The organism is Arthrobacter sp. AG367 (genome assembly GCF_007828995.1).
Classification (GTDB): domain Bacteria; phylum Actinomycetota; class Actinomycetes; order Actinomycetales; family Micrococcaceae; genus Arthrobacter.
The window spans coordinates 1-56,755 of record NZ_VIVE01000005.1; the positions used below are offsets into that span (position 1 = coordinate 1).

Annotated in this window: 51 protein-coding genes and 1 pseudogene (1 of these 52 cut by a window edge); 14 read left to right on the forward strand and 38 right to left on the reverse strand. The window is 66.7% G+C overall.

Translation table 11 applies throughout. The annotated features are described in order from the left end of the window. Positions 1 to 252: 252 nt before the first annotated feature. Positions 253 to 1,032 (reverse strand): putative protein N(5)-glutamine methyltransferase, encoded by a 780-nt coding sequence (locus tag FB478_RS13910; RefSeq protein WP_018772080.1) that lies wholly within the window; start codon positions 1,030 to 1,032, stop codon positions 253 to 255. A gap of 266 nt (positions 1,033 to 1,298) precedes the next feature. On the opposite strand from FB478_RS13910, the gene FB478_RS13915 reads away from it, so the two are divergent. Together FB478_RS13915 and FB478_RS13920 are read left to right on the forward strand one after the other, a co-directional pair. Continuing rightward, positions 1,299 to 2,345 carry a beta-propeller fold lactonase family protein gene (locus FB478_RS13915; RefSeq protein WP_018772081.1) on the forward strand — a complete coding sequence of 349 codons (1,047 nt, stop codon included), beginning with the start codon at positions 1,299 to 1,301 and terminating at the stop codon, positions 2,343 to 2,345. Positions 2,346 to 2,527: 182 nt separating this feature from the next. Next, complete coding sequence (locus FB478_RS13920; protein ID WP_144600914.1) at positions 2,528 to 5,683, forward strand: alpha-amylase family glycosyl hydrolase; 3,156 nt, start codon at positions 2,528 to 2,530, stop codon at positions 5,681 to 5,683. Between the two features lie 94 nt (positions 5,684 to 5,777). On the opposite strand, the gene malQ is transcribed toward FB478_RS13920, so the two are convergent. Together malQ and FB478_RS13930 are read right to left on the reverse strand one after the other, a co-directional pair. After that, complete coding sequence (gene malQ / locus FB478_RS13925; protein ID WP_144600915.1) at positions 5,778 to 8,000, reverse strand: 4-alpha-glucanotransferase; 2,223 nt, start codon at positions 7,998 to 8,000, stop codon at positions 5,778 to 5,780. 161 nt (positions 8,001 to 8,161) lie between these two features. After that, positions 8,162 to 8,896, reverse strand: a complete 735-nt coding sequence (locus tag FB478_RS13930) for a GAF and ANTAR domain-containing protein (protein WP_144600916.1) — start codon at positions 8,894 to 8,896, stop codon at positions 8,162 to 8,164. A 177-nt stretch (positions 8,897 to 9,073) separates the two neighbouring features. Here FB478_RS13930 and FB478_RS13935 point away from each other — a divergent pair, with 177 nt between their 5' ends. Then, positions 9,074 to 10,120 carry an aldo/keto reductase gene (locus FB478_RS13935; protein ID WP_056388212.1) on the forward strand — a complete coding sequence of 349 codons (1,047 nt, stop codon included), beginning with the start codon at positions 9,074 to 9,076 and terminating at the stop codon, positions 10,118 to 10,120. Between the two features lie 101 nt (positions 10,121 to 10,221). Next, positions 10,222 to 10,395 (forward strand): annotated as a pseudogene (locus FB478_RS21490) (DUF3040 domain-containing protein); the annotation flags it as partial. On the opposite strand, the gene FB478_RS13945 reads toward FB478_RS21490, so the two are convergent. The 10 genes from FB478_RS13945 to FB478_RS13990 form a co-directional block, all read right to left on the reverse strand. Next, positions 10,311 to 11,513: a DMT family transporter gene (locus FB478_RS13945; RefSeq protein WP_315898347.1), complete on the reverse strand. Its 1,203-nt coding sequence runs from the start codon at positions 11,511 to 11,513 to the stop codon at positions 10,311 to 10,313. The pseudogene FB478_RS21490 and the gene FB478_RS13945 sit on opposite strands and share 85 nt — an antisense overlap. Then, positions 11,510 to 12,106: a TetR/AcrR family transcriptional regulator gene (locus tag FB478_RS13950; protein ID WP_144600917.1), complete on the reverse strand. Its 597-nt coding sequence runs from the start codon at positions 12,104 to 12,106 to the stop codon at positions 11,510 to 11,512. Before FB478_RS13950 ends, FB478_RS13945 begins: the two co-directional genes overlap by 4 nt. A gap of 74 nt (positions 12,107 to 12,180) precedes the next feature. Beyond that, complete coding sequence (locus FB478_RS13955) at positions 12,181 to 12,723, reverse strand: gluconokinase (RefSeq protein ID WP_018772089.1); 543 nt, start codon at positions 12,721 to 12,723, stop codon at positions 12,181 to 12,183. Continuing rightward, positions 12,720 to 13,811 (reverse strand): L-idonate 5-dehydrogenase, encoded by a 1,092-nt coding sequence (locus tag FB478_RS13960; RefSeq protein WP_144600918.1) that lies wholly within the window; start codon positions 13,809 to 13,811, stop codon positions 12,720 to 12,722. Before FB478_RS13960 ends, FB478_RS13955 begins: the two co-directional genes overlap by 4 nt. Continuing rightward, complete coding sequence (locus FB478_RS13965) at positions 13,811 to 14,581, reverse strand: SDR family oxidoreductase (RefSeq protein ID WP_018772091.1); 771 nt, start codon at positions 14,579 to 14,581, stop codon at positions 13,811 to 13,813. Before FB478_RS13965 ends, FB478_RS13960 begins: the two co-directional genes overlap by 1 nt. After that, the gene (locus tag FB478_RS13970; RefSeq protein WP_056388219.1) at positions 14,578 to 15,519 is read right to left on the reverse strand and encodes a 2-hydroxyacid dehydrogenase; all 942 of its coding nucleotides are present in this window, start codon (positions 15,517 to 15,519) and stop codon (positions 14,578 to 14,580) included. The genes FB478_RS13965 and FB478_RS13970 overlap by 4 nt, the downstream gene beginning before the upstream one ends. A gap of 45 nt (positions 15,520 to 15,564) precedes the next feature. Continuing rightward, complete coding sequence (locus FB478_RS13975) at positions 15,565 to 16,320, reverse strand: SDR family oxidoreductase (RefSeq protein ID WP_018763292.1); 756 nt, start codon at positions 16,318 to 16,320, stop codon at positions 15,565 to 15,567. 135 nt (positions 16,321 to 16,455) lie between these two features. Then, a complete protein-coding gene (locus FB478_RS13980) occupies positions 16,456 to 17,469 on the reverse strand; it encodes a biotin-dependent carboxyltransferase family protein (protein WP_144600919.1) in 1,014 nt (337 codons plus the stop codon). Then, the gene (locus FB478_RS13985; protein WP_144600920.1) at positions 17,466 to 18,197 is read right to left on the reverse strand and encodes an allophanate hydrolase subunit 1; all 732 of its coding nucleotides are present in this window, start codon (positions 18,195 to 18,197) and stop codon (positions 17,466 to 17,468) included. Before FB478_RS13985 ends, FB478_RS13980 begins: the two co-directional genes overlap by 4 nt. A gap of 2 nt (positions 18,198 to 18,199) precedes the next feature. Continuing rightward, a complete protein-coding gene (locus FB478_RS13990) occupies positions 18,200 to 18,985 on the reverse strand; it encodes a LamB/YcsF family protein (RefSeq protein ID WP_144600921.1) in 786 nt (261 codons plus the stop codon). Positions 18,986 to 19,372: 387 nt separating this feature from the next. On the opposite strand from FB478_RS13990, the gene nac reads away from it, so the two are divergent. After that, positions 19,373 to 20,335 (forward strand): nitrogen assimilation transcriptional regulator NAC, encoded by a 963-nt coding sequence (gene nac / locus FB478_RS13995; RefSeq protein WP_134166002.1) that lies wholly within the window; start codon positions 19,373 to 19,375, stop codon positions 20,333 to 20,335. A 123-nt stretch (positions 20,336 to 20,458) separates the two neighbouring features. Then, the gene (locus FB478_RS14000; protein ID WP_026266203.1) at positions 20,459 to 20,701 is read left to right on the forward strand and encodes a hypothetical protein; all 243 of its coding nucleotides are present in this window, start codon (positions 20,459 to 20,461) and stop codon (positions 20,699 to 20,701) included. Positions 20,702 to 20,796: 95 nt separating this feature from the next. On the opposite strand, the gene FB478_RS14005 is transcribed toward FB478_RS14000, so the two are convergent. Next, entirely contained in the window at positions 20,797 to 21,492 is a 696-nt protein-coding gene (locus FB478_RS14005) for a 4-carboxy-4-hydroxy-2-oxoadipate aldolase/oxaloacetate decarboxylase (RefSeq protein WP_144600922.1), read from the reverse strand. A gap of 46 nt (positions 21,493 to 21,538) precedes the next feature. Beyond that, the gene (locus FB478_RS14010) at positions 21,539 to 22,747 is read right to left on the reverse strand and encodes an aspartate transaminase (protein ID WP_018772099.1); all 1,209 of its coding nucleotides are present in this window, start codon (positions 22,745 to 22,747) and stop codon (positions 21,539 to 21,541) included. 302 nt (positions 22,748 to 23,049) lie between these two features. Between FB478_RS14010 and FB478_RS14015 the strand changes: the two genes are divergently transcribed. The 5 genes from FB478_RS14015 (at position 23,050) to FB478_RS14035 (ending at position 28,207) form a co-directional block, all read left to right on the forward strand. Further along, positions 23,050 to 23,613, forward strand: a complete 564-nt coding sequence (locus FB478_RS14015; RefSeq protein ID WP_261377410.1) for a hypothetical protein — start codon at positions 23,050 to 23,052, stop codon at positions 23,611 to 23,613. Positions 23,614 to 23,935: 322 nt separating this feature from the next. After that, entirely contained in the window at positions 23,936 to 25,315 is a 1,380-nt protein-coding gene (locus FB478_RS14020; protein WP_056388237.1) for an MFS transporter, read from the forward strand. Positions 25,316 to 25,668: 353 nt separating this feature from the next. Beyond that, complete coding sequence (locus FB478_RS14025) at positions 25,669 to 26,529, forward strand: SDR family NAD(P)-dependent oxidoreductase (RefSeq protein ID WP_235509714.1); 861 nt, start codon at positions 25,669 to 25,671, stop codon at positions 26,527 to 26,529. Between the two features lie 180 nt (positions 26,530 to 26,709). Beyond that, on the forward strand, positions 26,710 to 27,009 hold the full coding sequence (locus tag FB478_RS14030) for a DUF4193 domain-containing protein (protein ID WP_018772148.1): 300 nt from the start codon (positions 26,710 to 26,712) through the stop codon (positions 27,007 to 27,009). Between the two features lie 127 nt (positions 27,010 to 27,136). Then, entirely contained in the window at positions 27,137 to 28,207 is a 1,071-nt protein-coding gene (locus tag FB478_RS14035) for a quercetin 2,3-dioxygenase (protein ID WP_144600923.1), read from the forward strand. A 108-nt stretch (positions 28,208 to 28,315) separates the two neighbouring features. On the opposite strand, the gene FB478_RS14040 is transcribed toward FB478_RS14035, so the two are convergent. From FB478_RS14040 to FB478_RS14055, 4 genes are read right to left on the reverse strand one after another with little or no spacing between them, the layout of a single operon-like run. Beyond that, complete coding sequence (locus FB478_RS14040) at positions 28,316 to 29,560, reverse strand: DUF3500 domain-containing protein (RefSeq protein ID WP_144600924.1); 1,245 nt, start codon at positions 29,558 to 29,560, stop codon at positions 28,316 to 28,318. Then, positions 29,538 to 31,364 (reverse strand): FAD-dependent monooxygenase, encoded by a 1,827-nt coding sequence (locus tag FB478_RS14045; protein ID WP_144600925.1) that lies wholly within the window; start codon positions 31,362 to 31,364, stop codon positions 29,538 to 29,540. Before FB478_RS14045 ends, FB478_RS14040 begins: the two co-directional genes overlap by 23 nt. Then, positions 31,364 to 32,245: a fumarylacetoacetate hydrolase family protein gene (locus FB478_RS14050; RefSeq protein ID WP_144600926.1), complete on the reverse strand. Its 882-nt coding sequence runs from the start codon at positions 32,243 to 32,245 to the stop codon at positions 31,364 to 31,366. Before FB478_RS14050 ends, FB478_RS14045 begins: the two co-directional genes overlap by 1 nt. Positions 32,246 to 32,301: 56 nt before the next feature. Continuing rightward, positions 32,302 to 33,213, reverse strand: a complete 912-nt coding sequence (locus FB478_RS14055; protein ID WP_144600927.1) for an alpha/beta hydrolase — start codon at positions 33,211 to 33,213, stop codon at positions 32,302 to 32,304. Between the two features lie 253 nt (positions 33,214 to 33,466). Here FB478_RS14055 and FB478_RS14060 point away from each other — a divergent pair, with 253 nt between their 5' ends. Continuing rightward, positions 33,467 to 34,219: a MerR family transcriptional regulator gene (locus tag FB478_RS14060; RefSeq protein WP_018772154.1), complete on the forward strand. Its 753-nt coding sequence runs from the start codon at positions 33,467 to 33,469 to the stop codon at positions 34,217 to 34,219. A 34-nt stretch (positions 34,220 to 34,253) separates the two neighbouring features. Here FB478_RS14060 and FB478_RS14065 read toward each other — a convergent pair whose 3' ends face one another. The 9 genes from FB478_RS14065 to FB478_RS14105 all read right to left on the reverse strand — a co-directional run bounded on the left by FB478_RS14065 (position 34,254) and on the right by FB478_RS14105 (position 45,006). Then, a complete protein-coding gene (locus FB478_RS14065; protein ID WP_144600928.1) occupies positions 34,254 to 34,736 on the reverse strand; it encodes a hypothetical protein in 483 nt (160 codons plus the stop codon). Beyond that, entirely contained in the window at positions 34,733 to 37,198 is a 2,466-nt protein-coding gene (locus FB478_RS14070) for a molybdopterin oxidoreductase family protein (RefSeq protein WP_144600929.1), read from the reverse strand. The genes FB478_RS14065 and FB478_RS14070 overlap by 4 nt, the downstream gene beginning before the upstream one ends. Before the next feature lie 126 nt (positions 37,199 to 37,324). After that, a complete protein-coding gene (locus FB478_RS14075; protein WP_056388250.1) occupies positions 37,325 to 38,323 on the reverse strand; it encodes a bile acid:sodium symporter family protein in 999 nt (332 codons plus the stop codon). Positions 38,324 to 38,428: 105 nt separating this feature from the next. Continuing rightward, positions 38,429 to 39,988 (reverse strand): o-succinylbenzoate--CoA ligase, encoded by a 1,560-nt coding sequence (menE, locus tag FB478_RS14080; protein WP_056388251.1) that lies wholly within the window; start codon positions 39,986 to 39,988, stop codon positions 38,429 to 38,431. 7 nt (positions 39,989 to 39,995) lie between these two features. Then, a complete protein-coding gene (locus FB478_RS14085; protein ID WP_018772159.1) occupies positions 39,996 to 41,324 on the reverse strand; it encodes an MFS transporter in 1,329 nt (442 codons plus the stop codon). 119 nt (positions 41,325 to 41,443) lie between these two features. Beyond that, positions 41,444 to 41,899, reverse strand: a complete 456-nt coding sequence (locus FB478_RS14090; protein WP_018772160.1) for a MaoC family dehydratase — start codon at positions 41,897 to 41,899, stop codon at positions 41,444 to 41,446. Positions 41,900 to 41,958: 59 nt separating this feature from the next. Then, positions 41,959 to 43,173 (reverse strand): acyl-CoA dehydrogenase family protein, encoded by a 1,215-nt coding sequence (locus tag FB478_RS14095; protein WP_144600930.1) that lies wholly within the window; start codon positions 43,171 to 43,173, stop codon positions 41,959 to 41,961. 1 nt (position 43,174) lies between these two features. Then, positions 43,175 to 44,065: an amidohydrolase family protein gene (locus FB478_RS14100; RefSeq protein ID WP_144600931.1), complete on the reverse strand. Its 891-nt coding sequence runs from the start codon at positions 44,063 to 44,065 to the stop codon at positions 43,175 to 43,177. Between the two features lie 2 nt (positions 44,066 to 44,067). Further along, complete coding sequence (locus FB478_RS14105) at positions 44,068 to 45,006, reverse strand: SDR family NAD(P)-dependent oxidoreductase (protein WP_144600932.1); 939 nt, start codon at positions 45,004 to 45,006, stop codon at positions 44,068 to 44,070. 134 nt (positions 45,007 to 45,140) lie between these two features. Here FB478_RS14105 and FB478_RS14110 point away from each other — a divergent pair, with 134 nt between their 5' ends. Next, positions 45,141 to 45,608 (forward strand): MarR family winged helix-turn-helix transcriptional regulator, encoded by a 468-nt coding sequence (locus FB478_RS14110; RefSeq protein ID WP_144601023.1) that lies wholly within the window; start codon positions 45,141 to 45,143, stop codon positions 45,606 to 45,608. A gap of 51 nt (positions 45,609 to 45,659) precedes the next feature. Here the strand turns inward: FB478_RS14110 and FB478_RS14115 are convergent, their stop codons facing one another. Genes FB478_RS14115 through FB478_RS14125 form a run of 3 tightly spaced genes read right to left on the reverse strand, consistent with a single transcriptional unit; the run spans position 45,660 to position 49,265 of the window. Beyond that, positions 45,660 to 46,127 carry a DUF3237 domain-containing protein gene (locus tag FB478_RS14115; RefSeq protein WP_144600933.1) on the reverse strand — a complete coding sequence of 156 codons (468 nt, stop codon included), beginning with the start codon at positions 46,125 to 46,127 and terminating at the stop codon, positions 45,660 to 45,662. Next, on the reverse strand, positions 46,124 to 47,869 hold the full coding sequence (locus tag FB478_RS14120) for a CocE/NonD family hydrolase (protein WP_144600934.1): 1,746 nt from the start codon (positions 47,867 to 47,869) through the stop codon (positions 46,124 to 46,126). Before FB478_RS14120 ends, FB478_RS14115 begins: the two co-directional genes overlap by 4 nt. 28 nt (positions 47,870 to 47,897) lie before the next feature. Beyond that, complete coding sequence (locus FB478_RS14125) at positions 47,898 to 49,265, reverse strand: MFS transporter (protein WP_018772239.1); 1,368 nt, start codon at positions 49,263 to 49,265, stop codon at positions 47,898 to 47,900. Between the two features lie 177 nt (positions 49,266 to 49,442). Between FB478_RS14125 and FB478_RS14130 the strand changes: the two genes are divergently transcribed. Continuing rightward, the gene (locus FB478_RS14130) at positions 49,443 to 50,378 is read left to right on the forward strand and encodes a PaaX family transcriptional regulator C-terminal domain-containing protein (protein WP_144600935.1); all 936 of its coding nucleotides are present in this window, start codon (positions 49,443 to 49,445) and stop codon (positions 50,376 to 50,378) included. A gap of 94 nt (positions 50,379 to 50,472) precedes the next feature. Here FB478_RS14130 and manD read toward each other — a convergent pair whose 3' ends face one another. The 7 genes from manD to FB478_RS14165 form a co-directional block, all read right to left on the reverse strand. After that, positions 50,473 to 51,702: a D-mannonate dehydratase ManD gene (gene manD / locus FB478_RS14135; protein WP_144600936.1), complete on the reverse strand. Its 1,230-nt coding sequence runs from the start codon at positions 51,700 to 51,702 to the stop codon at positions 50,473 to 50,475. 63 nt (positions 51,703 to 51,765) lie between these two features. Next, the gene (locus tag FB478_RS14140) at positions 51,766 to 52,737 is read right to left on the reverse strand and encodes a sugar kinase (RefSeq protein WP_144600937.1); all 972 of its coding nucleotides are present in this window, start codon (positions 52,735 to 52,737) and stop codon (positions 51,766 to 51,768) included. Then, positions 52,734 to 53,417 (reverse strand): bifunctional 4-hydroxy-2-oxoglutarate aldolase/2-dehydro-3-deoxy-phosphogluconate aldolase, encoded by a 684-nt coding sequence (locus FB478_RS14145; RefSeq protein WP_261377412.1) that lies wholly within the window; start codon positions 53,415 to 53,417, stop codon positions 52,734 to 52,736. The genes FB478_RS14140 and FB478_RS14145 overlap by 4 nt, the downstream gene beginning before the upstream one ends. A gap of 5 nt (positions 53,418 to 53,422) precedes the next feature. Further along, a complete protein-coding gene (gene dgoD / locus FB478_RS14150) occupies positions 53,423 to 54,571 on the reverse strand; it encodes a galactonate dehydratase (protein WP_018770859.1) in 1,149 nt (382 codons plus the stop codon). Between the two features lie 9 nt (positions 54,572 to 54,580). Then, entirely contained in the window at positions 54,581 to 55,459 is an 879-nt protein-coding gene (locus FB478_RS14155; protein WP_018770860.1) for a carbohydrate ABC transporter permease, read from the reverse strand. Further along, positions 55,456 to 56,409: a carbohydrate ABC transporter permease gene (locus tag FB478_RS14160; RefSeq protein WP_186447807.1), complete on the reverse strand. Its 954-nt coding sequence runs from the start codon at positions 56,407 to 56,409 to the stop codon at positions 55,456 to 55,458. The genes FB478_RS14155 and FB478_RS14160 overlap by 4 nt, the downstream gene beginning before the upstream one ends. 95 nt (positions 56,410 to 56,504) lie before the next feature. Further along, positions 56,505 to 56,755 carry the 3' end of an ABC transporter substrate-binding protein gene (locus FB478_RS14165; RefSeq protein WP_134165247.1) on the reverse strand. The gene runs 1,048 nt beyond the window's last position, so 251 of the gene's 1,299 nt are visible here — the last part of the coding sequence; its start codon lies beyond the right edge, outside the window; it ends in the stop codon at positions 56,505 to 56,507.

Genomic DNA, 56,755 nt, shown 5'->3' on the forward strand with positions numbered 1-56,755 from the left:
ACCACACCCCAACCTTCATCCCCCCACCCCACCTCGACCCCACCCAAAAACCCCAACAAAACCACTACTTCAAACCCCCACCACCACCCCACCAATACGAATAGGGAACGCAGTCTGGTAGGGAACGCGGCCTGGCGTACTGGGGTTTTCCGGACGGTTCAGAAGGACCGTTACGTGCGGTCCACGGCTGCTGGGCCTGGTTGGCTCGATCCTCCAGGCGGCAGGCAAGATATTGGGGAGCGGGAGGACGGGTTAGTGGGTCCCTGCCGCCACGCGCCCCACGACCACGGTGCCGTCCACTTCCTCCGAATGGACTGTCCGGGTGCCGAACCCGGCGGCGGCCAGGATCGCGGAGGTGCCGGATGCCTGCCGCTGGCTGGTTTCGATGATCAGGTGCCCGCCGGGAGCCAGCCATCCGATGCCCCCGGCGGCGACGCGTCGGTGGAAGTCCAGTCCATCAGGACCGCCATCGAGGGATGCCGCAGGTTCGTACAGCCGCGCTTCGGGGGGCATGGTGCGGATTGCCTCCGTGGGCACGTAGGGAGCATTGACCACGAGCACCCGGACGCGGCCACGCAGTTCACGCGGCAGGGCATCGAACAGGTCCCCCGCGTGAACCTGGCCGCCCACGGGCCCGACGTTCCGCCTGGCGCACCGGACGGCCACAGGATCGATGTCCGCCGCATGCACCTCCGCCCATGGCGCCTCATGAGCAATGGCCGCTCCCACGGCTCCGGACCCGCAGCAGAGGTCCACCACAACAGCGGGCTTCCGCCGGGGCCCCTCCGGCCACGTCGCCGGCAGCAGGGCGAGGGCCTCATTTACCAGCAGCCCGGTACGGCGGCGCGGCACGAAGACACCGGGCTCCACCAGAATGCGCCGGCCCGCAAATTCGGCCCAGCCCAGGATGAGTTCCAAGGGGACGCCTTCCACCCTGCGCCGGACATTTCGCGCTAAGTCGCCGGGAAGTGAGGCCTCCGCCAGCAGCAGGCGGGCCTCTTCCTCCGCGAAAACGCAGCCGGCGGACCGCAATGCGGAGACAATGCCTTCGAAGACCGGCGACGGGGCAGGACTGCCGGCAGTCCGTGAGTCGAGAGGGGGCACAGCAACGCCTTTCGGTGGGAAGACGGGCGTCCCCATGGCGGCTAGGCCAAGCTCTCCGGACGGCACCGAACGGGAATACCCAAAACTGTGACTGCGGTAATGGGATCCACCTCCTTCGTCCGCTGCTGGAAATCCCATGCTAATAGGTGGCCTTGTGCTCGGGAATGGATGCCAACTCTTGGCAGGATGGGTTAATGACCACGGGAACAGCCAGCAACATTCTTTGGATCGGCACCTACACCCCCGACGGCGGCGGCCGCGCCAATGGCATCGGGGCCGTGCGGGAGCATCAGGACGGAAGCCTTGAATGGTTGGGCACGGCAGTCCAGGCACAGTCGCCGTCGTTCCTGGCCGTGCACCCGACGCTGCCGTTGGTTTACGCAGCGGCGGAGCAGCGCAAAATGGTTCAGGCCTACCGCCGACGGGGTGACTTTGCGCTGGAACTGTCCGGGGCACCGGAGCCTGCCGGAGAGGCCACCTGCCACGTCGCCGTGGACCCGGACGGCCGGTTTGTCACCGCTGCATGCTGGGGTGACGGGCAGGTCCTGCTCTACGAGTTGGATGACGACGGCGGCATGACGGCACGGTTCCCCGCGGCACCGTCGGTTGACCCCCACGCCGGCCTTTTCCCCGGCAGCCCCAGGCCGAGCCGCGCCCATGCCAGCCTGATGCTGCGCGACGGGCGCATCATGACGACCGATCTGGGCCACGACACCCTCCGCATTTGGACCTATGAGCCGGGCACCGGCCTGGTAGCCGACCACGAGGTGGTCCTCCCCTGCGGCACCGGTCCCCGGCACATGGTGGAGCACCCCACGGGCAACGTCTTCATTGTGTCGGAGTACTCCGTGGAGGTCTTCGTGGTCCGGCCCGAGGCCGGCACCTATGAGCTGATATTCCGCGGACCTGCAACTGCGGGCGGCAGCCAGGACGGTGATTCGGCCGCCGAAATCTGCCTTGGCCCGCAGGGGAACTTCGCCTACGCCGGCGTGCGTGGATCCAACCTCCTCAGCGTCCTGGAAGTAGCAGCCGGCGGCACCGAACTGATCCCCGTCAAGGACTTCGACAGCGGCGGGGACTGGCCGCGGCACCACATGGTCCGGGGCAGCTGGCTGCACGTGGCCCACGAAAGGTCGGACAACATTGCCACTTTTGAACTGGATCCCGTCACCGGGCTCCCGGGCCCCGTGCTTCATGATCTTCGCACCCCCTCTCCCACTGCCTTGGTGTCCGCCGGCTAACTGCGATGCCCGCTACGGCTTCCTCCCCTTACTCTTCCCCAGACGCTGGAGTAATTCAGTGCAAGCGCTTACAGTTGTGACTTGGTTCACAGGTCTGCATGCTGTCCTTAGAACCCTCCTGCCGCATCCCTTGTCAACGGCAAGCCTGTACAGCAGCGCTGCTTCCCAGGAAGGTCTCACCCTTGTTATTCCGCACCCCTCCCGGCGCGCCCCCACGCGCCCAACTGCAGGCAAAGCCCGCAGGAACACAGCACCCCACAACCCGCCGCCGGGCCCCGGGCCGGGCAATCACGGCGAGGTCGGCGGCCGGCCTCCTTGCCGCTGCGGTGGCCGTTTCCGCAGCAGTCCTCCCGGCCCATGCCGCGGTGGGCCTCAAGGATTCAGGCTCCAAGAATCCCGGCGCCCAGGGCCAGGGATCCTCCACCGCCCTGCATTCGCTCCGCGGTCCCGTGACGGACGAGAACTTCTACTTCGTCATGGCAGACCGGTTCAGCAACGGCAGCACCGCCAATGACCAGGGCGGCCTGGGGCCGGATCCCATGGTCTCCGGCTTCGATCCCACCAGGAAGGGCTTCTACAACGGCGGCGACCTGGCCGGCCTGCGCAGCAGGATCGACTACATCCAGGGCCTGGGCACCACATCCATCTGGCTGACCCCCAGCTTCAAGAACAAGGCGGTCCAGCCCGAGGACAAGTCGGCAGGCTACCACGGCTACTGGGTCACCGACTTCACCCAGATCGACCCCCACCTGGGCACCAACGGTGAGCTCAAGGCCCTGATCGACGAGGCCCACGCCCGCGGCATGAAGGTCTATTTCGACATCATCACCAACCACACGGCCGACGTCATCGGCTACCAGGAGGGCAACCGGAAAGGCTACATCTCAAAGGACGCAGTCCCTTACAAGACAGCCTCCGGCGAAGCGTTCGACGACCGCGACTACGCCGGTACCGGAACCTTCCCCCGGCTGGACGCCAACACGTCATTCCCCTACAAGCCGGTCCTGGCACCGGGCGAAGAAAACCTCAAGGTTCCCGCCTGGCTGAACGACCCCACGCTGTACCACAACCGCGGCGACACCACCTTCACGGGTGAGGACTCCATGTACGGCGACTTCTTCGGCCTCGATGACCTCTTCACCGAAAACCCCGCCGTGGTGCACGGCATGGAGGACATCTATAAGTCCTGGATCGGCGACTTTGGCGTGGACGGTTTCCGGATCGACACCATGAAGCACGTGAACAACGAGTTCTGGCAGGAATTCGGCCCCAACGTCCTCAGCTACGCCAAGGAGCACGGCAAGGACGAGTTCTTCATGTTCGGCGAGGTCTTCGACACCACCAAGAGCTTGACGTCCCAGTTCACCACCCGCAACAAGATGCAGGCCGTGCTGGACTTCCCCTTCCAGGATGCCGCCCGCAACTTTGCCTCCAAGAGCCAGGACGCCAAGGCGCTCCAGGCGTTCTTCGCCGGTGACGACTGGTACACCGACGCCGATTCCAACGTCTATGAGTTGCCCACGTTCCTGGGCAACCACGACATGGGCCGCATCGGCAGCTTTATCGCCCAGGACAACCCCGCCGCAGGCGATGCCGAGAAGGTGGCACGCGACGAGCTGGCCCACGAGCTGATGTACTTCTCCCGCGGCAACCCGGTGGTGTACTACGGCGACGAACAGGGCTTCACCGGCCAGGGCGGCGACCAGGATGCCCGCCAGACCCTCTTCGCCAGCAAAGTCCCGGACTACCTGGACGACGACCTGCTGGGCACGGACGCCACCCACGCCACGGACAACTTCAACCCAAGCCACCCGCTTTACGCCAAAATCCGGGAGCTTGCAGCCCTCACCAAAGAGCACCCGGCACTGCGGAATGGCGCACACCAGCACCGCTACGCCTCTGACGGGCCGGGCATCTACGCCTTCTCCCGCACCGATGCCAAGGACCAGCGCGAATACGTGGTGGCACTGAACAACAGCACCCAGACACAGACGGTGGAAGTCCCCACCTACATCGCCAAGCGCAGCTACATGCGCGTTTACGGCGAAGGCGCCGATGAAGCCAAAACCTCTGACGACGCAAAACTGACCGTGACCGTGCCGCCGCTTTCCGCCGTCGTCTACGAATCCTCGGGCCGCATTCCGCACTCCAAGGAGGCTCCCGCCGTCGCCCTCCGGCAGCCGGCCGCCGCGCCTGGTGACAACGGACGCATCAACGTAACGGCCGACGTCGACGGTGCTTCGTTCTACGAGGTCACCTTTGAAGCCCGGACGGCGAGCGGCGCGTGGCAGCCGATCGGCACGGACGACACCGCTCCGTACCAGGTTTTCCACGACGTCGCGGCGCTGGATGCCGGCACACCGCTGGAGTACCGCGCCACCGTTCTGGACAACGGCGGGCATTCCGCCACCAGCCAAAGCCGCTCCGCGGCCGTACCCGCGCCCGTGCTGACCCTGCAGAAGCCTGCGGAGGGCAGCAGCGTGGAAGGCAAGGTTGAGCTCAGCGCCACCGCTGACCCGGAGAAGGCCAACCACGTGGTGTCCTTCGAGCGCAGTGTTGGCGGCGGGGTCTGGACCGCTGTGGGCACCGACTCGTCCTCGCCCGTCTACTCAGCAACCGACGACGTGACCGGGCTGGCGGACGGCACCAAGGTCCAATATCGGGCGGCCATGACCGGCACCGGCTACAACGTCACCAGCGAAACCAGGACTGTCACGGTGGGCCAGGCCCCGCAGCCCGACTCGGTCACGGTGGCCGGATCACTGAACCAGGCGATGGGCTGCAGCGCACAATGGGATCCAGGCTGCAGCCAGGCCCGGATGGTGTTGGACCCGGCGGACCGCATTTGGCGGCTGACCGTGGACCTGCCGGCCGGGAAGTACGAATACAAGGCAGCGCTCAACGGCGGCTGGGACGAAAACTACGGCGCCGACGGCCAGCTCAACGGGCAGAACATCGTGCTGGACCATCCCGGCGGCCCGGTGACTTTCCGTTATGACAACAGCACCCACCTGCTCAGCGCCGTCTACGCCTCGCAGCAGCCGGCCGCCGTGGCGGCAGCCGGAAGCATGGACAGCGAGCTGGGCTGCGCCTCGGACTGGGAGCCGTCCTGTAACCAGGCGCAGTTGGTGCTGGACCCGGCAGACCTCGTGTGGAAGCTGTCCGTTCCGGACCTTCCTGCGGGAAGCTACGAGTTCAAGGCGGCCCTGAACCGCAGCTGGGACATCAGTTATGGGGCCGGCGGCGCTTCCCCGGGTGCCAACATAGTGTTTGAGCACGACGGCGGCCCGGTCACCATCCGGTACGACCACTTCACCCATGTGATCGCCGCTAACTAGTTCACCCGCCGAACAAGGCAAACCAGGCAAAGCAACTACGGCAACAGGCCCCGCCGCTTACAAAAGCGGCGGGGCCTGTTGCCTTGAGAACCGCTTAGGCCCGGTGCAGGGCTCCCTCCACCGCCGCGAGCAGCGAGTTGAACCGCTTGTTGGCGGGGAGGTCATCAAGGTAGACGGGTTTGCCGTCCGGCCCACCCAGGGGCACCTGCCAGTTGGGGTACAGGGCTTCTGTGGTTCCGGGCTGGTTCTGGACCCTCCGCTCCCCCACCGCATCCACCAGGGCCACGCCGAGCAGGACCGACGGCGCCTGGGCCAGCAGCAGGTGCAGCGCCTCGATGGTGTGCTCCTCGGACGGCTGCCCCTCCACGCCGCCGGCGGCGCCCTCGGAGAGGTACCCGCGCTCGCGCAGCAGGGCGAACATCTTCTCCAAAGACGCGTTGTGCTCCGCGCGCTCCTCCTGCTCGGACCGTTCCAGCAGCCCCAGCCGGCTTCGGAGCCCCACATGGTCCCCGGCAAGGTAGCCGGCGGTGGGTGGCAGGTCGTGGGTGTTGACGCTGGCGAGCGCCTGCGTGCGGTACTTTTCGGGCGCAAGGGGCGAATCGCCGTCGTACTCAAACCACAGGATGGACGTGCCCAGGATCCCCCGGGCCGCAAGGTAGTCACGCACCCAGGGCTCGAAAGTGCCCAGGTCCTCCCCGATCACCACGGCACCGGCGCGGTGCGCCTCGAGCGCGAGGATGCCGATCAGGGCCTCGTGGTCGTAGCGGACGTAGGCGCCATCCCCCGGAGCGTTCCCCATGGGGATCCACCACAGCCGGAAGAGTCCCAGGATGTGGTCCACGCGGATGCCGCCGGCATGCCTGAGCACGTTGGCCAGCATGTTGCGGAACGGTTCATATCCGGCCTCGGCCAGGCGTGCGGGGTGCCATGGGGGCTGGCCCCAGTCCTGCCCCTGCTGGTTGTACATGTCAGGAGGTGCGCCCACGCTGGTGTTCGGGGTCAGCACGCCGCGCAGCGTCCAGGCGTCGGCACTGCTGTGGTCCACGCCTACTGCAAGGTCGTGCACCACGCCCAGCCGCATCCCCGACCGGAGCGCGGCCCTCTGGGCGTTCTCGAGCTGCTCGTCGCAGATCCACTGCAGCCAGCGGTGGAACCCGATCCGGTCCGCCAGCTTCTCCCGGAGGGCTTCGGCTTCCGGTGTTCCGATGGCGCACTCCGGGTCCGTCCACAGGGGGTCGTCCGGCGCCAGGTCCTCGCGGATGGCTGACCAGAGCGCGAAGTCCTCCAGGCCGCGGCCGGAGCTGCGGCAGAACTCATCGAAGGCGGCCTGCCGGGCCGGTGAACGGCGCGTGTGATAAAGCATTTCCAGCGCCTGCAGCTTGGCCGCGTACACGGCATTGCGGTCGAGGCGGGTGCCTTCCCGGTTCAGCCCTGCCACTTCCTCGTGCAGCTTTTCCAGCGCCGCACGTTTCCGCGGCCGGAGGTATGCCAGCTCGGGAATGGCCTCGATGCGGATGTACAGCGGATTGAAGAACCGGCGGGTGGACGGCGAGTAGGGCGACGGCTGGACCGGCGGTACCGGCTCGGCCGCGTGCAGCGGGTTGACCAGCACGTAGTCGGCGCCGCGCGCACCACTGATCGCGGCCAGGTCCGCCAGGTCCGCAAAGTCGCCGATGCCCCACGACCGCTTTGAGCGGACCGAATACAGCTGCGTGGCCAGCCCCCAGCCGCGGCGTTCCTCCAGCGGCTTTGCCGTGGCCAGCCGCGCAGGGGTTACCACCAGGGCGGCGCTGGCCATAGCGCCCTCCGACTCGACATGCAGCGTGTGCCAGCCCAAGGGCAGGTCCTGGGGAAGGGCGAAGGTGGCACGTCCCGTGGAGACGCCGTCCACCTCCCGGGGCTGGACCCAGACATCCTGCTGGACCGCTTCGCGCTGTCCGGTTCCACCTTCCAGGGTGACGGTCAGGCGCGCGGTGGCGCCGTCGCGCACGTGGACCGGCACTTGGGCCGGTTCGCCCTGCTTAATGACGACGGCGGGCGGCAGCATCCGCCGCCACGGCGCCAGTTCGGCTTCGGCCAGGGCAGCCTCAATGTGACTGTTGGTGTGTGCCTCAACACCGAGGGCTGCCAGCACCTTGACCAGCGTCTCCTGGGCAACGGAATGCGGCAGCCCATCCCAGCCCTGGAAGGACGTACCCACACCATGCGCGTCGGCCAGCTGCTGCAGCAGGTGCGGATCGACTGGCCCGGCCGCAGCGGCGGGAGGGCCTGCTGGGATCGCTGGGCCTGGTGCGTGCTGCTGGTCTGAAGCCGTCATGGGTGTCCGCCTCGTCTGTGATGGTCCCGGAACTTACAGTGCTGTTGTACCGGGCGCTGACACCCCCGTGCACAACCGTTGGTTCAGATTATTGCAGGGCGGCGCGGAGGCGAAACCGGGACGGCATCCAGGCGGATCAGGACGGGTTCCGGAGGTGGACGTTACGGATCGAAGTGCGTGGTCACGGCTCCGTCGCTGACCCGGCCGATGACTCCCGCTGCAAGGTCCCGCAGCTTCTGGTTCTGGTGGCTGGACGCCTTGGTGAGCAGGGCCATGGCTTCATCCTGGCTGCACCGGTTCTGGGCCATGATCACCCCGCACGCCAGGTCGATCGTGGTGCGGTTGGCCATTGCGGCCCTCAGGTCGTCCGCCAGGTTCTGGGCGTCGGCGATCCGCAGTGCCAGCCTCAATGCGCGGCCCGCGAGGTCAGCAAACCCCTCAGCCCTGCGAACGACTTCGTCAGCGAAGACGTCCGGTTCCGAAGCGAAAAAATTCAACGCGGCGGACTGGTGCCCGTCCAGGGCAAGCGGGACGCCCAGGACGCTGCGGCAGCCGTTCTCGGCCAGCAACTTCTGGTACTTGGGCCAGCGGGTATCGGTCTCCACATTGGAAAGGATGACGGGCTTCATGGCCTCCAGCGCCGCAATGCACGGACCTTCACCCAGGACCTGCTCCAGCTTGTCCAGGACAACGGCGCGTTCACTGCTGCCCGCAATGGTGGCACTGCGTTTGCGGCGCTGGAGGGTCACGCCGCACTCGACGAACACGCCCGCGTCCTCGCTGACGGCGGAGGCTGCAACAGAGGACAGCTCAGTCAGGAAATCAGCAACATTGCCGCTGCCCATGATGATGTCATGCAACTGGACGAACTGGTCGTCACTATTGGAGGAGCCCATCCCTCAATATAGGCGCTATGGAGTGCCGCGTGCGCGCCACAAAACGTCATTTGCGGGGCGCCGGTTACTCCGTACGACGAAAAGAGAAGGACTAAGGCGGGAATCTGTGGCGGCCTGCCGAATCTGTGTAGCCTCGTGACGATCCAAGGCACGGCAACTGAATGGAGGAGGCCGCAGATGAGCCTGAGCGAACTGCGGGTGTTCGGACGGTCGGGAACCCCCATCAGTCCCCTCACCCTTGGCACCATGAACTTCGGCGAGGGGAACGGCAGCTCCCAGGGCGCCCCCACCGGCGCGGACGAGAGCATCCGGATCATCCATGAAGCCCTGGACGCCGGCATCACCGCAATCGACACCGCTGACGTCTACTCCCAGGGTGAGTCCGAACAGGTGGTGGGCCGGGCCCTCCGCGGCCGCCGGGACGATGTCTTCCTGGCCACCAAGTTCCACGGCCAGATGAGCCCCAACCCGGCGCACTCCGGGAACTCGCGGCGCTGGATCACCCAGGCCGTGGAGGGCAGCCTCCGGCGCCTGCAGACGGACCGCATCGACCTGTACCAGGCGCACCGGCCGGACTACAACACCGACGTCCTGGAGACCATCACCACCCTCAACGACCTGATCCGCCAGGGCAAGATCCTGTATTACGGGACTTCGGTGTTCACCCCGGCCCAGCTGGTGGAGGCCCAGTGGCTGGCCACCACAAACCATCTGATCCCGCCGCTGGGCAACCAGGTTCCGTACTCCATGCTGGTCCGCGGCAACGAGCGGGACGTCCTGCCCATCGCCCAGCAGTATGGCCTGGGCGTGCTTGCCTACGGCCCACTCGCGGGCGGTTGGCTGTCCGGCAGCTTCGTCCTCGAATCGGGCAAGCCGCCCACCCGGGTCCACACACTGCCCGGCCGGTACGACATCTCCGGGCCATCCAGCGAGCGGAAGCTGCTGGCCGCGGACTCGCTGGCCCGGCTGGCGGACAAGCTGGAAATGTCCCTGGTGGACCTGGCCGTGGGGTTTGCCCTGACCCATCCCGCCATCAGCAGCGTGATCATCGGCCCGCGCAGCGAGGAACACCTCCGGGCGTACCTGCGCGCGGCGGATGTCCAGCTGGGCGAGACCGTACTGGATGCCATCGACGACCTGGTGCCGCCGGGAACCAACTTTGTGGAGCGGGACGCGGGCGCAATCGTGCCGTCCATCGAGTTCGCGGAATTACGACGCCGGTAGGCGGCTTCCAGCCCGGACCCCGGACTATTGACTAACCGGTAGAAGGCTCCTACGGTCGATACCGATACCGCCGCCCAAGGAAGCCGGGGCCTGCCATGCCAATGTCCGATGAGGAGCGACGCCTGCTCAAGGAGCTGGAACTGGGGCTGATCGCGGACGATCCCCACCTGGCCATGGAACTGCTGTCCGGCTATCCGGCACGCCGTCTCCCCGCAGGCCTGTTCCCGGGCATGGCGGCGGCACTGATTGGTGTGGTGCTCATTATAGCGGGGGCCGGGCTGCCGGCTCCCGGTGCGGTGGTGCTAGGGATTCTGTTGCTGGGGCTGGGCGCCTGCCTGCTGCTCGGTCCCACGGTGCTGGCCCGGAGCGGCGGCCGGCAGACCACCGGCTGATGGCCGTGGTGATGCACGTCCGCGGCCCCCGGTGCCGCAGCAGTTTGCCGCCGCGGCGCCAGGATGAACATGCTTGCCAGGACGACGGCGGCGCCAAGCCAGGCAAGTGCTGGGAGCCGTTCTCCCACCACGAGCACGGCCAGGACGGCGGCCACCACGGTTTCGAGCAGCGAGATGCCGGTGGCCGTGCTCGCCCCTACCCGGGCCAGGCCCCACCCGAACAGCAGGTACCCGGCAAACATGGGGACCGCCGCCATGTAGGCGCCGACGCTGACGCTGGTCCAGGACTCCAGCAGCGGGCGTCCCGTTGCGGCAAGGACAGGCACCAGGAGGAGCCCGCCGAGTCCGAAAACGGCGCCCATGGCCGCCCGTGAAGAGACCCCGTCACCGGTCAGCCGGTGTGCCGCCCAGGAGTACAGAGCATAAGTAGTTCCGGCCAGCAGCCCCAGCAGGATTCCCGCCGTCGGCGCCAAGGAAGTCAAAGTCAAGGAAGTCGAGTTCCAGGAATCAGCCCCGGCGCCAGCAGCCCCGTGTGCGGGTGCTGCCGGCGAGTGCCCGGCAAGGGACAGCAGGGCTGCGCCGCCAATTCCCAGCAGCGCCCCGAGAATCCAGCGTCGGCTCAGCGGCTTCCCGTCCGCGAAACGTTCGATCAGGGCGGCCGCTACCGGAGCTGAACCGATGGAAACCACCGTACCCACGGCCACTCCGGAGAGGCGCATGGAACTGTAGAAGGCCAGGGGGTAGACAGCAACCGCCACGGCACCGAGAGATACCAGGCGCCATCGCGCAAGCAGGCTGCCCGACTGAACGGCAATGTGCCGTGCGGCGTACAGTGCCTGCATCAGTCCGCCCAGCCCCATTGCCACCGCGCCGATGGCCAGTGGGCTCACGGCGGGCGCGAAGGTGGCCGCTGTTCCGGTGGTTCCCCAGAGGATGGATGCCGCCACTATGGAGAGCGCTCCCCAGGGCTGGGCCTGCTGATGGTTTGGCTTGTTGTTCACAGGTCGTCCAGCAGTTGCCCGGCGATGGCCCGGGCTTGCCGCAGCGGCACGTCGCCGCCCTCCAGGCCTGCCCTGGCCATGGCACCTTCGAGGAGGAAGGCCAAATGGGCGGCAACGGCAGGCGCCTGCCCCTCCCTCCCGGGCAACAGTGCCGTGACGTGCCGGGCCAGGAGTTCCTGCACTTCCTCCTTGTGGAGCCGCACTGCAGTCCGCCCGGGGTCCCCTGCGGGCAGTTCAGCCGCCGCGTTGAGCAGCCCGCAGCCGCGGAATCCGTGCTGGTAGGCGGCATTTGCGTGGTCCAGGTAGGCGTCGAAGACCGCCAGTGCCTGCTCCGATGGGGTCCCGGCCTTTTCCAGCCGCGTCCGGTAAAGGCCGAGCCACTCCTCATGCCGTGCTTCCAGGTAGGCGGCCACGAGGTCCGCTTTGGACGTGAAGTTGTTGTAGAGGCTTTTTTTGGCAACGCCCGCCTCGGCAGTGATGGTGTCGATCCCGGTGGCCGCAACGCCGCGGGCATAGAAGAGGCGGGCGGCGGCGTCGAGCAGCAGGTCCCGGGCGGGGCGGCGGCTGGTCGCCGAGGCGCGTGACACAGGCATGGGGCTCCTTGCGGTGGTAGTAGGTAGGCCAGTCTACCTACTACCACCGCAAGGGCGGAACACCCGTTTGTGAATCAGGCGGTGCGGACCGCCTTAGCGGACACGGCCTGGAGCTCCGTGGCCAGCCGTTCCACCAGGAGTTCCGGGGGCTCGGTGATATCGGCCAGGAGGTGGGCCTCGTCCTCGTCCAGTTCCTCCAAGGCTGCGAACTGGGATTCCAGCAGGGTCCGCGGCATGAACTCGTGGGCGCGGGCTTCCATCCGCGCGCCAATGGTGCCCGCGCTTCCGGTCAGGTGGATGAAGACAACATCCGGCGCTGCGCTGCGCAGCAGGTCCCGGTAGCGGCGCTTCAACGCTGAGCAGGCGACGATAGGCGGGACTGTTGTGACGCCGTCGGCCTTTCCTGCGAGCAGCTCCCCCAGCGTGCCAAGCCAGGGCTCCCTGTCAACGTCCGTGAGCGGTTTGCCGGCGCCCATTTTCTGCTTGTTGGCGGCCGGATGGAAATCGTCGCCATCGAAGAATGGCATGTCCAGGCGCAGGCCCAGCAGGGAGCCCATGGTGGATTTCCCCGAGCCGGACACGCCCATCACCACCAGGGGCGGCAACGGGGCGTTCACCGTTCCTCCCCGTTCCCGTCGAAGCTGAGGAGGACTTTGCCGGAACTGGTGGAGTCCTTGGCCACCTCGAAGGCGTGCAGGGCGTCCTCCACGGGGTATTGGTGGGTGATGACGGGGTCGATGTGCAGTGACCCGTCGGCAAGCGCCGCGATGACCTCGTCGATTTCGTCGTTGAAGCGGAAGGAGCCCTTGAGGTCCAGTTCGCGGGTGATGGCCAGCGAGATGGGTAGCGGCTGCATGCCGGTGGGCAGCAGCCCCACCAATACCACGGTCCCGCCCCGCACCGCGCCGCGGATGGCGGAGGCCAGTCCGTGGTGGTTGCCGGAGGATTCGATCACCACGTCCGCCTCCACGGCGGCGATCGCTTCCGTGTCTGCGGCGTTGATGACCTGGTCCGCGCCGACGGCCTTGGCGATCTCCAGCGGCTTGGGATGGAGGTCCACAGCGGTGATGTGCGCTGCACCGGCACGTTTGAGGACCGCGACAGCGAGGGCACCGATGGGGCCGGACCCGATCACCAGCGCGGTCTTCCCGGCCACGTCCCCGGCGCGGGAGACCGCGTGCCAGGCCACGGACGCGGGTTCGACCAGGGCGGCCGTGCGCAGGTCGATGCCCTCGGGCAGGGCCCGCAGCATCCGGACGGGCAGGTTCACGTACCGGCTGAAGGCGCCGTCGGTATGCGGGTAGCGGGCGGCGCTGCCCAGGTAGGTGCAGCCGGGTGAGAGGTTGGGCCGGTCCGCGGGGTACCTGGCCGCGCCGGGTCCCGGGGTGGCGGGGTGGACGGCGACGGCGGTTCCGGGCTGCGGTCCCTGGCCGTTGGCGGCGGCGCGGACCACCACGCCGGAGATTTCGTGGCCCAGGACCAGGGGTGCCTTCAGGATGGATTCCCCGGCCGCGCCGTGCAGCCAGTAATGCAGGTCCGAGCCGCAGATGCCGCCGTACAAGACCTCGACGACGGCCTGGTCATCCGCCGGCAGGGCCAGCGGGACCTCATCGATCCGGAGGTCCCCGGCGGCGTGGGCCACCACGGCCGGCCCGGAGGCGGGCAGCGTGTTGGGGCCTGGCTGGACGGGTGTGTTCGCGGGCATCAGACCACCACCGTCATTCCGCCGTCGATGAAAATGGTCTGGCCGTTCACGAAGTCCGACCCGTCCGAGGCCAGCCAGACCACGGGCCCGGCCAGGTCCTTCGGCGTGCCCCAGCGGTGGGCCGGGGTGCGGCCCAAGATCCAGGTATTGAACTGTTCGTCGTCCACCAGGTTCTGCGTCATCTCGGTGTGGATATACCCCGGCGCGATCCCGTTGACCTGCAGGCCGGAAGCGGCCCACTCGGCCGTCATGGCCCGGGTGAGGTTCCGCAGCCCGCCCTTGGCGGCAACATACGGGGCGATAGTGGGGCGGGCCAGGTCCGTCTGCACCGAGCAGATGTTGATGATCTTGCCCCGGCCGCGCGGAATCATGTGCCGGGCCGCCTCCCGCCCCACGAGGAACGCACTGGTCAGGTCCGTGGAAATGACCCGCTCCCAATCCGCCACCTCAAGGTCCAGCATCGGCACCCGGTGCTGGATCCCGGCGTTGTTCACCAGAATCTCCAACGGACCCACGTGCTCTTCGATCCACGCGATGCTGCGGGCTGCCGCCTCGCCGTCGGTGACGTCAAACGCGATGCTGGCGATGCGGCCGGCCGGAAAGTCGGCGGCGAGCGCGGCTTCGGCTTCCTTGAGCCGCTCCGGGTTGATGCCATTCAGCACAACCGTGGCACCGGCGTCGGCCAGTGCCCGGGCGAGTGACGAGCCGATGCCGCGGCTGGAGCCGGTGACCAATGCGACGCGGCCGGTGAGGTCAAACAGTGAGCTCATGCGAACGGTCCCTGCTGCACCAGGTTGACCGGGGTTTCGCCGGCGGCGAGGGCCTCAAGCTGCCGTTTCAGGAGTTTCAGGATCCGTGGTTCGAACGCTGAGGCGTTGCCGCCAACGTGGGGGGTGATGAGGGCGTTCTCCGACGACCAGAGCGGGTGGCCGGCGGGCAGCGGTTCGGGGTCGACAACGTCGATGGCGCAGTGCAGGCGGCCGGACACCACTTCAGCCGTTAGGGCGTCGGTGTCGATCACGGCGCCGCGGCCGACGTTGACCACCAGGGCGCCGTCCGGCAGGGCGGCCAGGACCTTGGCTCCCACCAGGTGGTGGGTCGCCTCGGTGAGGGGAAGGACGGAGACCAGGATGTCGTGGCCGGCGGCGAGCGCCACGAGTTCATCCGGACCGTGGACCTGGCCGTCCGCATCGGTCCGTGCGGCGCTTCCCACCCGGGTCAGTGTGACTTCGAAGGGCTCCAGGCGGCGGGCCAGCTCCTTCCCGATTCCGCCGATGCCCAGCAGCAGGACCTTCCGGTCGGCCAGCGACTGGCGGCGTTGCGGGTTCCAGCGTTCGGCCTGTTGATCGCGGGCGGCCTGGTCGATGCCGCGGAGCTTGGCGAGGATGAGGCCAACGGCCAGCTCCGCGGTGGCAGCTGCATGGACGCCCGAGGCGTTTGCCACGGCGGCGGCCGGACCCGCTGCCTCGCGGACGCCGTCGAACCCTGTTGACTGAGTTTGCACGAACTTCAGGTCCGGGACCTTGCCAAGGTTAGCCAGGACCGCGCCGGCATTGAGGTACGGCAGGATGACCCCGTCGATGCTTCCGTGGGCCTCGTCAGGGGCCCCCTGCATGTCCCACACCACTCCCGTCAGTCCCTCCGGGAGCGGGGACAAATCGGCCAGGAGCTGGGGTTCGGGGAAACTGACGGTTTGCACGTGCTGCATCGTTGAAGGCCTATCGGTTGGTGGGAAGGTGCTGCGGGCGGATCGTTATGCGTCGCGGCGGTCGAAGGTCAGTCCGCCGGGGACCTGGAAGGTGGGCATGAGCTCGAGCATGCCCACATTCACGTGGCGCGGGGTTTCAATGGCGTAATCAAGGGCATTGACGATGTCGTCCGTGGTGAGCGACTCGTAGCCCTCGTAGTAGGTCTGCCAGGCTTCTTCCATGGCCTCGGGGCTGCCGCCCAGGTTGCGGCCGAAGATTTCGGTCTCCACCCGGCCGGGGCAGATTTCGGTGACGCGGATGCGCTTGCCGACCGTGTCGTTGCGCAACTGCCGGGAGATCTGGTGCACGGCGGCCTTGGTGGCGTGGTACGCGGTGTGGCCGTAGAAGTTGTAGAGCCCGGCGATCGAACTGATGTTGACCACGTGGCCCAGGTCCCGCTCCACCATGCCGGGCAGCACCAGCCGGGTGAGCTGCAGCAGGCCGCGGAGGTTGACGTCGATGAGTTCGTCGATGTCCTGCTCGGAGGAGTCCAGGATGTTGCCGGTCCGGGAGACCCCGGCGCAGTTCACCAGGACGTCCACCTTGAGGTCGCGGACGACGCCGGCCAGGGCGGCGGTGTCGGTCAGGTCCACCACATGCGGGACTGCTCCCGTGCGGTCGGCCAGTTCGGCGAGGCGTTCCTCGTTGCGGGCCACCGCGTGCACGGTCAATCCGCGCTTGGCGAGACGTTCGGCGATGGCCGCGCCCATGCCGGTGGACGCTCCGGTGACGAGGGCTGTGGTGTAGTCGGAAAAAGGCACAGGGACTCCAATAAGTGGTAAATGGCGGGGCTCTTAGGTCCGGCAATGGCTGGGCGTAGTGGTTGGCAGGGCGTTAGGGATCGCGTAGCGGTTTGTGGGTGCGGTCCCGGGCGGTGGCACGGGCATTCATGATGTTCAGGCTCCTGACGCCGGGCTGAGTTCGTGCCAGCGCTGGCCGGCGCCGACCCCCAGGAGTCCAAAGACTGTGTTCACGGTGTTCCGGAGTCTGTCCAGTTCCAGGCAGGCTGTGCGGTGCATGGCTGTTGCTTCAGCCACGGTTGTCTTTCTGAAGGTGACGGTGTGTCCGGGCCTGGACTGTGCCAGGACATCCAGGGAGCGGCTTGTGACGACCCCCAGGACCGGATAGCCCGCCGTAACGCCGCGTCCCCGGTGCAGGACCAGCAGTTCGTCCCGGGACGGAACCTCGATGGCCCCCACCGGGACACCGCGGGAGAGGACCTCGGAGGTGAGTTGGCGTTCGGGCAGTGCGCCGCCGAGCCGGAGTCCGATGTGGTTGCTTCGGGGGCTCACGGTGTACTGCGTGGTGAAAAGCAGGTCTGCGGTGTTGCCGAATTCGGCTACGTCCGGCCCCTCGGTGACGTCGATGACCGGGTGGGTGGTGAATTCCGGCTTTGCCAGCCCCAGCCGGAACAGGGGCAGGCCGAAGTATGGCTGGGTGAGGGGCGCGGTGGTCTTTTGCGTTGCAAGCCGGGTGCCCTCAACAAGTTTCAGTCCGAAGCCCACCACCGTGTCCGGTGCGCAACTGCCCAGCAGCGTGGGGACAGTGAAGGATCCGCGGACGGCGATGTAGGCCCGGAGACCGGTGCGGATTCCGCGGACCGCCACTGTTTCGCCGGCCCGTACGGAGACGGGCTCCCACTGGGGGCAATCCCGGCCGCCCACCGAGAGGTCCAGCGGCGCGCCGGTCACGGCGATCAGCAGGTCCGTGGTGGCGCGCATCCTGAAGTCCAGGGCGGTTAGTTCCAGCAGCGGATCGTTGTCCCCGTTGCCGGCCAGGATGTTCGCGGCCTTGGCCGAAAACTGGTCCAGGGCGCCGTTGACGGGGAGTCCGAATGCAGGACCCTTCGTCCGGCCAAGATCGGTGACGACGGAGTGTCCGGGCTGAAGGACGACAAGTGACCCGGTCATGGCCGGGCCTCCAGGAACTGCCCCTCATACTTTCCGAAGTCCTCCGCGGGAATGCGGTAGAAGCGCAGTTCATCGCCGGGGACGTAGGGCACCAGGGGTTCGCGTGCTGCGTCCAGGACCGTCAGGGGGGTCTGGCCGATGACGCACCATCCTCCTGGTGCGACGGCGGGCGCGATCACGGCTTGGCGTCCGGCCACGGATACTGCACCGGCGGGTACGGACAGCCGCGGGTCCTTGAGCCTGGGGACGGGGACCGGGAAGTCTGGTCCGTCCATCATGGGCGAGCCTGCCGGCGCTCCGAGGCAGCGGATGACGTAGGTCTTGGCCGTGTGCCGGGCGATAACGTCCTGGACATCCAGGCCCTGGTGCTCTGCCACGCTTTCCAGGTCCGGCCCGTAGCTGCCCCCGTACACGACCGGCACCTCGAAGCGGCGCGGCTCGCGCAGGGTGGTGCCAACAAAGTCCAGCTGGCGCATCCCCAGGAGGATGAACGCCCTGACCTGGCGGGCGGAGGTGAGGTAGGGGTCGAATTCGACCAGGACGGAGTCGTAGGTGGGAACGGCGCCATGGATGCCTTCGACGCCGGCGGCCGCCAGCCAGCCGGCCAGGGAGTGGACCGTGGCCCAGTTGGCTTCTGCGTCACCGGCCTGTGCCACCACACGCAGGGCGGCGTCGCCTGACTCGTAGATGTCCAGCATTGTCCGGCTGGTTGTCGTTGGGGCGGCCATGGTCAGGAAACCTTTTGCTTTGCGGCGAGCACTTGTGCCAACGGGGCAATGGTGACGCCTGCGGCGATCAGTTCGCTGCGAACCAGGCGGGCAAGTTCGACGGCACCCGGATTGTCGCCGTGGAGCAGCACCGTGTCGGCATGGATGGCGATGTCGCTGCCGGAGACTGTTTCGATGAGTCCTTCGGTCACCATCCGCACAGTGCGCCGGACAATGACGGAGGGGTCGTGGATCACGGCGCCGGGCCGGCTGCGCGGCACCAGAGTACCGTCATCCTGGTAGGCGCGGTCCGCGATGCCAACGATGGCCACCCGCAGGCCGCGCTCCGCCGCCGCAGTGGCGAGTTCACCGTCCTGCGCCAGGATGATCAGCTTCGGGTCCGCCCGGGCGGCGGCATCTGCTACGGCTCGGGCGTAGTCCGCGCGAGTGGCCACCAGGTTGCCCAGGCGGCCGTGGGGAGCCAGGTGGGAGACGGTACCGCCGTGGTAGGCGGCAAACGCCGACAGGGCACCCAGCTGGTAGATCACATCGTTGCGGACTTCGTCAGCCGTGAGGTCCATGGCCCGGCGGCCGAAGCCGCGAAGATCCGGGAAGCTCGGGTGGGCGCCGATGCCGACTCCCGTCCTGACACATTCAGCCACGGTGGCGTCCATGATGTCAGGGTCCCCCGCGTGGAAGCCGCAGGCGATGTTGGCGCTGGAGACGATTTCCAGGAGGGCGTTGTCGTCGCCGATCGAGTAGGCGCCAAAACCTTCACCAAGATCCGCTACGAGATCAACTGTGGGCATTGCGGGCCTTCCTCTGCTGGTGCTGCGGGTGTAAATCAGTGTGGCATCGGGATTGGAGCCACACAAAGACGAATGCGGTATCACGCTATAGGGAACTGTTATGACCTTTAGGGGTGCTATTGGCGAAAATTCAAGCGGCCCTTATTTCGTAACAACAAGACTGGCTTTTCCAACAAATTTTTTCCCTGCTTATGCACAAAACATATGCCGGCATCAAAACCGGCGATGGCTTGGGTCGGGATAGAATGATCTGGTCATTGGAAAAGTCATCTGCAATTAACCTATGCCCGAGACTCGGATCACACAAAGACGTATTGCCTGTCCCGCCATAGCGCCAACGTATGACCCCGCAGGCTGTGCCGTCCCCGGCTGGAAAAGAGGAGCGCTATGGACACCCGGAAGCTGGCGTACTTCGTGAAGATCGTCGACTCAGGAAGCATCACCAAGGCGGCCGCCGCCCTCCATGTCGCCCAGCCGGCGCTGAGCCAGCAGGTGTCGGCCCTGGAAACGGAGCTGAAGCAGCGGCTCCTGATCCGGAGCAAGCAGGGCGTGGAGCCCACGGCGGCCGGCCATACCCTCTACCGGCACGCCCAAACCATCCTGCGCCAAGTGGAGCAGGCAAGGATCGATGTGGCAGCTTCAGGAGCGGCACCTTCCGGGCGCGTCTCCATAGCAATCGCTCCCTACAGCATGGCCTCAAGCCTTACCCCGCGGATTATCCGCGAAGTAGGGCGGCGCTACCCCGACATCGTGCTGCACCTGACCGAGATATACGGCGGCGTACTCAGCGAGGCCATCAAGAACGGGCGGCTGGACATGGCCCTCATCTATGAACCGGGGCCCATCCGGGGTGTGCAATTCACCACCCTCATCGTCGAGGACCTGTACCTGGTGGTCAACGCCGCGCGGGAGCTTCCGGTGGATCCCGGGGCCGGCACCATCGCCCTGGAAGCGGCGGCCACGCTGGGCCTGTTCCTGCCCGAACGGATCCACACCCTCCGCCAGGTGGTGGAGGCGGGCTTCGACAGCAAGGGCCTCACGCTGCACCTGGTGGGGGAAGTGGAATCGGTGCCGTCCCTGACCAGGCTGCTGCGCAGCGACCTGGGTGCGACCATCCTGCCAAAGTCGGCCGCGGATGCCCTGTTCCATGAGGAGGACTTCCGGGTCCTGCGGATCACCGGGCCTGCACTCCAGTGCAAGATCGCGCTGTGCACTCCGGACCACGAACCGCTCTCTGAGGCCGGTTCCGCCGTTCTGCTGGTGCTGAAGGAAATGCTCCAGGAAATGCTGCGCAGCAAATACCAGCCGCTTTCCAGCGAAACACCCTCAGCTGGCGCGGGCGCATCATAAGCGGCCCTTATCAGGTCACGCTCCATTAGTCTTAGCCATGGAATTTGCTGCGTCCTAGGATAAAAGCCATAAAGGTTCGCCAACGGCGTTTACCCGGCACAAATGATTCCCTTGGAGCCCAGCATGAAAAAGATCACCAGCCTGCAATACCGGAAATCCTCGGAACGAAGGATCCAGCTTAAGGCCAGCACCGGTTCGCATTGCCCCACCAATGGTTTCTGGCGGGCCGAGGACGGCGCTGCCTCGGATCCGGTGTTTGTCTTCGAGGGCAGCATGATGCCGCCGGGCAAGCGGGGATCCACCATGTGGTACCTGGATGACTCCCAGGTGGGGCCGCCTGCGTACCTTCTTCCCGGGATCAACTGAGGTGGCTTGAACCACCCCCCCGCCGGCGGCCAAGAGAAGGCCCGGAGTTCCAAAAGGAACTCCGGGCCTCTGTGGTTTAACCCCATCGGTGTGAGCTACAGCGCAGGTTCCAATTCGGCGTCTTCCACCAGCAGCCCCTTTGCCTTCAGGACCTCGGTCAGGTTGCACAACTCGATGGTGGTGCCACCCTCCTTGTAGCGGCGGATGAGGTCGTCCTCAGCGTCCACGCGTGCCTGCGACAGCCTGATGACTTCCTCGATCTCATCCTTGCGGACCACCACCACACCGTCGGCATCACCCAGCAGGACATCGCCCGGGTAGACAATTTCGCCGCCGAACACCAGGGGATGGTTGATCGGGCCAATGGTTTCCTTGACGGTCCCCTTGATGCAGACACTGCCGGAGAACACCGGCAATCCGAGTTCAATCAGGTCCTTGGTGTCGCGGACGCCTGAATCCGTGACCATACCCGCCAGGCCTTTCGCCTTCATGGCGTTGCCCAGCACATCGCCGAATGCCCCGGCTTCCTCGTACTCACCGGCTGCCACCAGGACAACGTCGCCCTGCTTGGCGTAGTGAATGGCCACCTGAAGCATCAGGTTGTCCCGCGGTGCACAGACCACGGTGACGGCGGGGCCGCAGAAGGACATGCTGCGGTCAATCGGCTTGATCTTCGAACTCAGCGCACCTTTGCGGCCCTGTGCTTCATGCACGGTGGCAGATGAGAACTTGGAGAGCCGCTGAACGGCATCTTCGGAAGGGCGGTCGAATTTCGTTTTGACATGGATCATGAGGTGCTCCTGTTTTGTAGAAAGCGTGGGCAAAGCAGTGATTGGGTCAGGCCAGCGCCCTGACGGCCTTTTCGATGGCAGCGATGGAATCCTCGATCACCGGCAGGCCGGTGGCATAGGAAATCCGGAAGTAGGGGCTTAGTCCGTACGCCGAACCCTGGATGACGGCAACGGACGCCGCTTCCAGGAGATACAACGTGAAGTCCTCGTCGTTGCTGATCCGCCTGCCGTCGGGTGTCGTCTTGCCGATGACCCCGGCGCAGTTGACGTACGCGTAAAAGGCGCCTTCCGGCGTCGCGCACTGCAGGCCATTGACCGCGTTAAGCCCGGCGACTGCCGCATCACGCCGTTCGCGGTACACCTCCACGCTTTCGCGGACGAACGCATGGTCTCCGGTGAGTGCCGCGGCGGCAGCCGCCTGGCTGATCGAGGACGGGCAGGAGGACATTTGGGACTGCAGCTTGTTAATGGCAGCCACCAGGGGCGCCGGGCCGCCGGCGTAACCCAGCCGCCATCCGGTCATCGCGTAGGCCTTGGAGACCCCGTTGGTGACCAGCACGCGGTCCTTAAGCTCAGGGGCAACGGCCACGAGACCCGTTATGGGCTCTTCGCCGAAGTGGATCTCGTCGTAGATCTCATCGGTGAGGACATAGACGTCAGGGTGGTCCTTGAGGACGGCGGCCAGGCCTGCCAGTTCTTGGCGGGAGTAGACCGCTCCGGTGGGGTTGGAGGGCGTGTTGAGGATGACCCACTTGGTGTGCTCCGTCAGTGCGCCTGCCAGTGCCTCGGGGGTTAGTTTGAAACCGGTGTCCTCACCACAGGAAACGATGACGGGGGTGCCTTCGTTGGCGAGCACCATGTCCGGGTAGGAGACCCAGTACGGCGCTGGAATGACAACTTCGTCGCCCGGATCGAGGGTGGCCATGAACGCGGTGAAGATGACCTGCTTGCCGCCTCCCCCGATGGTGATTTCGCCGGCGGTGTACTGCTGCCCTGTTTTGCGGTGCAGCGTCTGCAGGATGGCCTTTTGCAGTTCGGGCGTCCCGGTGACCGATGTGTACTTGGTTTCACCACGGTCGATGGCCGCGACGGCAGCGTCCTTGATGTGCTGGGGCGTGTCGAAGTCCGGCTCGCCGACCGTCAGGTCCAGGATCCGGCGGCCCTCGGCCTTGAGCTCCCGGACACGGGCCGCCGCGGCAACGCTGGGTGAGGATTTGATACGGGTTACGCGTGATGCGGGCACGAATTCAGGCATGGTGTCTTCCAGGCTTCCGGTACGGATGGGGGTGGTTCATTTGAGCCTAGGGAAGGAGCCGCCCCCTTGGATAAGACCTAAAGTGCGTGGACAGATAAGCAGCCCTTATGACGGAGCACCTAGAACTTTCGCCTATTGCTCCAAGTACTTTCGGTATTGCCCTGCCGGTTTGACCGGGGCGTAACCTGCAGGGTGGATAACGGGCCCAATGAAGGCACACCGCCGGCCCCCGCGACGCCTCCACGTCCGACGGGCGGGAAGCCGCGCGGGCAGGCGAACACCAACGGAGACAGGGAGCAGAGGTGCCCGGCAGAAAAATTCACGATCGGATACCTCCGCGTTCAGCCAGGACCGGCACGGGCGCGGCCGGCGTGGCAGCGTACCGGTACCGCGGCGTCCCGAAGCCGGACCCCGCCACGGCCCGAGCCCAACAAGTCCTGGCCATGCTGGCCCAGCTGAGGACGACCCTCGCACTTCGGTCCAGCAGGGTACGTGCCCTCACCGCCGAGTTGGGTGATTGCCTTGCCCAGGCCGTGTGCGATGGCGTGAAGGTTGCCGCCGTCGCGAAGGCCGCCGGACAGCCTGCAGCAAGTATCCGGTCTGCCGCGCTGGCACGCGGCGAGCTGTACCCGTCCGGCCAAACCCGGAGCGGGCATCTTCACCTCATTGCGGGATTGGCTTCGGAGCTGGCGGCAGCAGAAGGCGCCCGGAACGACGCGGAAGAACAACGAACGCAGGTTCTGGCCCTGGCCAGGAAATCCCGGCTCCTTGACGACTACCAACTTGCCGGGGCAAGCGGGCTTAAGTCCGACGAAATCCGCAAAATGACCAGGGGCGTCGGCTTGCGTGTGGCCCAGCCGCAGTAATCGTCCCGCCTGATCCCCGGCCGGCGGGCCGGCGGGCCTTCCGCCCTCCCATCCCCGTTCCACGGCGAGCTTCCGTGTTGTCCAAGGTCTCCGGTCCTTCGACTCCAAGCCATAACAAATCGCTATGTAGGTACATAAAAGCCGACTTTGTGTGACCCATACCGCAAACGTTAACTTGATGTTTGAGGCCGGTCCGCAAAGCCGTAAACACGATTTGCGAGAGAGCTCACAGCAGGACCAACAGGACATTCCACTCAAGATCTCTTTCCGAGAGCCCAGGTTTAGCGGCAACCGGTGTTCACCCATCACCCACGGAGACGAAATGACAGAAACCACACTTCCCAGGAAGACCCCGGTCAAGGCCGCAATCGCGGCCTGGATCGGTACGACGTTGGAGTACTACGACTTCGCGGTGTACGGCACCTCGTCGGCGCTGGTTCTGAACGTGCTCTTCTTTTCACCCGAGCTGCCCCAGGGCCTCAGCGTACTGCTCGCCATGATCACCTTCGCGGTCGGCTACGCGGTGCGCCCCCTCGGCTCCCTCATCCTGGGGCCGCTGGGCGATCGTCGCGGCCGCAAGTTCGTCATGATGATCACACTGTTCGGCATCGGCGGCTGCACCTTCCTGATCGGGTGCCTCCCCACATACGCCCAAATCGGGCCTCTTGCTCCAGTCCTGCTCGTGCTGATCCGCGTCATCCAGGGACTGTGCCTTTCCGGCGAGCAGCCCAGTGCCATCACCATGAGCCTGGAGCATGCTTCCGAAGGCCGGCGCGGGTTCCTCGCGAGCTTCACCACCTTGGGTTCCTCCTCCGGCACGCTGCTTACCCTGCTGGTCTTCATCCCGATCGCCGCCATGCCCTCGGAGCAGTTGCTGAGCTGGGGTTGGCGGCTGCCGTTCTGGGCCTCCGCCCTCGTAGTCGTCGCTGCCTACCTGATCCGCCGCCACATCGAGGAGCCGCCGGAGTTCGTAAAGGCCCAGGCCGCCAAGGTGAACGTTGCTCCCCTCCGGCATCTTCTGCGCTTCCACTGGCGTGCGGTGCTGCGGATCGTGTTCTGTGCCCTCATCGCGGGCACGAGCTACATGATGCAGACCTTCTCGGTGGCATTCGGTACCGCCGGCTACAAGCTGGATAAGCCGACCATGCTCCTGACGACTACCGTCTCGGCCGTGATCGCCCTCGGCATCACGCCCCTCGCAGGATTCCTTGTGGACAAGATCGGCCGCAAGACGATGTTCCTCATCGCAACGGGCGGCGTGGGCGTCACGATGGTCCCCTACCTGTGGTCAATCACGACCGGGAACTGGTCGCTGATCTTCCTGTTCGGCATCATCAACTACTCCCTCTTCTACTCAATGGTGAACGCGTCCTGGCCGTCATTCTTCGCGGAGATGTTCCCCGGCCGCCTGCGCGTCTCCGGACTCGCCCTTGGGACTCAGGTCGGCTTCGCCATCTCGGGCGTCATCGGCCCCGTTCTCTCGACAGCCCTCGCTGGCCCCGACCTGAAAGATTGGGTCGGACCGTCCATGGTCGCGCTCGGGTTCATGGTCCTGGCCGGAGCCTCAGCCCTGACCGCCAAGGAGACCAAAAAGTACACCCTCAAGGAGCTCGACGAGGTGCAGCAGAGCGAACGGGAAACGTCCGTCCTCACGGCCGCGGCCATGTCCCCAAGCTCAGCTGCCCGCGGCCTCGCCGGTTAGACCCAAAAGCTGGATGACGGGATATCTCCCTTGAGATGATCACGGACTCGCTGAACGTCCCACAACGTTGATTCAGTTGTGAACAAGTGAAGACCTCTTAGTGACGGCACCAACAGCCAACCACTAAGAGGTCTTCCTGTCGCCAGGGCCGCTCCGGCTGGCTGCAGCACGCCAACCAAAACTTCAACGGCCGCGGCCACCGGCCCGAAGCACGACGGGATCCGCAAGCTGACCAGGGGCATCGCTGCACCGTAACGGCCCGGGCACCTGAGTCCGGTCCGGAAGGCTCTGGCCAGATCTACCGGATAGTGCTGGGATAGTCCCGGAACACGGACTCGCTGGAGGCGATGGGCATGGCACGGTTGAACGGGCGTATTGCGTTGGTGACCGGTGCCACCGGTGGGATCGGGCGGGCAGTGGCTGCCGGACTTGCCCGCGAAGGCGCAACTGTCGTGGTGGTGGGCCGGACCGTCGCGCGTGCCCAGGCGGCGATGGCCGATATCCGGACCCGCGTTCCGGGCGCGGAGCTTGAGCCGCTGGCCTGCGACCTGTCACTGCAGTCTTCGATCCGCTCTGCCGTGGACGGGTTCCGCTCCCGTCACGGCAGGCTGGATGTGCTGGTGAACGCGGCCGGCGTGTTCCGCAAGGAACGCCTTGAAACTGCCGAAGGGCTGGAGCTCACCTTCGCCACCAACGTGATGTCCTACTACCTGGTCACCGGGCTCCTGCTGGACGATCTCAGGAAGGGTGCGTCCGCCGCCCTGCCGTCGCGCGTCATCAACATCGCGTCCAAGTACGGCAATGTCCGGATCCCCTTCGATGACCTGCAGACGGCGAAGGGGAAATACAGCTTCCTCCGTTCCACGCCGCCCACCATGCTGGGCCGGGTCCTCCTGACCCAGGAATTCGCCGCCAGGCTGCGTGGAACAGGGGTGGTGGTCAACGCCGTCCATCCCGGACTGGTGAAGAACACGGGGCTGTTGCAGGACGTGGGCGGCCCGTTCCGGTGGATCACGAACACCCTGGGAAAGTCGGCAGAGAAGGCTGCCGACACGCCGCTCTGGCTGGCAACCTCACCCGAGACGGCGGTGCTGACCGGCAAGCTGTGGGCAGGCCGGAAAGAGCTTCCCACCCCCGGCATGGGTTCTGACCCGGAGGCGCGGCGGCGGCTGTGGGACGCCTGTGCCGGTCTGGCGGGGACTGACTTCCGGTGAGCGCCACCGTTCATGCCCGCCGCACGGGCCGCATGCCGGGGCGGCGCCGGATGCCGGGGCGGCGCCGGATGCCGGGGCGGCGCCGGATGCCGGGGCACGGGAATTTGTTGCCCGCGTCCGGCGTTGTCGATCTGTCCAGAACAATCTGGACATCAGCAGCTGGACAGGAGAACACACCACATGTCAGTTGACTACGACGCTCCACGGGTCACGCCCGAGGAAGAGCCGAACGTCGCCCTGGAGGAGCTGAAGTCCGATAAGTCCGGCCGCCGGGAGGCAGCTCCCGATATGGACGAAACGGACCTGGCGGACAGCTTCGAGCTGCCCGGCGCGGACCTCTCCAACGAGGAACTCCTCATCCAGGTGGTCCCGGTGCAGGCAGACGAATTCACCTGTATGTCCTGCTTCCTGGTCCACCACCGCAGCCAGTTGGCGCGCGAGAAGGATGGCAAGAAGTACTGCAAGGAATGTGAGGGCTAGCAGGGGCACGACGGCCAACTGCGTTCGGTTTCCAACCATTGGAATCTGCACTCGTGGCCGGAGCGATGGACAGCCATGATGTAGGTCACGCTCCGGCAAAGGCCGGCCGACTGGAAAGAAGGAAACCATGTCCCTCAGCGTTGAGGAAATGAACAAGCAGCTCCCGGCGGCCAACGTGCTGCCCGGAGAGGCAGTCCCGTATTACATGGCGTCGGGCGAGGGCGCGCGCTACGAAATCAACGGCCAGTTAGTAACTGTCATCGCCCGCGCCGCCGATACGGGCGGCATCTTCAGCGCGGCCTACATCTCCGGCGGAATGGGGACCGAATCCCCCTTTGTCAGCCACAGCATCGAACACAAGACCCTCTACGTCTTCGACGGGATCCTGCACGTCTGGCTGCCCGGCGAGAGCAGGATCCTCACCCCCGGAGACTCGGTGGTCATCCCGCCGAACACCCCGCACGCCTACCGGATGGCGAGCCACTACACGCGGTTCCTGAACTGGATGACGCCCGGCGGCGGCGAAAAGTACTACGAGCGGGTGGGCACGCCCATCGATTCGCACATCCCGCCGGTGCGCGCGGGACACAAGGCCAGCCTGCAGGAGCAGGCGGAGGTGGGCGCCGAGTTCGGCATCACCTTCCCGGACGTCCAGCGCGTGGCGCCGTCGTTCAAGCACGACGCCGGCCTCCCGCCTGCGCAGAGCCCCTACTTCCTGAGTGCCGGGGAGGGTGAGCGGCTGGTCAGCTACCAGACCATGTTCACCTACCTGTCCCGGCCGGCGAACACCGGTTCGAACTACTTCGCCGTGCACACCAAGGGCGCCAAGTCCCCCTACATCCCGTTGCACTTCCACTCACAGCACACGGAAAACTTCCTCTGCACGGAGGGCCGGATGTGGCTGTACGCCAACGGCCGGGAAATGCTGCTGACCAAGGGCGACTTTGTGCACGCCCCCGCCGGGACCATCCACTCGTTCGCGTTTGACGCCCACAACACCCAGATGGTGGGGTTCCTGACGCCGTCCGTCTTCAACGGGTTCTTCGAGTACTTCAACCAGCCCACCGAGGACTACATGTACACCGAGGGCGGCGAACCCTATATGGACATGGAAGGTTTCGGCCGCGCCCAGGCCGAAATGGACCTGACGGTGGTGGGGCCGCCGCCCCAGCGCCGCGCGGCACTGGACATCCCCTAACCGCTGCTCCCAAGGCCAGGGCCCGGACTTCCGAAAGGAAATCCGGGCCCTGGCTTTGTCATCAATCCATTGCTCCGTAGCGGCCGTTCCGGACACTCAAAACGGCAGTTACGGAGCAGCCGATGGGTATTGCCTGACAAGTTCGCGGCCGTAGTCGTTGCCGTTGGGGGTACGGACCACGGTGTGCATGTGGAAGGGGGCCGGTTCGTCGTTGCTGAGGAACACGCCGGTGTGATGGTCCAGTTCCAGCACCACCACAGGGCTTTGCAGGCGGAAGTAGAAGGCCTCCTCCCCCTCCCAGCCGCCGATCCAGCTGAAGTACGATTCACCGTAGTGCTGCTGGATCTCCCGGCGCCGTGCGGCGCGGGGCCCGTCCGGCAGGTAGGCGATGAAGTCATCCACCACCGCGTCCAGCAGTTCACGGGCCTCCGTGGGCATATCCCGCACGGGGATGCCCTCACAGGGGATCACCCGGTTGTCCTGGAAGCACCCGCCAAGGTGCCGCTCGTCGCCCGGGTGGAGGCGGCCTTCGGGCATGGCCGCGTCCACCATCGACGCGTAGACGGTGGCGCCAGCCCGGAGCTGGGCGGGCAGCGCGCCCATCAGCTGCCGGGCCAGGGCGATGCGCTCCTTGAACACCTTCACGCCCCGGTGCGGGCCGGCGTCGATCATGTCCGGTTCGGCGCCCATGAACACCGGCGACACCACCAGCTGCGTCCCCGCCACCAGGCAGTTCAGCGCCGCGTGGTGGCCGAAGAGCTGCCACCCCCACGGTTCGGTCTCGGACGGTTCGCCGTAGAGGGCAAAGTTGTAGCTGAACTCGTTCATGAGCAGCGGCAGCTCCACCAGGTCGCCCAGGAACCCGTTGATGCGCATCAGGTTCCGCACCAGCTCAAACCCCTGCGGGCTCAGGCTTGCTTCCACCACGCCCAGGGCAGCGTCGCGGACCGGTGGTTCCAGCTCATCCAGGCGCAGCCCGGTATCGTGCTGCATGAATTCGGGGTTGGCCCAGCTTTGCCACTCGGGCGCATCCACGGCGTAGCTGAGCTTCCGCGCCTGGTCCGCAGTGACGGTGCCCAGCAGCTTGCGGGCCGCGGCCACCATCTCCGCGGCAGGCGCTTCCTCCCCGGGCCGGGCCGGTGCCAGCGGGTACAGGCCTTCCCGGCGCACGCCGTCGCTGGTGATGCCGGTGAAGGGCTGCGGGTAAAGCTTCTGCCAGCCTTCGATCATGGGCCCGGCGAACGGGTCGGTCTTGGCAGCTTCTGCGTACTCGCGGGCGTTCAGGCCCCGGATGTCCGCCACGCGCGGGTGGTCCGGGGGAAACAGGTAATCACGGAATGACGGCGTCGACACGGTTGCTCCTGGTGTTCTCAAGGGAAGTGGGCGACCATCCGGCCGCCACGGATAGGGCTGCGCCCGCGGCGGGGGCGGAATTTCCGCGCCAGGCCACGTGCTGGTCCGGGCGGACCAGCACGGCGTTGGCGCCCCACACGTGGGAAAGGGGCCTGCCGTCGTAGGAAGGTCCGACGACGGCGACGGTCACCGGAACGCCCGTCCGGGCGGCGGCCGCCAACACCGGCTGGGCGACTTCAGCCGCGGTCGCGCCTGCCGCGCCGGCGTCCACCAGCAACGTGAATCCGGTGCCCAGATGGCTGTACAGGGAGGTGCCGTCCGCCAGCCATGCGTGCGGCAGCAGGGCGCCCGGGCTGGCGGACGGTACGTAGCGGATGGGGTCTTCGGCCGGGACTGGCAGGCCGTCGGGAACCACGAGGGCCGACTCCGCGTACGAGTAGCCCAGGACCAGGCCCAGGGAGTCGAACTCGCTCTGCTTCACGGCGAGCGCGTCGTGGGCAGCCCGGCGCGCAGCGTCACCACGGGTCCCGGCAAGCGCCAGGTGCGGGTCCGCAAAATGGTACGCCAGGGCCTTGCCGTTCTCCGCGGCGTCGCGGATGGTGCGGGCTGCCACGGGCCGGCGTTCTTCCCCGTAGCTGGGCAGGAGGCCGGGGCCTGCCCAGCCGTTGACGGCGGCGGCGAGCTTCCAGGCCAGGTTGGCGGCGTCGCCGATGCAGGTGTTGAAGCCATGGCCGCCCCATGGCGGGTTGAGGTGGGCGGCGTCGCCCACCAGGAAGATGTTGCCGCGGCTGTACTCCGGGGCCAGCAGCATGCGGGCAGTCCAGGGATCCGTGGCCACCACCTCGACGTCCACCTCAGTGCCTACCAGCGCCCGGACCATCGCGGCAGCATCGGCGGCGGTGACGGTCACGGCCGGATCCACGCCCTGGACAATCGCCCACCAGGTGTCGGTGCGGTCCATGGGCCCCACCATTCCCGAGGTCTCCGATCCCACCACCCAATACTGCACGGCAGGATCCAGCGAGACGGCGGAGGCCAGTGACCGTGAACGGAACAGGATGCTGATGTTGGACAGGGCTGCGGAGCCGCCCTCCAGGCGCATGCCCAGGCTGCGGCGCACCGCAGAGGATCCGCCGTCGGCGCCAATAACGTAGTTCGCGCGGATGGTGCGGCAGGTACCGGAAACATCGGCGATGACGACGGCGTACGGCGCCGTGGCTGCCACGCCTTCCGGATCAGCGGCATCTTCGGGAGCGGCGGCGTGGGAAAGTCCGGCGTGATGGCTGCCGCCTTCGTCTCCGCGGGCGCCCGGCCCCTGAACCTCCTGGACCTCCTGGACGGACCACCCGGTCACAAACGTGACCAGCGGGTTGTCCGCGACGGCGGCGCGGAGCACCTCTTCGAGGACCGGCTGCGGCACCTGCTGGCCGCACTCCGGCTGGGGCCCGTAGGTGCCGGGAACCAGCTGGAAGGCGTGCCGGAACCGGCGGAGTTCATGTGCGGAAGGCCCGGTGAGCGCGGTGCAGAAGATGACGTCCTGGGCGTAGTCCACCGGCAGCGGCGAAGCCTTCCGGAGCGCGTCGGCAAGGCCCAGCCGGCGCAGGTGCGTCATGGTGCGGGCATTGGTGGTCTTGGCCCGGGGCCGGGTGGGGTCCACGGCGGTCCGGGGATCGATGACGGTGCTGGGGACCCCGCGGGATGCCAGGTCCAGGGCCAGGAACAGCCCGCTGGGGCCGCCGCCGGAAACCAGGACCCGCGCCTCCTCCGGGATGTCCGCGGGGCCGGCGTTCTGGAACGTGCTCATCAGGCACGGCTCCGGAGGGAGAGATCGCCCACGGGCGTGGTCAGGGTGCCGAGCTTCTCGATCTCCACCTCGACGGTGTCACCGGGCTGCAGCAGCCACTGCGGGGTGCGGGCGTACCCCACGCCTTCCGGTGTTCCGGTGGCAATGACGTCGCCCGGGTGCAGGGTGAACGTTTGGCTGATGAGCGCGATGATGGCCGGGACGGAGAAGATCATGTCGCGGGTGTTGCCGTTTTGGGCTTCGATTCCGTTCACGCGCGTGCGCACCTGCAGCCCGTCCCGCAAGTCGCCCACCTCGTCGCGGCTGACCAGTGGACCAAGGGGTCCGCTGAAGTCGCCGTTCTTGCCCAGGGTCCACTGCGACGTCAGTTTCTGGGCCCTGCGGGAGGTGATGTCGTTGAAGGTGGAGTAACCAAAGACGGCGCCGGCAGCTGTTACCTCATCCGCGGACTCGACGCGCCGGCCGATGTAGGCGGCCACTTCGCCCTCCCAGTCCAGTCCCGACTCGCCGGCCGGGACGGGAACCGGGACGTTGCCCACGGACAGGGACGCCGTCCAGCGGGCAAACAGGGTGGGGTACGGCGGCAGTTCCTGGTCCTTGAAGCTGCCTTCCGCCACGTGCGCCTTGTAGTTCAGGCCCACGCAGATGACCCGTGCGGACGCCGGGACGAGCGGCACTTCGGTGACGGTGCCGCGCTCCAGCCAGGCGCCGGCGTCGGACGCGTCATGCTCTGCCGCGCCGGCAACCTGCGTTGCCGCCTTGTCCTGCCAGCCTTCCGCGTCGGTCCAGAAGCCGGCGACGGGTGCCAGCGGGAGGACGCGGGAACCGGCGAGCGCTGCTGCCCAGGGTTCGCCGTGGTGCGTGATGCCAATGAACTGCATGGAGGTGCCTTTCGGGTGTGTTCCGGGCGCGTGGCGCACCGAAGGAAGTGGGGAAATCAGTGCTGCTTTGCCTGCCGGCAAAGGAAATCAATGGTGGCGGCGGTTGCCTGCCCGGCCGCCGAGCTGCCGCCGTCCGGCAGCTGCCACATGTGGTCCGCGTCTTCCAGCAGGAGAAGTTCGACGGCGGCACCGGCACCTTCCAGCGCTGCGGCGAGGCTGGTGGACTGCTCCACGGGGACGAACCGGTCCGCCGTTCCGTGGATCAGGAGGAAGGGAGGCACGCCTGGATGCACATAGGTGAGGGGGCTGGCCGCCCTGGCCTTGTCCGGGGCATCGGCCGGCTGCGCTCCGATCAACAGCGCTTCACGGGAGCCGGGGTCATCGGCGCGGGCTATGGCATCCGTCCTGGCCTGTTCGCCCATGCGTTCCAGGTCCGTGGGCGGGTACCAGGCCACGACGGCGGCAACCTGGTCCCTGCCGTCGCGGTCCAGGGTGCCGGCGTCCAGGGTGCCGGCGTCCAGGCTGCCGGCCGGTTGGGAGGATCCGCCAGTCAGGCCCAGGAGCGCGGCCAGGTGGCCGCCTGCCGAATCGCCCCAGGCGTAGATCCGGCGCGGATCCACGCCATAGCGGGCAGCGTGGGCGCGGAGCCAGCGGACCGCCGCCCTGGCGTCCAGCAGCTGGGCAGGGAAGGTGGCAACGTCCGTCAGGCGGTAGTCGGCGGAGGCCACCACGAACCCGGCGTCCACCAGCTGTTCGATGGGGCTGAGGCCGAAACCGTCCACCCCGGGCCCCAGCGAGGAACGCTCACCCATCCGCCAGCCGCCCCCGTGGAAGTGGATCACGGCAGGGCGTCCGTCCTGGTCCGGGCCCTCCCCGGGAGTACCGGGAAGGTAGAGGTCCAGCAGCAGCGGGACTGCGTTTTGGGGCCGGGCGAACTCGATCCCCCGTTGGATCCGCAGTACCGTCATCGTTGACTCCATGTATGCCGCGCCGTTTCTGTCCTGTGCCTTTGAGCGGGCCAATCCTGGGCTCCGCGTTCATGGACTCAACTCTGGGCCATGGACGGCTCCGGACGCGCCGCCGGTTTCACTGAATGAAACCCCTTCGGCTGCACCTTCCTTCTGTTCAAGCAGCGCCTTCTGTTCAAGGAGCGCCGTCTGTTCAAGGAGCGCCGTCCCAGGACTTGAACCTGACGCGGCGTCAGGTCCTACCGTTGGCGGTATGGAACATCTGGATGAACCGCGCTGGAGCATTGGCGAACTGGCCGCGGCCACGGGGGTCACTGTCAGGGCGCTGCACCACTACGACAGCATCGGGCTGCTCCAGGCAAGCGCCCGGACCGCGGCAGGCCACCGCCGCTACACAGGCCAGGACCTCAGGCGCCTCTACAGCATCCGGGCCCTGCGGAGCCTGGGGGTGCCGCTGGGCGGGATCGCCGCCGTGCTGGACCGGTCGGGTGGCAGTCCGGAGTCCATGCGGGATCTCCTGCAGCGCCAACTGGACGCACTGGACGGGCAGGCTCTCCAGCTCGGGCAGCTCCAGCGGACCATCAGGGACCTGCTGGGCCGCATCAACCAGGGGGACGCCGCCCCCGCTTATTTCATGACCGTTTTGGAAAGGATGACGATGTTCGAGAACTACTTCACCGAGGACCAGCGCCGGGAGCTCGAGGAACAGCGCAAACGGCTGGGCCCGGAAGCCACCGAGGAATCCCGGACCGAATGGGCCGGGATGGTCAAGGAGGGCCTGCGCCAGGTGGACGCCGGTGTCCCTGCCAACAGCCCGGAGGCGAGGGAGCTGGTGCGCCGCTGGGATGAGCTGGGCTCCCGGTTCCACAGCAGCGAGGGCACCAAGGCGGCCGCCCGCGCCATGTGGAGCGACAACAGCGCCGAACTCAGCAAGGACCTGCCGTGGACGGTGCAGCAGATGCAGGCACTGGTGGCTCACCTGCAGGAAGCCCGTGAGGCGGGATAACCCGCTGGCCAGGCCCCTCAGCTGACCAAGCCCCTCAGCTGACCAGGACCTGGGTGGCGGATTCCTTCAGCTTGCCGTTGGCCCACTTCATCTGGCGGATCGTTTGGGGATGGCACTTTTCGGCCAGGGCCAGCAGGTCCTTGTCCTTCATTCCCTGGGCAGCCTGGGCCAGCAGCTCCCAGTCGGCCGAGACCCCACACGCCATCAGGTACAGCTCCCGGAGGTCCCGCAGCAGCAGCATCCCGGTTTCCGGACGCCGGCCCACCATCTCACTGCCCTTCTCGCGGAGGGTCTCCATCAGCCCCGCTTCGCCGCGCGGCTCCGGGTCCAGGTCCTGGCCGTAGTTCCTGCCGATCTCCGCGATGTCCCGCACGTGCTGCTGGGACCAGCGCGCCAGGTCACGGGCCAGATGGTAGATCTCGTGGTCCACTTTGTGGCGCTCCGAGATGACCAGCAGGTGGTGTGCCAGGCCGTTCTCGGAGCGGTGCATTTCCTGAAGTACAAGCCCGAATTTCATCGTGCCCCTCCTGCCGTGCCGGTTTCTTCGTCAGCCAGGGCGGCGGCGGTCCCCTTGGTCCTGGCCTCTTCCGGGAAGTCGCCGACGGGAGCCGACGCCGTGGTGGTGGGCGCCAGGGACGGCCCGTCACCGCCGGAAACCCGGGTAATGCGCGCCGCCGCTGTCTTGAAGATGGGCTGCTTGGAGGCGGCGTCCCAGTCCGTGATGGTCAGCTCATTGGCCGCCCGGCCCGGGCCGTCCGGCCGGTGGCCGCCGTTGGTGTCCCAGTAGCCGTAGTGGAACGGCAGGAACAGCACCCCGTTCCGGATCCCGCTGATCCGCACCCTGGCACGGACTGAACCGCGGGGTGTCTCCACCTCTGCAAGGTCGCCCTCGGCAATCCCGTACGCGCCGGCGTCGTCCGCTGACAACTCCACCCAGACGTCCGGCGCGGCCGCCTGCAGCTCCGGCGCCCGGCCTGTCTTGGTGCGGGTGTGGAACTGGTAGAGCGTGCGGCCGGTGATGAGCTGGAGCGGGAAGTCCCGGCTGGGCAGCTCGTGCGGCGGCATGTACTCGGCGGCCTTGATGATGGCCTTGCCCTCCGGGTTGAGGGCCTTGTATTCGGACGGCTCCACGGGCGCCCCGGTGATGAGGTCGCGGCCGTACGTTTCGCAGTATTCCGGGTGTGCCCAGAACTTCCCGTCGGCGTAGATGCGTTCCGTGCCGTCCGGGTTTTCCTCGTTGCACGGCCACTGGATGCCGGAGCCGCCGCGCAGCTTGTCATAGGTGATGCCGGTGTAGTCGCAGGGGCGGCCGCGGGTGCATTCCTTCCACGCTTCGAAGGCGGACTCTGGATCGTGCCACTTGATCAGCGGCTGCCCGTCCTTGTCCTGCAGGCCCATCCGGTGGGCGTAGTCGATGAAGATTTCCAGGTCGGGCCGGGCCTCACCGGGTGGGTCCACGGCCTTCTCCGACAGGTGGACGGTACGGTCCACGTTGGTGAAGGTGCCCGTCTTTTCGCCCCAGGTCGCAGCTGGAAGCACGACATCGGCCAGCTGGGCGGTCTCGGACAAGAAGATGTCCTGCACCACCAGGAACAGGCGGTCCTGTTCCAGGATGCTGCGGATCCGCTTAAGTTCGGGCAGCGAAACGGCGGGGTTGGTGCCGCTGACCCACAGCATCCGGATGGAGCCGTCCTCCGCGTACCGCATCATCTGCATGACGTGCGTTGGCGGTGAGTAGTGCGGGATGGACATGGGGTCGATGTTCCACACCCTGGCGAGGTCCTGGATGTGGGCGTCGTTGGACCAGTTGCGGAAGGCGGCCAGGTCGCCGTCGGCCCCGCATTCGCGGGTGTTCTCCGCGGTGGGCTGGCCGTTCATCTGCAGGATGCCGCAGCCTGGCTTGCCCAGCATGCCGCGGATGATGTTGATGTTGTTGACCTGGACAGCGGCGGCGGTGGCCTGGTTGGACTGGTAGAAACCCTGAAGCACCGTGGACAGCAGCCGCTCGGCGTGGCCGATGATACGGGCGGCTTCGGAGATCTGCTCCGCCGGGACGCCGCAGATCTCCGCCACCAGTGCGGGCGGGTAGTTCCTGACCTCTTTTTCGAGCTCCGGGAACCCCACCGTGTGGGCCTTGATGTACTCGTGGTCCACCCAGCCGTTGGCGATGATGTCGTGCAGGATCCCATTCATCAGGGCCACGTTGGTGCCCGGCCGTGGCGCCAGATGCAGGGTGGCCGCCTTGGCCACGGGGGTGAGGCGGGGATCCACGCAGATGATCTTGGGCGGGTTGGGTCCGGCCAGGCGGTCCAGCATCCTGGTCCAGAGGACGGTCTGGGTTTCCGCCACGTTGTGCCCGTAGAGGGCGATCACATCCGCGTGGTCCACGTCCGTGTAGGAGCCGGGCTGGCCGTCGCAGCCGAATGATTCCTTCAGCGCCTCTCCGGCAGTGGCAGTGCACAGGCGGGTGTTTCCGTCCACGTGATTGGTGCCGATACCGCCGTGCGCCAGGGTCCCCAAGGTGTAGTACTCCTCGGAAAAGAGCTGGCCCGTGGTGTAAAAGCCAATGGCGCTGGGGCCCTGTTCGGCCAGCAGCGCCTTGGAACGGTCCACCACGCGCTGCATGGCCGTGTCCCAGTCGGTTTCCACCAGCTTTCCGCCCTCGCGGATCAGGGGCGTGGTTAGCCGGTCGGCTGACGCGTTCGCCTGCCAGCCGTACAGGTCCTTCGGTCCCAGCCGGCCGTGGTTGACGCGGTCCACAGCCCGGCCGCGCACCCCGACAATGCGGTTGTCCTTGACCGCGATGTCCATGGCGTCGCCGTTGGAGTGCAGGAGGGACGCCGTCTGGACCCACCTGTCCACGCCCTCCGGGGCCACCCCTTCGGCCAGGTGGGTGTCCACCCTCACCGGCCACTCACCGCCACTGCCGTACGGTGTCCTTGTCCCCCATGGTTCAGCTATTCGGTCAATCCGAGCCATCTGTCCATCTCCTGTCCGGAACTGGCAGGCAACATCGGGAACGACGTTGTCCCTACCCGGTCCTGTACCCACGAAGTACGGATGGAAACAGGCCGGCTTCCGGGCCGTGGAGCGTGACGGCGCTGGTCAGGCCCGCTTTTCCTGCAGCGGGCGCCGGGCGAGCCAGGCAGCCACGATGGCGCCGGAAATGTTGTGCCACAGGGAGAAGACGGCGGACGGGAGCGCCGCCAGCGGGCTGAAGTGGGCGGTGGCCAGGGTCGCCGCCAGGCCGGAGTTCTGCATGCCCACCTCGAAGGCGAGGGCTCGGCGCGCCTTGTCGTCCAGGCGTCCGATTTTGCCGGCGAGGTAGCCCAGGCCCAGGCCAAAGCCGTTGTGCAGCACCACGGCAAGGAACACAATGGCGCCGGCCCCGATGATCTTGCCGGCGCTGCCGGCCACCACGATGGCCACGATCAGGGAGATCACGACGGCGGACGCCCACGGCAGTGCGGGCAGCACCTTTGCGACGAGCTTCTTGAGGAAGAGCCGGGCGAGCAGGCCTGCCACCACCGGCAGCAGCACGGTCTTGACGATGTCCAGGACCATGCCGGCGGCGTCGATCTGGAGGTAGGAACCGGCCAGGAACAGGACCAGCAGCGGGGTGACGATCGGGGCGATCAGGGTGGAGACGGATGCCACCGCCACCGAGAGGGCAACATCGCCCTTGGCCAGGAACGCCATCACGTTGGAGGCCGTACCGGAGGGTGCGCATCCCACCAGGATGACGCCGACGGCCAGCTCGGGCTCGAGGTTGAGGGCGCCGGCGATCAGCCAGCCGGCCCCGGGCATGATGATGTAGTGGGCAACGATGCCCAGTGCCACCGCCCACGGACGCTTGGCCACCGCGGCGAAGTCCGGCGGAGTCAGGGTCAGGCCCATGCAGAACATGATGATGCCCAGCAGGTAGGGCACGCTGGGCGCCATGGGTTTGAAGACCCCGGGGAGCAGGAAGCCGATGACACCTGCGGCCACCACCAGGATGGGGAACACCGTCACCGCGATGCGTGCGATCTTGCTCTCCGCTTGCAGCGCAGGGTTGACGGGTGTCCCGTCCGGGGAATTATGGGATTTAGTTGCCTCAAGCATCCAACCATGCTGTCACCGGCTGGTATGGTTCCGCCAATTGATGACCGTGAACGGTAACAACGGCGGAACCATACGGGCCAGCGGGCACCTGCCCCGTTTTGGTGCTCAGAGCTGCTTGCGGAGCTCCATCTTGCGGATCTTGCCGCTGGCCGTGCGGGGCATGTCCGCCACCACCACCAGCGACTTGGGAATCTTGTACCGGGCCAGCCGGCCGTCCAGGAAGCTGCGCAGCTGCTCCTCCGTCAGCGATTCGCCCTCCCGCAGGGTCACGATCGCCTGGGGAACCTCGCCCCATTTGTCATCGCTAACCCCGATGACCGCCACGCTGCTGACAGCCCTGTGCTCCGCGATCACGGCTTCCACCTCGGCCGGGTAGATGTTTTCCCCGCCGGAGATGATCATGTCCTTGAGCCGGTCCGAGACGAACAGGAAGCCTTCCTGGTCCCGGTAGCCCATGTCCCCGGAGCGGAACCAGGCCCCGTCCGCGTAGCTGGCGGCGGTGGCCTCCGGCCGGTTCCAGTACTCCTTGATCACATTGGGGCCGGAGATCTGGATCTCCCCCACCCCGCCCGGGGCCACTGCACCGCCCATCGGGTCGGCGATCCGGACGTCCGTGAAGAAGTGCGGCAGGCCTGCCGAGCCCGCTTTGTCCCGGGACCTGTCGACTGGAAGCATGGTGGCGCCCGGCGCTGTTTCGGTCATGCCGTAGCAGCTGGTGAAGCCGATGCCGCGGTCCTCGTACGCATCCAGGACGCGGCGGGGGATGGCGGAGCCGCCGCAGGTGAGCTTGTCCAGGGAGCTGACGTCCGCCGCGGCCCATCCCGGATGCTCGCAGAGGAGCTGGAACGTGGTGGGCACGCCGTTAAGGGTGGTCACCTTGTGCTCCTGGATGAGTTCCAGGACCCTGGCGGGATCGAACTTCGCCTCAAGCACCACGGTGGCACCCTTCAGCAGCATCGGCAGCAGGCCCATGTCCAGCGATGCCACATGGAACAGCGGCGAGATCATCAGCGCCACATCGTTTCGGTTCAGGTCCATGTCCACGATGGTGTTGATGCAGTTCCACGTGATGTTCCCGTGGGTCAGCAGGGCACCCTTGGGCTTGCCCGTGGTGCCGGAGGTGTAGAGGATCATCGCCGCGTCATCGTGCCCCACCGGCACGTCGGCGGGATCCGGTGCCGCAGCCTGCAGCGCCTCCTCGTAGGGTGCCACCTCACAGGGAACGACGGCGGCGGGTGAGGTGCCGGCGGAAGGTTCCGTCCCGCCGTCGGCCGCTACAACCAGCCGGTGGGTGACGCCCGTACCTTCCAGGGCAGCAGCGGCAGACGCCTCCAGGGCGCCGGCGTTGACCAGGAGCCGGGCCCCGGAATCCTGCAGCTGGAACTGCAGTTCCGGCGGAGCCAGCCGGGTGTTGAGCGGCACGAAGATGGCACCGAGCAGGCCGCAGGCAAAGAACGTTTCCACGAAGGAAGGGTGGTTCTCGCCCAGGTAGGCCACCCGGTCGCCCTTTGCCACTCCCCTGTCCCGGAGCGCGCTGGCCAGGCGGTCGGTCCTGTCGGCCAACTCTTCATAGCTCAGCGTGCGGGCTCCGGACAGGATGGCTGCCTTGGCCCCTGACTTCCGGCGGCGGCGGTGCAGCCAGGATCCAACTCCGTTGTTGTCCATGGTTCTCCTAACGGACCGTGGTGAGGTCGTTGTTCTTAGACTCGCGCGTCAGGGCGATGAAGACAATCGAGACGAGGGCCATGACGGACAGGAACACCACCACGGGAACGATGCTCTGGCCGGAGTCCTTGTAGAGCCCGGCCAGGATTCCGGGGGTGAAACCCGCCCCGATCAGGGTGGCCAGCTGGTAGCCCACCGCGGCACCGGTGTAGCGGGACGTGGTGCCGAACTGTTCGGAGACGAAGGCTGCCAGCGGCCCGTACAGGGATGAGTGCAGGACCAGTGCCACGGTAAAGGCCACGAAGACAAGCCCGACGTTGCCGGAGCCCAGCATGCCGAACATGGGGAAAAGGTACGCGATGAACAGGGCCAGTCCGGCAATCATCACGGGCCTGCGGCCGAAACGGTCGGACAGGCGGCCGCCCAGGAGGACGAAGATGATGGAGATGGCCGAGGCTCCGGCGAAGGCGTAAAGCACGCCCTGCTGCGGCGCCCCCTTGGACACGGCATACGTCACTGAGAACGTGGGCAGTACCACCTGCAGCCCGAACCCGGCGGCGCCGGCGAACATGATCATGATCAGGGCCTTGGGCCGGCGCAGCACCTCAAGCAGCGGGATCTTGCGCTTGGTGGTTGCCTGGGCCTCTTCCTTGGCCACGGCCTCGGCGAAGATGGGGCTCTCCGAGACCCGCAGGCGGACAAACATGCCCACGATCAGCAGCACGAAGGACAGCAGGAACGGCACCCGCCACCCCCAGGCCAGGAACGCGTCCTGCGGCAATGCCGAGAAGATGCCCATTACCACGGTGCCCAGCACGGCGCCGGTGGGGGCGCCGGCGTTGACGAAGGATGCGGCGAAACCGCGCCGCCTGGGGTCGGCGTGCTCCAGGGCCATGAGCGCGGCACCGCCCCATTCACCGCCGACGGCGATGCCCTGGCAGACGCGCAGGAGCACCAGGATCACGGCGCCCCACGGCCCGATGACGCCGGCGCCGGGAATCAGGCCGATGAGGGTGGAGGCGATGCCCATCATGGCCATGGAGATGATCAGCATTCCCTTGCGTCCCACCTTGTCACCGAAGTGGCCGAAGATGATGCCGCCCAGCGGCCTGGCCACGTACCCGGCGGCGAAGGTGGCGTAGGCCGCCACCACGCCCACCCATTCGTCCGTGCCGGCGAAGAAGACCTTGGGGAAAGCTACTGCTGCGGCCGTGGCGTACAGCAGGAAGTCGTAGAACTCGATGGTGCTGCCCAGATAGCTGGACAGGATGACCGTGCGCGCTTCCTTGCGCTTGGCGGCCGTGCCCGCGGGTGCGAGCGTGGTGTGTCCGGACATGGCTGTTCCTAGGGTTTGGGGAATGGGGTACGGAGGGAAGGGGATTTTGGGGTTGCCTGAAGAGGCGGCGCCGTGTGGTGCCGCCGGCGTGGTGAAGGGGTTACTGCCGGTAGTGCGGCCTACTTGTAGAAGCGGGCGAGGAATTCGGCGACGACGGCGGGGCGTTCCTGGCCTTCGATTTCGATGGTGGCGTTGACCTTGATCTGGGCACCGCCCTTGACCTCGGTGACCTCGGCGATGGTGGCCTGCATGCGGACCTTGGAGCCGACCGTCACCGGGGAGGTGAAGCGGACTTTGTCCAGGCCGTAGTTGACCTTGGTGGTGACGCCGTCCACGTCGAACAGCTCGCCCCAGAACGGGATGATCAGCGACAGCGTCAGGAAGCCATGGGCGATCGGGGCGCCGAACGGGCCGTCCTTGGCGCGTTCGGGATCGGTGTGGATCCACTGCTGATCGTCGGTGGCGTCGGCGAAGAGGTTGATTTGTTCCTGGGTGATCTGGCGGTAGTCGGTGGTGCCGAGGTCCTTGCCGGACAGGGTGAGCAGGGTGTCGAAATCGACGACGAGATTGGGCATCGTTGCCTCCTGGCAGTTGTTTCTTCGAGTGTGGAAGTTAGGTTCAGCGGGTGGGTGGTTCAGCGGGTGAAGGCGCTTTCGCCCGTGAGGGCGCGGCCGATGATGAGGGCGTTGATCTCGTGGGTGCCCTCGTAGGAGTAGACGGCTTCGGCGTCGGCGTGGAAGCGGGCCACATCCGTGGCCAGCGTGATGCCGTTGCCGCCCACCACCTCGCGGGCAAGGGCTACGGTGTCACGCATGAAAAGGGACGTCTGCATCTTTGCCAAAGCAGAGTCCTGGTCACGGTAGATGCCTTTGGCCTGCTGCTCGGTAAGCCGGACCACCAGGGACAGGGCGGCGGTGACGTTCCCCAGCATGCGGGCCAGTTTTTCCTGGACCAGCTGGAAGGAACCAAGGGTGCGTCCGAACTGCCGGCGTTCGTTGACGTAGGCCAGCGCGGCCTCGAACGCGCCGGCGGCGATGCCGGTGGCGATCCAGGCCACATCCGAGCGCATGGCCCGGAGCATTGCCGCGACGTCCCTGAAGGAGTTCACGTTCTGCAGGCGCATCGACTCAGGGACGCGGACACCGGTGAAGGTGATGTGGGCGTTCTGCATCATCCTGAGCGACGTCTTTCCGTGGATCTTTTCCAGCGTGATTCCGTCCGCGGCGCGGTCCACGAGGAAGGCCTTGACCTGCCCGTCCGCGGCGTCCCGGGCGAACACGGCCAGGACGTCCGCGGTGGCTGCGCCCCCGATCCAGCGCTTGGCGCCGTCAAGGACCCAGCTGCCGTCAGCCTGCCGCCGGGCGGTGGTGGACAGTCCGCCGGCGATGTCCGAACCGGACCCGGGTTCGGTCAGCGAGAAGACGCCCTTGAGCGAGAAGTCGATGACCCTGGGCATCCATTCGGCCTGCTGTTCCGCCGAGGCACCCACGCGGATGGCCGTCCGGAACAGGCCGGCCTGGGCGGTGTACCAGGTGGCCAGGGACGCGTCGGTGCGGGCAAGTTCAAAGATCCGGAAGCCCTGGTAGATGCCCCGTGCGGGTCCGTCCGCCGTGAGCCCGGCCGGTTCCATCAGGTCCAGGTCGATCAGCGGCCGCGCCAGCTGTTCGGGAAACTCGCCGCGTTCCCAGTATTCGGCCAGGAGCGGCCTGGCTTCCGCGTCCAGGAATGACCGCAGCCGGGACAGGACCTGGCGCTCCTCGAGCGTGAGCAGGGACTCGGCGTCGTACCAATCCGCTGCTTCGTAAAGCCGGGCACCCAGGGCGGCATCCGCCGTCGTCAGCGTGCCCATGTCAGCCGCCCAGCCCGAGCAGGCGGACCGCGTTGCCCTTGAGGATCTTGGGCCGGACCTCGTCCTTCAGCGGGAGGTCGGCGAACGCTCCCAGCCATTTCTGCGGGGTGATCAGCGGGAAGTCGGTGCCAAACAGCACCTTGTCCTGAAGGTAGGAGTTGGAGGCCTTGACCAGCGACTCCGGGAAGTACTTGGGAGACCAGCCGGAGAGGTCGATGAAGACGTTGGCCTTGTGCGTGGCGATGGAGTTTGCCTCGTCCTGCCACGGCACCGACGGGTGGGCCATGATGATCTGCAGGCCCGGGAAATCGGCGGCCACGGCGTCCAGCAGCAACGGGTTGGAGTAAGCGAGCTTGATGCCATACCCGCCGGGCAGGCCCGCTCCCATGCCGTTTTGGCCGGTGTGGAAGATGGCGGGCAGGCCGAGTTCCTGGAGGGTTTCCCATAGTGGGTAGAAGCGTTCGTTCGAGGGGTCGAAGCCCTGGAGGGACGGGTGGAACTTGAAGCCGCGGGCACCGAGCTCCACCGCCTGGTGCTTGGCCCCGGCGATGGCGTCCTCACCCGTGCGCGGGTCGACACTGCCGAACGGAATCAGTACGTCGTTGTTCCGGGCGGCGCCGGCGATGAGTTCGGGGATGCTGTTGGGCTCATGCTTGAGCTGGGTGCGGGCGTCCACGGTGAAGACGACGGCGGCCATGTTCAGTCCGCGGTAGACCTCGGCGATGCGGTCCAGGGACGGGGTGCGGTCTTCAGCCTTGAAGTACTTGGCCGATGCTTCGGTCAATGCCTCAGGCAGCGACCCGTGCCCGCAGCTGTCCACCTCGAGGTGGACGTGCATGTCGATCGCCTCGAGTTTGGCGGGGTGGACGCCCAGTTCGTATCGGTCTGCCATGATCAGCGCGCCTGGACCGGTTCGGGCTGCAGTTCTGCAGGCAGCGGCAGGAATTCCTCGCCGTAGCCCTGCAGCGTGTCCCGGTTGAACAGCTGGCCGGCGTTGTCCAGCAGGGCCTCATAGGTCCAGCCGCCGTCGCGGTATTCCGTGGTGGCCGCTTCCGGGTGGGTCCAGACCTGCAGACGGTCACCGCCGGCGCCGATGGCCTGGCCGGTGATGTTGGCTGCCTCGTCGGAGGCGAGGAAGGCAACCAGTCCGGAGACGTCGTCGGCCGTTCCAAAGCCGAGGTCATGGCGGAAGAAGGACGGCATGGCCTCGCCACGCTCGTCCGCCTCCACTGCCTTCTGGAAGTACGGCACGGTCTTGGTCATGGCGGTGGCGGCCACCGGAATGACGCTGTTGACCGTCACGCCCGCCTTCTTCATTTCCAGCGCCCAGGTGCGGACCATGCCCACGATCCCGGCCTTCGCCGCAGCATAGTTGGTCTGGCCGAAGTTGCCGCGCTGGCCCGTGGGGGAACCGATGGTGATGATGCGTCCCTGCACGTTGTGTTCCTTGAAGTAGCCAAACGCCTCCCGGACGCAGGTGAAGGTGCCCTTGAGGTGCACGTTGATGACCAGGTCGAAGTCCTCGTCAGTCATCTTCAGCAGGGACTTGTCCCGCAGGATCCCGGCGTTGGTGACCAGGATGTCCAGCCGCCCGAACGCGTCGACGGCGCCGGCCACCAGGGCCTTGGCCGCGTCCGTGGTTCCCACCGGAACCACCACAGCGGTGGCCCGGCCGCCGTCGGCCTCGATCCGGGCCACGGCCTGCGCGGCGGTTTCAGCGTTGACGTCATTGATAACGACGGCGGCACCCTGGCGGGCCAGTTCTCTTGCGTAGGCGAGGCCGAGGCCCTGCCCGCTTCCGGTGACGATTGCAACTTTGCCGTTCAAGCTCATGGCCTGCTCCTTCGCATGCGCCGGCCGAAGCCGTTGGGGTGGTCCCACTGCGGTGTGAGATCCTTGTTGGATTCAATGAAATTACGGATCATTGAAAAAGTCAACGATTGTTTTTTACCAGTACCGGAGTTGTGATGGCCACCTTGGGCACAGACGTTCAGACCCCGCGCCTTGCGGCAGCCAGGATCGGCAGTGACGTGGGACTGCTGCTTGCGAAGCTGCATGCCGCAGGCTCGGTCCTGAACAACAGGGCACTGGCGGACTTCGGCCTGCGGGAGCGCTCCTTCTCAGTCCTGACACTGGCGTGCAGCGGGCTGGAGCCGACGCAGCGGGAGCTTGCCGACTTCCTCAGCCTGGACCCGAGCCAGGTGGTCACGCTGGTGGACGACCTGGAACGCCGCGGACTGGTGGAGCGGGCGCAGGGGAAGCAGGACCGGCGCGCCAAGATCATCGTCTCCACGGCCGAGGGCCGCAGGATGCATACCAAGGCCCGCACTGCCATGGACGCGGCCGAGCTGAACCAGCTGGCCGTACTGTCCGGGGAGGAGTCGCAGGAATTGAAGCGGCTGCTCCGCAAGGCACTGTGGGGCGCGGAGGCCTAAGTAGTACTGCCCGTCCCGGCCGGGTTCCGCAATGCCCGGCCGGGACAGTGCCTAGCGGACGATGAAGACCGCGATCCGCACCGAATCCGGGTAGCGCTCACCAGTGCCCACGGCGATCACGTGATTGAGCCATGCCCACTCTTCGGAGGCCGTGGAGAACCGCAGGGAGCAACGGAAGTAGATGGCACCCGGGTCCACCTCCTCGCCGCGGTTCAGGCGTGCAATGTCCGCCGCTGAGCCGTGGCGGAGCGCGTTGTTGTGCACGTGGATCAATGCCCCGTCGTCGGCTTGGATAATGTAGCGGGCATCGAGTTCGGTCAGTTCCGGGCTGTGGAGGACCTGGAAATCGGCACCGCCTGGCAGCACCGTGCCGTTAAGTGCGGGGCCAACCATCGTTCCGCCCGTGATTGGCACGATCCTCCGGTGGCCCGTGGGGGCAGGGCCACCATCTACAGGTGGATCCACCGTCACGTTGAGCTCGGTAAGGAATTCAAGGGGCGGCGGTGGCGGGGCCGTCACAGCACCCCCACCGTCAGGCGGCTGGGGTGGGAGGCGCCCACATGGATGCGCTGGTTGGCGGTTACGGCAATTCCCGATTCGTAGGCCAGTTTGCCGGTGTTGAGGTTGCGGTCCCAGCGCGGGTGGCAGCTCGACGTGACCTGGACGCGCAGGCGCTCCCCGGGGGCGAGAGTCAGAGCCGTCTCCCAAAGGCTGATGGTGTACTCGTAGACCTGGCCTGGCTCGATGGGAGACGGCGGATGTCCTTCCTCGAACAGCCCGGTTTCCGCATAGGCATCGCGCCAGGACGCCCGGACGATCCCGTCGGCAATCCCCAGGGAAACCCCGTCCGCTGACACCCTGCAAAGCCGGACCACCCAGTCCGTGTCCACGGCACTGGAAGATGCAAACAAGGTGGCGGTGACGGCACCGAAGATGGTGGTGGTTTCGGTGAAGGGCTCCGTGGTGAAGACGGCGACGTCGGTGCGCGCCTCGACGGCGTCCTGCCGCGCCGGACCCGCGGGAAAGGCGCCGACGAGCATGGTGGCCCCGCCCGTAGTGGGCACGGGATCCAGGGGGTCGTAGGCGTACTCAACGTTTCCGTCCACACCCGCCTGGTCCAGCAGGTCCCCCTCGGCGGAAAGGAACCACGACCTCTGCCCGGCGGGAACCGGCAGTTCATCAAAGCCGCGCCAGCGGTTCTCGCCCAGGAAATACAGCAGCACCTTGGGGACCGCGGCGATGGCCGCTCCGTCCTCCTTGAGGACGGCGTCGAACCAGGCCGTGTGGAGGGACGACAGATCTCCGCAGCCATCGACGATGCCGGAGGACGCGGCTGCGCCGAAGTGGATGTCCGGGTACCCGCCCGTGAGGTTGGTGTGTGTCCAGGGGCCAAGGATGAGGCGGGGTTCAATGCCGGGGAAGGTCTTGCTGAGGACCGCCTGGCGGCGGTACTGGTCCAGCGTGTTCGGGGCGAAGATATCGAACCAGCCGCCGATGTGCAGCGTTGGCAGCGGCACCGCCGCATCGGAAGCGGCATCCCACAACCGGCAGAAATCACTCCCCGGCCCCTCCCCCGCGGACGGGGTGACCTCGTTGCGAAGGAAGGTGCCCAGCCTGGGTTCCAGGTCCCGCAGCGGGAGGACCCCGTAGCAGGAACCATCGGCAAATCCAGTGTCCAGGGCAAGCCATTCCTGGAGCTCCTTCGCGCGCCGCTCGGGATCGTCAGCATGTTCCCGCATCAGTTCATTCAGCGAAATCGAGGCGTGCCCCCAGGCCAGGCGGCTGCCCAGCTCATGGGCACCGCCCCGATACAGCGCACCGTTGTTGGCGTTGCCGCCCGCCGAGACCCCCGGCGCCAGGGCCTTGAGTGCTGCCGGGGACTGCCGGGCGGCACGCCACTGGGTTTCCGCGAAGTAGGACCGGCCCCACATGCCCACCCTGCCGTTGGACCACGGAAGGCGCGCGGCCCACTCCACTGTTGTGGCGCCGTCGGACGCTTCATTGACCGAAGGCTCAAACCTGCCGTCCGAGCCGAACCTGCCGCGGCAGTCCTGCATCACCACCACGTACCCGGTCGCCGCAACGGTCAGCGGATTGAAGTACGCCGAGTTGACCGCCAGGTCCCGCCCGTAGGGCGTGCGCGTGAGCAGCACCGGGAAGGTTTCATCCGGCGCGTCCGGCCGGTAGACGGTGGACCGGAGGATGGTTCCGTCGGTCATGGTTGCTTCAACATCGCCGTCGACGACGACAGGGTAGCGCACGTGGGTGCCTTTCGTTTGGGTGGGGGTGCTAGGCCGCGGAGGCGGGTTGCTTGCCGAGGTCTTCGGTCCGGGTCCGGTAGGTCTCCTTGACCCACACGGCGGTCACGACGGCGGAGACGAGGCAGCAGGCGGCCGTGAAGAAGGCAACGGGCAGCCACCCGTCAGGGCCGGGCTGGACGATGGCGGCGGCAATGGCGGGAGCAAAGCCGGTGACGACGAGCCCCAGCTGGGAGGCAGTGGCAGCTCCGGTGTAGCGGATCCTGGTTTCGAACATTTCCGCGGTCATGGATGGGCCAAGCGGGTTGACCATGCCGTAGCCGACGGTCATGAAGAGGATGGCCGTGGCAAAGATCAGCGGGATGGAGCCGGCGCTGATCGACCAGAAGAACGCGAACACCGACGCCGCGCAGACGATGTTGCCGGTGATGAACACCGGTTTACGTCCGATCCGGTCGGCCAGGATGCCTGCGTACGGCTGGACGACGATGCCCAGGGCCGCGGTGACGATAGTGACGGTGAGCATGACGGCCGCGGGGACTCCGAGCTTGCCGGCGTAGGCAAGACCGAAGGCCGCGAACACCGAGGAAACGACGCTCCAGAGACCGAACAGGATCACCTTGAGGATGGTGGCCCAATGGTCGCGCAGGACCACCTTGATGGGCAGTTCCTGGGCGCCCGCAGATTCCTTGGCGGCCTCGAACACTTCCGATTCCGGGAGGCGGAGCCTGATGTACAGGCCCACCACGACAACCAGGATGCTGGCAAGGAACGGCAGGCGCCATCCCCATGCGAGCAAATCGTCCTGCGGCAGCAGCGATACCGCAAGGAACGCGAGCGACGCCAGCATGATGCCGGCCACCGCTCCCGTGTTGACCCAGCTGGCGTAGAAGGCCCTCCTGTGGGTAGGGGCGTGTTCCATGGTCATGGTCACGGCACCCACGGACTCGCCTGCGGCCGAAGCCCCCTGCAGTGCGCGCAGGAGTACCAGCAGGATCGGGGCGGCGGCGCCGATCACCGACACGGGCGGAAGGCAGCCGATCAGGAACGTGGCGACTCCCATGAGGACCAGGGTCAGGACCAGCATCTGGCGGCGGCCTATGCGGTCACCAAAGTGGCCAATCACGCCGGCGGCCAGGGGCCGCACCACGTAGCCGATGCCGATCGTGGCCATGGAAAGGACCATGCCCAGGGATGGGTCGATGCCGGGAAAGAAGATTTTGTTGAATATCAACGCCGAAGCAGAGCCGTAGATGAAGAAGTCGTAGTACTCGAGGGTGCTGCCAATGAAGCTTGCGGCAGCGGCACGGCGGGCGTTGGCGTTGCCCTTGGAAGCTGTGGCGGGGACGGAAACGGTGTCCGGTGACAACGGCGTCAGCGGACCGGGACCTGCGGTCATTGCGGATCTCCTGGAAAGTTTTGAAGCAGGGCCTGACTCGCTCCTGCGGCGGGAAAAGCTACCAGCGCGGGGTGTGGGCCGGATCACTTGGATAAATGTTATGCGCTTATTGCAACGGCCGTCAAGAAAACTGCAAAGTTCAATTTGCCGTTCCCTCTACGCCTGAGAAGATGGACCGTGACCAGCAACCTCCACGTCCACTCCGGCGACCCCGCCGCACACCGCGTTGCCGCCGAGCAGGTCAATTTTCCGCGGCCGTTGAAGGGATCCGCTTCCCAGCACCTGGTGGTGACGATGATGGCGGACTATTGGCGGGAGTACACCGGATGGCTGCCCTCACGACTGATCGTGGCCCTGGCGGGAGCACTGGGCATCAGCGTGTCGGCCGCCTCTACGGCGCTGAGCCGCCTGGCCGGACGCGGGGTGCTGGAACAGTCGAACGCGGGACGAACGTCCCGTTACCGCTTCACGCCGGAAGCCCAGGCCCGCCTCGACGTGGGTGTGGGCCAGGTCAGTGGTTTCGGTTCTGAGGACCGCCGGTGGGACAGAATGTGGACTGTCATGGCCTTCACCGTTCCCGAAAGCTCCAGGGAGGTGCGTGACGTGCTCCGCAGCCGGCTCAAGTGGCTTGGTTTCGCTCCGCTGTACGGCGCGGTCTGGGTTTCCGCGTGGGACACGGTGCAGGATCTGGAGGACTCCTGCCGCCATCTGGGCGTGGACAACTATGCGATCTTCCGCACGCCTGAGGAGGAACTACGCGGCCGGCCGTTGATCGAGGCCTGGGACCTGGACGAACTCCGCGGGCAGTACGCACCCTTTATCGATGCCTACCGTGGGAAGGCCCAGACCCTTGACGCCCAGCGCCTGAGCGGGGAGGAGGCCTTCCGGCTGAGGACCGAGGTGATGGATGCGTGGCGCGCTTTCCCCTGGGAGGACCCGGGCTTGCCTCCGGACCTGTTGCCCCACGATTTTCCACTGTTCGAGGCGCGCCGGATTTTCGTCACCCTCTACAACTCACTGATGGAGGGGGCTGCCTCCTACGCGGAGGAGACGGTAGCCCGGCTCGCCCCCGAACTCGCCGGGGAGAGCCGGGCCTTCCGGCTCAAGGGTTAGGGCGCCCCCGCAAGCAGCGGCTTGCAGGTCGTGGCCAGCCTCACGCGTCGTGGCGGTCTCACCAGTCGTGGCGGTCTCACCAGTCGTGGCGGTCTTACCAGTCGTGGACGGTGCCGTCGACGAGCCGGTTGTAGGGCAGGTAGGCCTGCTGGTAGGGGTAGGCCGCGGCGGCTTCTTCGTTGAATTCGACGCCGATGCCCGGCTTGTCGCCCGGGTGCAGGTACCCGTCCACGAACGTCATGGACTGCTCGAAGACCTCGTTGGTCTTGGCCGAGTGCTGCATGTACTCCTGGATCCCATAGTTATGGATCGCCAACCCCACGTGCAGCTGCGCCGCGAACCCCACCGGGGATATATCCGTCGGACCGTGGAAACCGGACTTGATCTGGTACTGCGCCGCGAAATCCATCACCTTCTTCAACGGACTGATCCCACCGAAATGCGTGGACGCCGCCCGCACATAATCAATCAACTGCTCCTTGATCAGCGTCTGGAAGTCAAACACCGTATTGAAGATCTCCCCGATCGCCAACGGCGTGGTGGTGTGCTGCCGCACCAGGCGCAGCCCCTCCTGGTTCTCCGCCGGCGTGCAGTCCTCCAACCAGAACAAGTCATACGGCTCCAACGCCTTGCCCAGCTTCGCGGCCTGGATCGGCGTCATCCGGTGATGCCCGTCATGCAGCAACGGGATCTCCGGGCCGAACTCGTTCCGCACCGCCTCAAAGACCGTGGGCAGGTGCCGCAGGTACGCCCGGGTATCCCAGTCCTCCTCCTGCGGGAACGCACCCCGCCCGGCCGGCTCATAGTCATACCGCTCCCCCGACGCCTGCGCCTGCGCCGCCACCCCATACACGGCCTTGATCCCCGGGATCGCCGTCTGGATCCGGATCGACTTGTACCCCAACTCCAGATGCTCCCGCACCGAATCAAACAACGACTCAATATCCGCACCCGAAGCATGCCCATACGCCCGCAACCCGTTCCGCGACGCACCACCCAGCAACTGGTACACCGGCAACCCGGCCACCTTGCCCTTGATATCCCACAACGCCATATCCACCGCAGCGATCGCCGCCATCGTCACCGGACCCCGCCGCCAATACGCACTCCGGTACAGGAACTGCCACGTATCCTCAATCCGGTGCGGATCCTTGCCAATGAGCAACTGCGCCACATGCTCCTTCAAATACGCGGCCACAGCCAGCTCGCGGCCGTTCAGGGTGGCATCACCAATCCCGGTCACACCATCCTCAGTCGTGATCCGGAGGGTCACGAAGTTCCGGGTGGGGCTGGTCACAAACACATCGGCGGCAATAATCTTCACAGCTGGCTTTCGGGTAGGGGCTTTGGGTAGATGGGAATTTCCCGTTGGGGTGGGACAAAGGTGTCAGCGCTGGGTGCTGCCCCGGGCTGCGTCGAGCAGCGCAAGTTCTTCGCGGCGCGGCAGGCCTTCCCAATCGCCGCGCGTGCTGACGGCGAAGGCGCCGGCGAGGATGCCGCGCTTGAGGCGGCCGGCGACGTCTTCGCCGTCGAGCAGGGCGGAAAGGTAACCGGCGGTGAACGCGTCCCCGGCCCCAACGGTGTCCACGCACGTCACCGGGATGGCCGGAGCTTCAAGAAGGCCGTCGGCTGTATGGACCGCGGCCCCTGCGGCGCCGCGCTTCACCACCACTTCGCTGACCCCCAAGTCCAACAGGTGCGCGGCCGCACGGGCCTCATCGGCCGGGGACGTTGCCTCCCCGCTCCCATCCGGCGGGACGGCAACCAAGTCGAGTTCGTCGTCGGACGCTATGACGATGGTGGCGTGCCGGGCCAGGGGGCCGAGCACGGCTCCCGCCTGGTCCCGGGACCAAAGCTTGCTCCGGTAGTTCACATCCAGGGAGACCACCACGCCTTCAGCCGCTGCCCGTTCCGCGGCGTACTCCACCGCGTCCCGCGCTTCCGGGCTGAGTGCCGGGGTGATGCCGGTCAGGTGCAGGATCCGTGTTCCGCCATCCAGGGCCGCAGCAACCTGGCCGCGGGAGATGGTGGCTCCCGCCGATCCGGCGCGGTAGTAGAAGGCCCGGCTGAGGTCGGCGGTGCGCTGCTCCAGGAACATCACCCCGGTGCTCCGGTCCGCATGCACGGTGTGGTGCAGCTGGACGCCTTCGCCGCGCAGTTGCTTCAGGATGAACTCGCCGTGCGGGTCCGCGCCCACCGCCCCGGCCCAGGCAGCGCTGTGGCCAAGCCGTGCGACGCCGATGGCAACGTTCGATTCTGCCCCCGCCACCTGCATGTTCAGGGTGCCGCCGTTCGCCAGGGGGCCGCCGGCGCGGAGTGAGACCATGGACTCGCCGAAGGTCAGCAGGCAAACGCTCATGAAGGGGTCCCGGTTCCGGCACGGGCAGCAAATTCGGCCGCAAGGGCCAGGAAGCTGCGGGCACGTTCCCGCATTTCCGTGAGGTCGCCGCCGGAGGCTGCGCTGCCGAACAGCGGACCGCCCAGGCCGACGGCGATCGCCCCGGCTTCCCAGTACCCGGCCGCCTCGCCGAGGCCCACGCCGCCCACGGCGATGAAGGGGATGTCCGGGAAGGGATCGCGGACTGCCTTCAGGTAGCCGGGGCCGCCGATCGATGCCGGGAAAAGCTTGATGGCGGTGGCACCGCGTTCCATCGCCTCATAGGCCTCGCTGGGGGTCAGCGCGCCGGCCAGGACCGGGATGCCGGCACTGGCCGCCTCGCTGATGGAGGGGGCAAGGGAGGGGGTGACGATGAACTGGCCGCCGGCAGCGGTGGCGTGTTCGACGTCGGCCTCGCTCAGGACGGTGCCGGCGCCCACCAGGCAGCCGGCCGGCGCAGCCGCGCGGACCTCGCGGATTGCCTCCAGCGCGTTGGGCGTGGTGAGGGCGATCTCCACGTACCGGAAGCCTTCCTCCATGGCGGCCAGCGCCGCCTTGGCGGCAGCACCGCCGTCGTTCCCGCGGACAATGCCGACAAGCCGCGACTGCCGGATGCCGGCCAGCAGGCCGGCGGAGGTGACGGCTGGATTTTGGGATGTCATGGGATTCACCATTCTGCGAAGGATCCGTCGGGGTGGCGCCACACAGGTCCGCGCCAGGCATGGCCGCGCTTGTCCGCTGCCCGCACCACGGCCTCGTCGATTTCGACGCCCAGTCCGGGCCCGGTGAGACGCTCGATGTGGCCGTTTACGAACTTGAACGGCGTCTTGTCCACCACGTAGTCCAGGACTTCGGCGCCCTGGTTGTAGTGGATGCCGATGCTTTGTTCCTGGATGAGGAAGTTGGGCGTGGCGAAGCCCACCTGGAGGCAGGCGGCCAGCGCCAGCGGTCCCAGCGGGCAGTGCGGTGCCAGCTGGACTTCGTAGACCTCGGCCAGGGCCGCGATCTTCCGGACCTCGGTGATGCCGCCGGCATGGGAGAGGTCCGGCTGGGCCACCGCGATGCCCGCCTGCAGCGCCGGCAGGAACTCCTGCCGGCTGTACAGCCGCTCCCCCGTGGACACCGGGGTGGTGGTGGACGCGGTGAATTCCCGGAGCAGGTGGGTGTTTTCCGGCACCACGGGCTCTTCGAGGAAGAAGGGCCGGAAGGGTTCCAGCAAGGGGGCCACCCGCCTGGCGTTGGCCAGGCTGAACCGGCCGTGGAAGTCGACGGCGACGTCCCGGTGGTCGCCCAGGACCTGCCGGGCCGCGGCAACACGGCGGATGACGCCGTCGATCTCTGCCACCGACGCCACCGGGCTCATCCGTCCGCTGGCGTTCATTTTGACGGCAGTGAGGCCCACGTCCAGCTGGGCGCTGATCTGGTCCGCCACCTCGTTCGGCTCGTCGCCGCCCACCCAGCCGTACATCCGGATGCGGTCGCGGACGTGGCCGCCCAGCAGTTGGTGCACCGGAGTGTTGAAGTGCTTGCCCGCGATGTCCCACAGCGCCTGGTCCAGGCCGGAGACGGCACTGGCAAGGATGGGTCCGCCCCGGTAGAAGGACCCCTTGGTCATCACCTGCCAGTGGTCTTCGATCCGGAGGGCGTCCCGTCCGATGAGCAGCTCCGAGAGTTGCCCGACGGCGGCGCGCACCGTCTCGCTGCGTCCCTCGCAGGTGGCCTCGCCCCACCCCACGATGCCGCTTTCGGTCTCGACCCGGACAAAGAGCCAGCGGGGTGGAACAAGGAATGTTTCGATCCGGCTGATGACGGTCACGCCGCGGTCCTAACCCTTGGTGGCGCCGGCGGTCAGGCCGGAGACGATGTACTTCTGCGTGAAGAGCGCAATGATCATGATGGGGATGGTGACAACAGTCGCCGCGGCCATCAGCCCGCCCCAGTCGATGCTGGCGTAGGAGACGAAGTCGAAGATCGCCACCGGCAGGGTCTTGGTCTTGGAGCCGGAGAGCACCAGCGCGAACATGAAGTTGTTCCAGGAGAAGATAAAGGACAGGATGCCGGCTGTGGCGATGCCGGACACCGCCAGCGGAAGCGTGATCAGCCGGAACGCACCGATCGGCGTAAGCCCGTCCACTTCGGCTGATTCCTCCAGCTCCAGGGGCAGCGAGTCGAAGTAGCTCATCATGATGTACACGATCAGCGGGAGGGCCACGAACATGTGGCTGAGGATCAGCACCTCGAACTTCCCCACCATGCGCAGGTTGGAGAAGACGTAGTACCAAGGCACCAGGAGTGAGACGCCGGGAATGACCCGGGCCATCAGGACCACCAGCGCCGAGCGGTGCATGGTGAACCGGCTCATGGCGTAGGCAGCCGGGACGCCGAGGACGATTGACAACGCGGTGGAGACGAAGGCAACCCAGAAGCTGTTGAAGATGAACACGAAGTAGTTGTTGCGCTGCAGCACATTGGCGTAGTTCTCGATGGTGGGCGAGAACAGGAACGCCTTGCCGGTGTCGTAGATATCCACGTTGGTCTTCAGCGATGCCAGCAGCATCCAGAAGAGCGGCGCAAGCAGGAACAGCACCACAAGGATGAGGGCGACGACCCGGAACACCTTGTAGGCGCGCGTGGCCAGGGGCTTGCGGCGGCGCGGGGGCCGGCGGTCCGCGGCGGTGGCGGCGGAATCTGTCATGACGGTCATTTGCTTACCGCTTTCTTGCGCATGGTGAGCAGCCACATGGAGCCGATGATGATCATGAAGAACAGGATCAGCACCGCCGAGGAGAGCCCGTACTGGTTGTAGTCGAAGCTGAGTCCGTAGGCGTAGACGTTCAGCGTCTCCACTTCGTGGAACGAGCCGCCGCCCTTGCCCTTGGTGGCGTAAAGGATGTCGAAGGTCTTCAGTGCATCGATGCCGCGCAGCAGGATGGCCACGATCACGGTGGGCATCATGAGGGGCAGCGTGATGTAGAAGAACCGCTGGAAGGCGTTGGCGCCGTCCACGCGGGCGGCCTCGTCCGGTTCGTCGGACAGCGAGGTCAGCCCGGCCAGCAGGATCAGGACCACCATGGGGGTCCACTGCCACACGTCCATGAAGATGGTGGTGCCCAGGGCTGTGTCCTGGCCGGACAGCCACGGCTGGGGCGGAATGCCCACCATGCCCAGGAGCTGGTTGACGAAGCCGATGTTGGGATCGAAGATCAGCCGCCACATCATGCCCACCGCCACGGGCGTGGCCACGAGCGGCAGCAGGATGGCCACCCGGACCCACTTTTCACCCCGGAAGGGCCGCCACAGAAGCAGCGCCACGCCCATGCCCAGCACCACTTCGAAGGCCAGTGCGACGCCAGTGAAGGAAAGGGTGCGGCCCACGGCGGGCCAGAAACGCTCGGTATCGCTGAGGACCGTGATGTAGTTCTGCAGCCCGATGAACTCCGTTGCGGCCCGCACGGATCCCTGGGAGTCGGTGAGGCTGAGGTACACGGTCCAGGCCAGCGGAAAGATGATCAGCACGCCGACGAAGATCATTGCCGGTGCCGCGAAGAGCCACTTTCGGTGCCGGTTGGCCCAGGCGGAAAAGTTCCCCCCGGCACCGGCGGGGCCACCGGGCCGGCGGGTGCGGGCGCTGCGGGGAGGGTTCAATACAGACATGGTTCACCTAAGGAGTTTGGGGGTGAAGTGGGCCGCGCCGGGACGGCCATGGGCCGTCCCGGCGGGATGTTGGTGCGCGATAGGCGCCCTGTGTCCTACTTCTTTTCGCTGTCCAGGAAGGTCTGGAAAGCAGTCTGGGCGTCGTTTGCCGCTGCGGCGGCGTCCCCGCCGGTGATGGTGGCGACAATCGGGGCACCCACGATTTCGCGTGCCTTGCCTACGGTGACAACCTCGGGCCGGTCATGGCCCACGCCGTTCTTGGCGCTGGCGGAGATCGCGTCGGCAAGGTCCTTCGGGTAGGTGGAGGTTCCGTCAGGGTTGGACCAGACGGAGGTGCGCGGGCCCG

What these genes read in the sequence shown, in the direction of transcription:
- FB478_RS14030 (WP_018772148.1), top strand. Translation starts at nt 26,710, where the DNA reads ATGTCAGTTGACTACGACGCTCCACGGGTCACGCCCGAGGAAGAGCCG.
- FB478_RS14010 (WP_018772099.1), bottom strand. Translation starts at nt 22,747, where the DNA reads ATGCCTGAATTCGTGCCCGCATCACGCGTAACCCGTATCAAATCCTCA.
- FB478_RS13990 (WP_144600921.1), bottom strand. Translation starts at nt 18,985, where the DNA reads ATGCCCACAGTTGATCTCGTAGCGGATCTTGGTGAAGGTTTTGGCGCC.
- FB478_RS14105 (WP_144600932.1), bottom strand. Translation starts at nt 45,006, where the DNA reads ATGAGCTTGAACGGCAAAGTTGCAATCGTCACCGGAAGCGGGCAGGGC.
- FB478_RS14060 (WP_018772154.1), top strand. Translation starts at nt 33,467, where the DNA reads ATGGAACATCTGGATGAACCGCGCTGGAGCATTGGCGAACTGGCCGCG.
- FB478_RS14035 (WP_144600923.1), top strand. Translation starts at nt 27,137, where the DNA reads ATGTCCCTCAGCGTTGAGGAAATGAACAAGCAGCTCCCGGCGGCCAAC.
- FB478_RS14100 (WP_144600931.1), bottom strand. Translation starts at nt 44,065, where the DNA reads ATGGCAGACCGATACGAACTGGGCGTCCACCCCGCCAAACTCGAGGCG.
- FB478_RS13935 (WP_056388212.1), top strand. Translation starts at nt 9,074, where the DNA reads ATGAGCCTGAGCGAACTGCGGGTGTTCGGACGGTCGGGAACCCCCATC.
- FB478_RS14025 (WP_235509714.1), top strand. Translation starts at nt 25,669, where the DNA reads ATGGCACGGTTGAACGGGCGTATTGCGTTGGTGACCGGTGCCACCGGT.
- FB478_RS14090 (WP_018772160.1), bottom strand. Translation starts at nt 41,899, where the DNA reads ATGCCCAATCTCGTCGTCGATTTCGACACCCTGCTCACCCTGTCCGGC.
- FB478_RS14000 (WP_026266203.1), top strand. Translation starts at nt 20,459, where the DNA reads ATGAAAAAGATCACCAGCCTGCAATACCGGAAATCCTCGGAACGAAGG.
- FB478_RS14155 (WP_018770860.1), bottom strand. Translation starts at nt 55,459, where the DNA reads ATGACCGTCATGACAGATTCCGCCGCCACCGCCGCGGACCGCCGGCCC.
- malQ (WP_144600915.1), bottom strand. Translation starts at nt 8,000, where the DNA reads ATGACGGCTTCAGACCAGCAGCACGCACCAGGCCCAGCGATCCCAGCA.
- FB478_RS14125 (WP_018772239.1), bottom strand. Translation starts at nt 49,265, where the DNA reads ATGACCGCAGGTCCCGGTCCGCTGACGCCGTTGTCACCGGACACCGTT.
- FB478_RS14055 (WP_144600927.1), bottom strand. Translation starts at nt 33,213, where the DNA reads ATGACGGTACTGCGGATCCAACGGGGGATCGAGTTCGCCCGGCCCCAA.
- FB478_RS14075 (WP_056388250.1), bottom strand. Translation starts at nt 38,323, where the DNA reads ATGCTTGAGGCAACTAAATCCCATAATTCCCCGGACGGGACACCCGTC.
- nac (WP_134166002.1), top strand. Translation starts at nt 19,373, where the DNA reads ATGGACACCCGGAAGCTGGCGTACTTCGTGAAGATCGTCGACTCAGGA.
- FB478_RS14050 (WP_144600926.1), bottom strand. Translation starts at nt 32,245, where the DNA reads ATGCAGTTCATTGGCATCACGCACCACGGCGAACCCTGGGCAGCAGCG.
- FB478_RS14065 (WP_144600928.1), bottom strand. Translation starts at nt 34,736, where the DNA reads ATGAAATTCGGGCTTGTACTTCAGGAAATGCACCGCTCCGAGAACGGC.
- FB478_RS13965 (WP_018772091.1), bottom strand. Translation starts at nt 14,581, where the DNA reads ATGAGCTCACTGTTTGACCTCACCGGCCGCGTCGCATTGGTCACCGGC.
- FB478_RS14160 (WP_186447807.1), bottom strand. Translation starts at nt 56,409, where the DNA reads ATGTCTGTATTGAACCCTCCCCGCAGCGCCCGCACCCGCCGGCCCGGT.
- FB478_RS14070 (WP_144600929.1), bottom strand. Translation starts at nt 37,198, where the DNA reads ATGGCTCGGATTGACCGAATAGCTGAACCATGGGGGACAAGGACACCG.
- FB478_RS13980 (WP_144600919.1), bottom strand. Translation starts at nt 17,469, where the DNA reads ATGACCGGGTCACTTGTCGTCCTTCAGCCCGGACACTCCGTCGTCACC.
- menE (WP_056388251.1), bottom strand. Translation starts at nt 39,988, where the DNA reads ATGGACAACAACGGAGTTGGATCCTGGCTGCACCGCCGCCGCCGGAAG.
- FB478_RS14095 (WP_144600930.1), bottom strand. Translation starts at nt 43,173, where the DNA reads ATGGGCACGCTGACGACGGCGGATGCCGCCCTGGGTGCCCGGCTTTAC.
- FB478_RS14140 (WP_144600937.1), bottom strand. Translation starts at nt 52,737, where the DNA reads ATGAGCGTTTGCCTGCTGACCTTCGGCGAGTCCATGGTCTCACTCCGC.
- FB478_RS13930 (WP_144600916.1), bottom strand. Translation starts at nt 8,896, where the DNA reads ATGGGCTCCTCCAATAGTGACGACCAGTTCGTCCAGTTGCATGACATC.
- FB478_RS14085 (WP_018772159.1), bottom strand. Translation starts at nt 41,324, where the DNA reads ATGTCCGGACACACCACGCTCGCACCCGCGGGCACGGCCGCCAAGCGC.
- FB478_RS13915 (WP_018772081.1), top strand. Translation starts at nt 1,299, where the DNA reads ATGACCACGGGAACAGCCAGCAACATTCTTTGGATCGGCACCTACACC.
- FB478_RS14145 (WP_261377412.1), bottom strand. Translation starts at nt 53,417, where the DNA reads ATGACATCCCAAAATCCAGCCGTCACCTCCGCCGGCCTGCTGGCCGGC.
- FB478_RS14110 (WP_144601023.1), top strand. Translation starts at nt 45,141, where the DNA reads ATGGCCACCTTGGGCACAGACGTTCAGACCCCGCGCCTTGCGGCAGCC.
- FB478_RS14005 (WP_144600922.1), bottom strand. Translation starts at nt 21,492, where the DNA reads ATGATCCATGTCAAAACGAAATTCGACCGCCCTTCCGAAGATGCCGTT.
- FB478_RS13950 (WP_144600917.1), bottom strand. Translation starts at nt 12,106, where the DNA reads ATGCCTGTGTCACGCGCCTCGGCGACCAGCCGCCGCCCCGCCCGGGAC.
- FB478_RS13960 (WP_144600918.1), bottom strand. Translation starts at nt 13,811, where the DNA reads ATGCCCGCGAACACACCCGTCCAGCCAGGCCCCAACACGCTGCCCGCC.
- FB478_RS13985 (WP_144600920.1), bottom strand. Translation starts at nt 18,197, where the DNA reads ATGGCCGCCCCAACGACAACCAGCCGGACAATGCTGGACATCTACGAG.
- FB478_RS14020 (WP_056388237.1), top strand. Translation starts at nt 23,936, where the DNA reads ATGACAGAAACCACACTTCCCAGGAAGACCCCGGTCAAGGCCGCAATC.
- FB478_RS13970 (WP_056388219.1), bottom strand. Translation starts at nt 15,519, where the DNA reads ATGCAGCACGTGCAAACCGTCAGTTTCCCCGAACCCCAGCTCCTGGCC.
- FB478_RS14045 (WP_144600925.1), bottom strand. Translation starts at nt 31,364, where the DNA reads ATGAGCACGTTCCAGAACGCCGGCCCCGCGGACATCCCGGAGGAGGCG.